The organism is Vicinamibacterales bacterium (assembly GCA_035699745.1).
GTDB lineage: Bacteria > Acidobacteriota > Vicinamibacteria > Vicinamibacterales > 2-12-FULL-66-21 > JAICSD01.
In genome coordinates, this window is record DASSPH010000042.1 from 57,672 (window position 1) to 111,327 (window position 53,656).

47 protein-coding genes and 1 tRNA gene (1 of these 48 running past the window's edge) are annotated in these 53,656 nt (G+C 69.1%); 28 read left to right on the top strand and 20 right to left on the bottom strand.

The window, feature by feature from the left end:
- Together VFK57_08775 and VFK57_08780 are read left to right on the top strand one after the other, a co-directional pair.
- On the top strand, positions 1–385 hold the final stretch of the coding sequence (locus VFK57_08775) for a metallophosphoesterase (GenBank protein HET7695786.1). 473 nt of this gene lie to the left of the window's left edge; the window shows 385 of its 858 coding nt (coding positions 474–858); its start codon lies off the left edge, out of view; its stop codon occupies positions 383–385.
- Positions 360–719, top strand: coding sequence for a hypothetical protein (locus VFK57_08780; protein ID HET7695787.1), 360 nt, complete (start codon positions 360–362; stop codon positions 717–719). The genes VFK57_08775 and VFK57_08780 overlap by 26 nt, the downstream gene beginning before the upstream one ends.
- Here VFK57_08780 and pnuC read toward each other — a convergent pair.
- Positions 680–1,246, bottom strand: coding sequence for a nicotinamide riboside transporter PnuC (gene pnuC, locus VFK57_08785; GenBank protein HET7695788.1), 567 nt, complete (start codon positions 1,244–1,246; stop codon positions 680–682). The genes VFK57_08780 and pnuC overlap by 40 nt on opposite strands.
- Here pnuC and VFK57_08790 point away from each other — a divergent pair.
- Entirely contained in the window at positions 1,245–2,132 is an 888-nt protein-coding gene (locus tag VFK57_08790; protein HET7695789.1) for a M20/M25/M40 family metallo-hydrolase, read from the top strand. The two genes, pnuC and VFK57_08790, sit on opposite strands and share 2 nt — an antisense overlap.
- On the opposite strand, the gene VFK57_08795 is transcribed toward VFK57_08790, so the two are convergent.
- Positions 2,124–3,683, bottom strand: coding sequence for an amidase family protein (locus tag VFK57_08795; protein ID HET7695790.1), 1,560 nt, complete (start codon positions 3,681–3,683; stop codon positions 2,124–2,126). The two genes, VFK57_08790 and VFK57_08795, sit on opposite strands and share 9 nt — an antisense overlap.
- Before the next feature lie 31 nt (positions 3,684–3,714).
- On the opposite strand from VFK57_08795, the gene recQ reads away from it, so the two are divergent.
- The 3 genes from recQ (at position 3,715) to VFK57_08810 (ending at position 8,089) form a co-directional block, all read left to right on the top strand.
- Positions 3,715–5,568, top strand: a complete 1,854-nt coding sequence (gene recQ / locus VFK57_08800) for a DNA helicase RecQ (GenBank protein ID HET7695791.1) — start codon at positions 3,715–3,717, stop codon at positions 5,566–5,568.
- Between the two features lie 72 nt (positions 5,569–5,640).
- Positions 5,641–7,800, top strand: coding sequence for a DPP IV N-terminal domain-containing protein (locus tag VFK57_08805; protein HET7695792.1), 2,160 nt, complete (start codon positions 5,641–5,643; stop codon positions 7,798–7,800).
- Position 7,801: 1 nt separating this feature from the next.
- Positions 7,802–8,089: a DUF1330 domain-containing protein gene (locus VFK57_08810; GenBank protein HET7695793.1), complete on the top strand. Its 288-nt coding sequence runs from the start codon at positions 7,802–7,804 to the stop codon at positions 8,087–8,089.
- On the opposite strand, the gene VFK57_08815 is transcribed toward VFK57_08810, so the two are convergent.
- Together VFK57_08815 and VFK57_08820 are read right to left on the bottom strand one after the other, a co-directional pair.
- Positions 8,070–8,468, bottom strand: coding sequence for a GtrA family protein (locus VFK57_08815; GenBank protein ID HET7695794.1), 399 nt, complete (start codon positions 8,466–8,468; stop codon positions 8,070–8,072). The two genes, VFK57_08810 and VFK57_08815, sit on opposite strands and share 20 nt — an antisense overlap.
- A gap of 33 nt (positions 8,469–8,501) precedes the next feature.
- Entirely contained in the window at positions 8,502–9,098 is a 597-nt protein-coding gene (locus VFK57_08820) for a PEP-CTERM sorting domain-containing protein (GenBank protein HET7695795.1), read from the bottom strand.
- 127 nt (positions 9,099–9,225) lie between these two features.
- Between VFK57_08820 and VFK57_08825 the strand changes: the two genes are divergently transcribed.
- Genes VFK57_08825 through VFK57_08835 form a run of 3 tightly spaced genes read left to right on the top strand, consistent with a single transcriptional unit; the run spans position 9,226 to position 14,049 of the window.
- On the top strand, positions 9,226–9,555 hold the full coding sequence (locus VFK57_08825) for a helix-turn-helix transcriptional regulator (protein HET7695796.1): 330 nt from the start codon (positions 9,226–9,228) through the stop codon (positions 9,553–9,555).
- Positions 9,555–12,197 carry an ABC transporter permease gene (locus VFK57_08830; GenBank protein ID HET7695797.1) on the top strand — a complete coding sequence of 881 codons (2,643 nt, stop codon included), beginning with the start codon at positions 9,555–9,557 and terminating at the stop codon, positions 12,195–12,197. Before VFK57_08825 ends, VFK57_08830 begins: the two co-directional genes overlap by 1 nt.
- 49 nt (positions 12,198–12,246) lie before the next feature.
- Entirely contained in the window at positions 12,247–14,049 is a 1,803-nt protein-coding gene (locus VFK57_08835; protein ID HET7695798.1) for a M28 family peptidase, read from the top strand.
- 171 nt (positions 14,050–14,220) lie between these two features.
- On the opposite strand, the gene VFK57_08840 is transcribed toward VFK57_08835, so the two are convergent.
- On the bottom strand, positions 14,221–14,715 hold the full coding sequence (locus tag VFK57_08840; protein HET7695799.1) for a CHRD domain-containing protein: 495 nt from the start codon (positions 14,713–14,715) through the stop codon (positions 14,221–14,223).
- A gap of 26 nt (positions 14,716–14,741) precedes the next feature.
- Positions 14,742–15,659 carry a DUF5777 family beta-barrel protein gene (locus VFK57_08845; GenBank protein HET7695800.1) on the bottom strand — a complete coding sequence of 306 codons (918 nt, stop codon included), beginning with the start codon at positions 15,657–15,659 and terminating at the stop codon, positions 14,742–14,744.
- A gap of 190 nt (positions 15,660–15,849) precedes the next feature.
- Between VFK57_08845 and VFK57_08850 the strand changes: the two genes are divergently transcribed.
- The 4 genes from VFK57_08850 to VFK57_08865 are packed head-to-tail and all read left to right on the top strand — an operon-like array spanning position 15,850 to position 19,449.
- Positions 15,850–17,160, top strand: coding sequence for an Nramp family divalent metal transporter (locus VFK57_08850; protein HET7695801.1), 1,311 nt, complete (start codon positions 15,850–15,852; stop codon positions 17,158–17,160).
- Between the two features lie 6 nt (positions 17,161–17,166).
- Complete coding sequence (locus VFK57_08855) at positions 17,167–17,589, top strand: universal stress protein (GenBank protein HET7695802.1); 423 nt, start codon at positions 17,167–17,169, stop codon at positions 17,587–17,589.
- Entirely contained in the window at positions 17,586–17,957 is a 372-nt protein-coding gene (locus VFK57_08860) for a CrcB family protein (protein ID HET7695803.1), read from the top strand. Before VFK57_08855 ends, VFK57_08860 begins: the two co-directional genes overlap by 4 nt.
- A 37-nt stretch (positions 17,958–17,994) precedes the next feature.
- The gene (locus tag VFK57_08865; GenBank protein HET7695804.1) at positions 17,995–19,449 is read left to right on the top strand and encodes an NAD(P)/FAD-dependent oxidoreductase; all 1,455 of its coding nucleotides are present in this window, start codon (positions 17,995–17,997) and stop codon (positions 19,447–19,449) included.
- 41 nt (positions 19,450–19,490) lie between these two features.
- Here the strand turns inward: VFK57_08865 and VFK57_08870 are convergent, their stop codons facing one another.
- Together VFK57_08870 and VFK57_08875 are read right to left on the bottom strand one after the other, a co-directional pair.
- Positions 19,491–20,315 carry a hypothetical protein gene (locus tag VFK57_08870; protein ID HET7695805.1) on the bottom strand — a complete coding sequence of 275 codons (825 nt, stop codon included), beginning with the start codon at positions 20,313–20,315 and terminating at the stop codon, positions 19,491–19,493.
- Positions 20,312–21,388, bottom strand: a complete 1,077-nt coding sequence (locus VFK57_08875; GenBank protein ID HET7695806.1) for a crosslink repair DNA glycosylase YcaQ family protein — start codon at positions 21,386–21,388, stop codon at positions 20,312–20,314. Before VFK57_08875 ends, VFK57_08870 begins: the two co-directional genes overlap by 4 nt.
- A 47-nt stretch (positions 21,389–21,435) precedes the next feature.
- Between VFK57_08875 and VFK57_08880 the strand changes: the two genes are divergently transcribed.
- From VFK57_08880 to VFK57_08905, 6 genes are all read left to right on the top strand, one after another.
- A complete protein-coding gene (locus VFK57_08880) occupies positions 21,436–23,580 on the top strand; it encodes a M28 family peptidase (GenBank protein HET7695807.1) in 2,145 nt (714 codons plus the stop codon).
- Position 23,581: 1 nt separating this feature from the next.
- Positions 23,582–24,337 carry a phosphatase PAP2 family protein gene (locus tag VFK57_08885; protein HET7695808.1) on the top strand — a complete coding sequence of 252 codons (756 nt, stop codon included), beginning with the start codon at positions 23,582–23,584 and terminating at the stop codon, positions 24,335–24,337.
- A gap of 196 nt (positions 24,338–24,533) precedes the next feature.
- Positions 24,534–24,899, top strand: coding sequence for a response regulator (locus tag VFK57_08890; GenBank protein HET7695809.1), 366 nt, complete (start codon positions 24,534–24,536; stop codon positions 24,897–24,899).
- Between the two features lie 16 nt (positions 24,900–24,915).
- The gene (locus VFK57_08895; GenBank protein HET7695810.1) at positions 24,916–25,917 is read left to right on the top strand and encodes a hypothetical protein; all 1,002 of its coding nucleotides are present in this window, start codon (positions 24,916–24,918) and stop codon (positions 25,915–25,917) included.
- Positions 25,917–26,951, top strand: a complete 1,035-nt coding sequence (locus VFK57_08900) for a hypothetical protein (GenBank protein ID HET7695811.1) — start codon at positions 25,917–25,919, stop codon at positions 26,949–26,951. Before VFK57_08895 ends, VFK57_08900 begins: the two co-directional genes overlap by 1 nt.
- Positions 26,948–28,384, top strand: a complete 1,437-nt coding sequence (locus VFK57_08905) for an MBOAT family O-acyltransferase (protein HET7695812.1) — start codon at positions 26,948–26,950, stop codon at positions 28,382–28,384. Before VFK57_08900 ends, VFK57_08905 begins: the two co-directional genes overlap by 4 nt.
- Positions 28,385–28,411: 27 nt before the next feature.
- On the opposite strand, the gene VFK57_08910 is transcribed toward VFK57_08905, so the two are convergent.
- The 5 genes from VFK57_08910 to VFK57_08930 all read right to left on the bottom strand — a co-directional run bounded on the left by VFK57_08910 (position 28,412) and on the right by VFK57_08930 (position 35,241).
- Complete coding sequence (locus VFK57_08910; GenBank protein ID HET7695813.1) at positions 28,412–29,677, bottom strand: hypothetical protein; 1,266 nt, start codon at positions 29,675–29,677, stop codon at positions 28,412–28,414.
- A gap of 74 nt (positions 29,678–29,751) precedes the next feature.
- Positions 29,752–31,143 carry a hypothetical protein gene (locus VFK57_08915; protein HET7695814.1) on the bottom strand — a complete coding sequence of 464 codons (1,392 nt, stop codon included), beginning with the start codon at positions 31,141–31,143 and terminating at the stop codon, positions 29,752–29,754.
- Between the two features lie 2 nt (positions 31,144–31,145).
- On the bottom strand, positions 31,146–32,018 hold the full coding sequence (locus tag VFK57_08920; GenBank protein HET7695815.1) for an ABC transporter ATP-binding protein: 873 nt from the start codon (positions 32,016–32,018) through the stop codon (positions 31,146–31,148).
- On the bottom strand, positions 31,999–32,427 hold the full coding sequence (locus tag VFK57_08925) for a GntR family transcriptional regulator (GenBank protein HET7695816.1): 429 nt from the start codon (positions 32,425–32,427) through the stop codon (positions 31,999–32,001). The genes VFK57_08920 and VFK57_08925 overlap by 20 nt, the downstream gene beginning before the upstream one ends.
- 114 nt (positions 32,428–32,541) lie before the next feature.
- Positions 32,542–35,241 carry a M20/M25/M40 family metallo-hydrolase gene (locus VFK57_08930; protein ID HET7695817.1) on the bottom strand — a complete coding sequence of 900 codons (2,700 nt, stop codon included), beginning with the start codon at positions 35,239–35,241 and terminating at the stop codon, positions 32,542–32,544.
- Between the two features lie 129 nt (positions 35,242–35,370).
- On the opposite strand from VFK57_08930, the gene VFK57_08935 reads away from it, so the two are divergent.
- Entirely contained in the window at positions 35,371–35,712 is a 342-nt protein-coding gene (locus VFK57_08935; protein ID HET7695818.1) for a hypothetical protein, read from the top strand.
- A gap of 77 nt (positions 35,713–35,789) precedes the next feature.
- On the opposite strand, the gene VFK57_08940 is transcribed toward VFK57_08935, so the two are convergent.
- Together VFK57_08940 and VFK57_08945 are read right to left on the bottom strand one after the other, a co-directional pair.
- The gene (locus VFK57_08940; protein ID HET7695819.1) at positions 35,790–36,812 is read right to left on the bottom strand and encodes a hypothetical protein; all 1,023 of its coding nucleotides are present in this window, start codon (positions 36,810–36,812) and stop codon (positions 35,790–35,792) included.
- A 134-nt stretch (positions 36,813–36,946) separates the two neighbouring features.
- Positions 36,947–37,168, bottom strand: a complete 222-nt coding sequence (locus VFK57_08945) for a hypothetical protein (protein HET7695820.1) — start codon at positions 37,166–37,168, stop codon at positions 36,947–36,949.
- A 148-nt stretch (positions 37,169–37,316) separates the two neighbouring features.
- Between VFK57_08945 and VFK57_08950 the strand changes: the two genes are divergently transcribed.
- Both VFK57_08950 and VFK57_08955 read left to right on the top strand, forming a co-directional pair.
- On the top strand, positions 37,317–38,867 hold the full coding sequence (locus VFK57_08950) for an alkaline phosphatase family protein (protein ID HET7695821.1): 1,551 nt from the start codon (positions 37,317–37,319) through the stop codon (positions 38,865–38,867).
- A gap of 104 nt (positions 38,868–38,971) precedes the next feature.
- Positions 38,972–39,490 carry a hypothetical protein gene (locus VFK57_08955; GenBank protein ID HET7695822.1) on the top strand — a complete coding sequence of 173 codons (519 nt, stop codon included), beginning with the start codon at positions 38,972–38,974 and terminating at the stop codon, positions 39,488–39,490.
- On the opposite strand, the gene VFK57_08960 is transcribed toward VFK57_08955, so the two are convergent.
- The gene (locus tag VFK57_08960) at positions 39,487–40,284 is read right to left on the bottom strand and encodes a hypothetical protein (GenBank protein HET7695823.1); all 798 of its coding nucleotides are present in this window, start codon (positions 40,282–40,284) and stop codon (positions 39,487–39,489) included. The genes VFK57_08955 and VFK57_08960 overlap by 4 nt on opposite strands.
- A 135-nt stretch (positions 40,285–40,419) precedes the next feature.
- On the opposite strand from VFK57_08960, the gene VFK57_08965 reads away from it, so the two are divergent.
- From VFK57_08965 to VFK57_08975, 3 genes are all read left to right on the top strand, one after another.
- Positions 40,420–41,565, top strand: coding sequence for a hypothetical protein (locus VFK57_08965; protein HET7695824.1), 1,146 nt, complete (start codon positions 40,420–40,422; stop codon positions 41,563–41,565).
- A gap of 106 nt (positions 41,566–41,671) precedes the next feature.
- A complete protein-coding gene (locus tag VFK57_08970) occupies positions 41,672–43,093 on the top strand; it encodes a hypothetical protein (protein HET7695825.1) in 1,422 nt (473 codons plus the stop codon).
- A gap of 12 nt (positions 43,094–43,105) precedes the next feature.
- On the top strand, positions 43,106–43,786 hold the full coding sequence (locus VFK57_08975; GenBank protein ID HET7695826.1) for a carboxypeptidase-like regulatory domain-containing protein: 681 nt from the start codon (positions 43,106–43,108) through the stop codon (positions 43,784–43,786).
- A 15-nt stretch (positions 43,787–43,801) separates the two neighbouring features.
- Here VFK57_08975 and VFK57_08980 read toward each other — a convergent pair whose 3' ends face one another.
- Together VFK57_08980 and VFK57_08985 are read right to left on the bottom strand one after the other, a co-directional pair.
- The gene (locus tag VFK57_08980; GenBank protein HET7695827.1) at positions 43,802–46,774 is read right to left on the bottom strand and encodes an LpqB family beta-propeller domain-containing protein; all 2,973 of its coding nucleotides are present in this window, start codon (positions 46,772–46,774) and stop codon (positions 43,802–43,804) included.
- A gap of 4 nt (positions 46,775–46,778) precedes the next feature.
- A complete protein-coding gene (locus VFK57_08985; GenBank protein HET7695828.1) occupies positions 46,779–47,351 on the bottom strand; it encodes a sigma-70 family RNA polymerase sigma factor in 573 nt (190 codons plus the stop codon).
- 133 nt (positions 47,352–47,484) lie between these two features.
- Between VFK57_08985 and VFK57_08990 the strand changes: the two genes are divergently transcribed.
- Together VFK57_08990 and VFK57_08995 are read left to right on the top strand one after the other, a co-directional pair.
- Positions 47,485–49,875, top strand: coding sequence for an ADOP family duplicated permease (locus VFK57_08990; GenBank protein HET7695829.1), 2,391 nt, complete (start codon positions 47,485–47,487; stop codon positions 49,873–49,875).
- Positions 49,876–50,074: 199 nt separating this feature from the next.
- Complete coding sequence (locus VFK57_08995) at positions 50,075–50,581, top strand: hypothetical protein (protein ID HET7695830.1); 507 nt, start codon at positions 50,075–50,077, stop codon at positions 50,579–50,581.
- 168 nt (positions 50,582–50,749) lie between these two features.
- Here the strand turns inward: VFK57_08995 and VFK57_09000 are convergent, their stop codons facing one another.
- Positions 50,750–52,921, bottom strand: a complete 2,172-nt coding sequence (locus tag VFK57_09000) for an ankyrin repeat domain-containing protein (protein ID HET7695831.1) — start codon at positions 52,919–52,921, stop codon at positions 50,750–50,752.
- Between VFK57_09000 and VFK57_09005 the strand changes: the two genes are divergently transcribed.
- Complete coding sequence (locus VFK57_09005) at positions 52,920–53,300, top strand: hypothetical protein (protein HET7695832.1); 381 nt, start codon at positions 52,920–52,922, stop codon at positions 53,298–53,300. The genes VFK57_09000 and VFK57_09005 overlap by 2 nt on opposite strands.
- 84 nt (positions 53,301–53,384) lie before the next feature.
- On the opposite strand, the gene VFK57_09010 is transcribed toward VFK57_09005, so the two are convergent.
- A tRNA-Leu gene (locus VFK57_09010) sits at positions 53,385–53,471 on the bottom strand.
- Between the last annotated feature and the right edge of the window lie 185 nt (positions 53,472–53,656).

Sequence of the window (53,656 nt, forward strand, 5' to 3'; positions counted from 1 at the left end):
ATGGGGCTCGGGGGCGCACCGCGACAGCAAGAAGCCGCGCTGGTTCTGGAACGAGATGTACGCCGCGCGGGCCGAGCTGATCCTGAACGGCCATGCGCACCACTACGAGCGCTTCGCGCCGCAGCGTCCGGATCAGATTCCGGACCCGCACGGTCCGCGGATGTTCATCGTCGGCACCGGCGGACGGCGGCTCGCGGGACGCACCAAGGACACGCCCAACAGCGAGTACGCGCGCTTCGACAAGTTCGGCGTGCTGAAGCTGACGCTTCGTCCGGAAAGCTACCGCTGGGAGTTCATCGACGTCGACGATCGCGTGCTCGACACCGGCGAGACGCCGGTCAATCACAGGGAGATGCCGCATGGAGCTCAATCTCACGCTCAATGACGACGAGCGGCATGCCTGCCGGCGGGCATCGGTGCTGCTCCGCGCGCTCGGCAGCGGGCTGACCGAGATCGGCACGCGTGCCGAGGGCGACGCCTGCGCCGCGTACGCGGCGACGCTCGACGCCATCGTCGCCAGCGGCGAGTGCTGCTCGGTCAACAGCGACGGCAAGGTCGACGTCGAGCAGGCGGCGTTCGTGCTGGAAGGAATCCGCGACGGGCTCGACAACGCGGACCTGGACGAGGGGGCCGGCTTCGTCCAGCGCGACATCGAGCGGCTGAACGACCTGGTGCTGCGCTACAACGGCCTGGCGGCCGAACGGCTCCATTCGAAGTAGCCTTTGACGCAGAGAATCAGGAAGACGACGTAGAGCCCCGCGGTCCAGTAGAGGCCGCGATTGGTGTACATCGCGACGTAAATGACGTCGGCGACGATCCACAGCGTCCAGTTGTCCAGGATCTTGCGGGTCAGCAGGAACTGCGCGATGACGCTCAGCGAGGTGGTGAAGGCGTCGGGGTAGGGGAGCGCCGCGTCGGTGAAACGGTCCATGAGCGTGCCGAGCGCGGCCGTGCCGGCCATGGCGCCGGCGAGGGTCAGGGTCCAGCCGCGGGCGCGGAGCCGCGTGACCGGCGAGAGCGAGACCGCATGCTCGACGGGGCCGCGGGTCCACTGATACCAGCCGTAGAACTGCATGACGAGGAAGAACACGTTCAGGATCGCGTCGGAGTAGAGCCTGGCGTTGTAGAAGATGTAGATGTACAGCGACACCATCACCGCGCCGAACGCCCACGACCAGATGTTCTGGCGGACGGTGAGATAGATATTGGCGAGGCCGCACGCGACGGCCATGTGCTCGAGCGTCATGCTTCTGATCCTAAGTATCGTCGGGTTCGTACTCGGCGGCGCCGCGCAGGCGCCGGCGGCCGTCGACGCCGTCAGCCTGATGAACGACGTGGAAGCGCTGTCGGCGCCGTCCATGCAGGGACGCCGCACCGGCACGCCAGGGAACCTGCGGGCGCGGGCGTACGTGGCGAGCCGTTTTCGCGAGCTGGGTCTGCAGCCGCTCGGCAGGAGCTTCGAGCAGCGGTTCACCGCCGGCGGCCGCGCGGCGGCGAACATCGTCGGCGTCGTCCGCGGCACCGCCCGCCCGGACGAGTTCCTCCTGCTGACGGCGCATTACGATCACCTCGGCGTCAGGAACGGCGTGGTGTACCGCGGCGCGGACGACAACGCCTCGGGTGTCGCGGCGATGCTCCAGGGCGCCGCGTACGTGGCGCGGCATCCGCTGCGCCATTCGGTCGTGTTCATCGCGTTCGACGGGGAAGAGCAGGGGCTGCGCGGCGCGAAGCACTTCGTCGCCAGACCGCTGGTGGATCTCGAGCGCATCCGGCTGATGCTCAACCTCGACATGGTGTCACGCAGCGACACCGCGACGATCTTCGCATCCGGCACCGCGTTTCATCCCGAGCTGATCGAGGTCGTGACGCGAGCCGCCGAAGGGCGCAGGCTGAACGTGCGGTTCGGGCACGACCGCCCCTCGAAGGGAGCCGGCGGCGCCGAGGACTGGACCCAGCAGTCGGATCAGGGCCCGTTCCACACCGCCGGTGTGCGGACGCTCTATTACGGCGTCGAGGACCACGCGGACTATCACAAGCCGACCGACACGGCGGATCGCATTCCGCGCCCCTTCTTCACGGAAGTCGCGGAGCTGGTGATCCGGACGCTGCTCGTCGCGGACGGATCAGCGTAGGGGCGGCGTCGAGGCCGGCGGCCGCCGGTGACGCGTCGCCTGTTCGTACGCGTAGGCGAGCTTGATCAGCGTCGTTTCGCTCCACGCGCGGCCGAAGAAGGTGATGCCGGCCGGCAGCGTGCCGCGGGTGTATCCCATCGGCACGTTGATCGACGGCCAGCCCGTCGTCGGCGAGAACACCTGGCTGTTGTCGCCGTGCGGCGTGTTCAGATCGCCGATCAGTCTGGGCGGATTGCTCCAGGTCGGATACACGAACGCATCCAGCTTGTTCGTCTCCATCGTTTTCGCCACCGCCGCGCGGAAGGCGTCGCGGTATTCCGATTCGGCCCTGCACGCCGGCGTCTCGGGGCCGTTCGCCGCTCCTTCCTCGGCGGAGCGCAGCCGCACTTCCACAGACGGATGGAACCGCCGCGAGCGGATGATTTCCTCCAGCGTCTTGACCGGAGCGCGATCGCCGTGGCCGGCGAGATAGCGATTGATGTCGTACTTGAATCCGCCGCACGAGCCCGCCCCCTGCTGCCGTCGCACCTCGCCGAGCTCGACACGCGCGGGGTCGACGATCGTTGCTCCGGCCCGCTCGAGATCGCCGACGGCGGCCATGAACACGTCGACGACCTCGGGATCCGTCGTGTCGCGTTCGTAGGCCTGCCGCAGGATGCCGATGCGCGCCCCTTTCAGTCCCTCCCGCTGCAGCGAGGCGGCATAGTTCGGAATCGTGCGCCCCCGCGCCGCGGCGGTTGCCGGATCGTCCGGATCTTCCCCCGCGATCACCTGCAGCACGGCGACGGCGTCCGCCAGCGTGCGCGTCATCGGGCCGGCGATGTCGGCGAGCAGGTTGAGCGGCACCACACCGGCGCGGCTCGTCAGCCCCATCGTCGAACGGATGCCCGCCAGCGCCTGGTGTGCGGCGGGACCGCGAATCGAGTTGCCGGTGTCGCTGCCCAGGCCGATCGCGCCGAGGTTTGCCGCGACCGCGGCCGCCGTGCCGCCGCTCGACCCCGCGGTGACGCGATCCAGCGCGTAGGGATTGCGCGAATAGCCAGGCAGAATCGAGTTCACCGTCTCGTACGGACTGAAGGCGAACTCCGCCATGTTGGACTTGGCGAGGACGATGGCGCCTGCGTCCCTGATGCGCCTGACCTGGAACGCGTCTTTGGTGGAGACGAAGCCGCGCAGCGACAGCGATCCGGCGGCGCTCTGCAGCCCGATGGTCTCGAAGTTGTCCTTGACGATCGCGGGGATGCAGTGGAGCGGGCCGCTCAGCCCGCCCTGCGCGAACCGGCGGTCGAGATCGTCCGCGAGCTTCTGCGCGTCGGGGTTGATCACGACGAGCGCGTTGATCGCCGGCCCGTTCTTGTCGTAGGCGTGAATCCGGCGCAGGTAGGTGTCGACGAGCCCCCGGCAGGTCAGCCGCCCGGTCTTCATCGCCTCGTGAATCTGCGCGATGGTGGTTTCCTCGACACGGAACGGCGGGGCGGGTCCCTCGGCTCGCTGGCGGCCTTCGAGGTGACTCACGGCGGCGAGCAGCGCAAGACAGATGGCGTATCGCATCGACGGGGATTATAGTGGTGCTGTTCTGCTCGTGACCCTCGACGCCGTTCTGTCCCGCTACTGGGGCTATACCTCCTTCCGTCCACTGCAGCGAGACGCCATGGATGCGATCCTCGGCGGCCGCGACTCGGTCGTGGTGCTGCCCACCGGCGGCGGCAAGTCGCTCTGCTTTCAGGCGCCGGCGCTGGTCAAGGGAGACGCGCGCGCGGAGGGCGCAGGCCTGCCGCACGGTCCGGCGCTGGTCGTCTCGCCGCTGATCTCGCTGATGAAGGATCAGGTCGACACGCTGGTCGAGAACGGCATCGCGGCGGCGTGTTACAACAGCTCGCTCGCGGCGGACGAGAAGGCGTCGGTGGCCGCCGGCATTCGCGAAGGGCGCTACGCGCTGGTCTACGTCTCACCCGAGCGGCTGGCGGGCGAGGGCAGCGACGGCTTCGTCCAGATGCTCGGCAGCATCGCGTATATCGCCATCGACGAGGCGCACTGCATCAGCCAGTGGGGGCACGATTTCCGGCCCGAGTACCGGCAGCTCGGCGCGCTGCGCGCGCGATATCCGCGCGTCGCCCTGCATGCCTTCACCGCGACCGCGACGGCGCGCGTGCGGCGGGACATCGCCTCGCAGCTGGCGCTGCGCGATCCGGTGGAGCTCGTCGGATCGTTCGACCGCCCCAACCTGATCTACCGGGTGGTGCCGCGCGCCAGCCTGAAGCGGCAGGTGCAGGACGTGCTCGATCGCCACCGCGGCAACGCCGGGATCGTGTACTGCACGTCGCGCCGGGAGGTGGACGCGCTGGCGGCGTGGCTGGCCTCCACCGGCGTGCGCGCCGTGCCGTATCACGCCGGGCTCGAGGACGGCGAACGGCACCGCAACCAGGATCGCTTCCTCAACGAAGACGCGGACGTGGTCGTCGCCACCGTCGCGTTCGGCATGGGGATCGATCGCTCGGACGTGCGCTTCGTGCTGCACGCCGGCGCGCCGCAGTCCCTGGAGCACTACCAGCAGGAGTCCGGCCGCGCCGGGCGCGACGGGCTCGCCGCCGAATGCGTGCTGGTCTACTCCGGCGCCGACTTCCTGAAGTGGCGCGTGATGCTCGAGCGCAACGGCGAGCTGACGGACGCGCGCCGCGCCCTGCTGCGCGACATGGAGCGCTACGCCTCCGGCGTCGGCTGCCGCCATCGGCATCTGGTGTCGTACTTCGGCGAGCGCTACGCGAAAGCGGACTGCGGTGCGTGCGATTACTGTCTCGGGGAGCTCGAGGCGGTGGCCGATGCGATTCCCACGGCGCGCAAGATCCTGTCGTGCGTTGCGCGTGTCGGGCAGCGCTTCGGCGCGGCCCACGTCGCCAACGTGCTGTGCGGCTCGGAGAGCGAGCAGGTGACCCGGCGCGGGCATCAGGAGCTGAGCACGTTCGGTCTGCTGCGGGATGCCGCCGTGTCGGAGGTACGCGGATACATCGAGCAGTTGACCGCGGAAGGGCTGCTCCGGCAGATCGACGAGCCGTATCCGGTGCTGGCGCTGACCGATGCCGGGGTGGCGCTGCTCAAGGACGCCGCCGCCCTGCCCGGGCTCAGCCTGGCGCGCCAGCGCCGCGTCGTGAAGGACCGCGATCGCCGGCCGCTTCGGCCGCGGGCCGGCGGCGAGGCGGTCACCTACGCCGAACAGGAGCTGTTCGACCGCCTGCGTGCCGTCCGCCTGCGCATCGCGCGCGAGCGCGGCGTGCCGCCGTACGTGATCTTCCACGACACCACGCTTCGCGAGCTGGCGCGGCTGAAACCCTCCACCGTCGAGGCGCTCAGCGGGGTCTACGGCATCGGCGCCCGCAAGGCGCAGCTGCTCGGCGAAGCGTTCGTCGACGACATCCGTGACTGGCTCGCAGCACAGTAGCCGGTAGCCGGTAACCGGTAACCGGTAACCGGTAACCGGTAACCGGTTACACTATCCGCCCAGGGAGTATTGATGAGAGTTTCAGCGTGCCGGTGGGCGTGTGTCGCGGCGGCGTGCGCGGGGTTGTCGTTCCCGCTCGCGGCGCAGGACCGCCTGAAGACGATGCCCGGGTACGAGCAGTTCGAGAAGATGAGCCGCGAGATTCCCGGCTCGGTGAAGCTCGGCTCGCTTGCGGTGCAGTGGAAGGAGGACGGCTCCGCCTGCGAATATGCCTGGGACGGCAAGCGGTACCGCTACGACGTCGCCGCGAAGACGGCGACGATCATTGGCGATGCGCCCTCCGCCGCGGGCGGACGCGGCGGCGCCGGCTTCGGCGGCGCGCAGGGGGGGCGCGGCGGGCGCGGCGGCCAGGGGCAGCCGGCGCGCGGCCGCCAGTTCGAATCGGCGGAGGCGCCGGACAAGTCGCTGAAGGCGTTCTACAAGGATCGCAATCTGTGGGTGAGCGCGCCGGACGGCACCGGCGCGGTGCAGATCACCACTGACGGCAGCGAGAAGGACCGCATCAAGTACGGCACGGCGAGCTGGGTGTACGGCGAGGAGCTGGCGCAGCGGACTGCGATGTGGTGGTCGCCCGACAGCCGCAGGATCGCCTACTACCGCTTCGACGAGAAGGCCGTCCCCGATTACTACCTGCAGACGAACCAGACGCAGGTCCAGGACACGCTCGACGTCGAGGCGTATCCGAAGCCGGGCAAGCCGAATCCCGTCGTCGACCTCTATGTCTACGACGTCGCGTCGAGAAAGCCGCTGCGCATCGACGTGCGGGACGGCCAGCCGTTCGACAACGCCGCCGTCGGCCATTACGTCTACAACGTGGCCTGGTCGCCCGACGGCAGCGAGATTCTCCTCAACCGGACCAACCGCCGGCAGAACATCCTCGAGCTGGCCGCCTGCAGCCCGGACACTGGCCAGTGCCGCGCCGTCGTGCACGAGGAATGGCCCACCGGGTGGATCGAGAACCGGCCGGAGATGCGCTTCCTGAAGGACGGCAAGCGGTTCATCTGGGAGTCGCAGCGCAACGGCTGGAAGAATTTCTATCTCTACGATCTCGGCGGCAAGCTCCTCGCTCCGCTGACGTCGCACACCACCTTCGAGGCGGAGAACATCGTGCGCGTGGACGAGGCGCGCGGTCTTCTCTTCTACACCGCGCGGGACGGCGACAACTTCATGAAGATCCAGCTCCATCGTGTCGGGCTGGACGGCAGGAACGATCGCCGGCTCACCGATCCCGCGCTGCACCACACCGTCAACGCCTCACCGGACGGGACCCTGTTCGTCGACGTCGCGCAGGCCCACGATACGCCCCCGTTCACGCGTCTCATCGACAGCGACGGCCGCGTCGTGGCCGAACTCGCGAAGAGCGATACCACGGCGTTCGATCGTCTGGGCCTGAAGAAGGTCGAGATGTTCACCTACACCGCGGCGGACGGCAGGACGCCGCTCTACGGCCTGATCCACTTTCCGTCGAACTTCGATCCCGCGAAGAAGTACCCGGCGCTCGCCGGTGTCTACGGCGGGCCGGGCTCCGGCGCGACGAGCGAGCGGTTCACGCTGCCGAGCCCGACGACGGAGTACGGCTTCCTGGTGCTGACGCTCGACTCGCGCTCCAACCCCGGGCGCGGCAAGCGCACGCTGGACCAGGTCTACCAGAAGCTCGGACAGGTGGAGATGGACGACATGGCCGCGGGGGTGAAAGCGCTGTGGAGCCGGCCGTACTTCGATCGCGCGCGCGTCGGCATCCACGGCTCGTCCTACGGCGGCTACAGCGCCGCGATGTCGGTGCTGCGGCATCCCGACGTGTTCGCGGCCGGGTCGGCGGCCTCGCCGGTGACCGACTGGCGCAACTACGACTCGATCTACACCGAACGCTACATGTGGATCCCGGAAGAGAACACCGCCGGGTACGACGCCGGGTCGGCGATGACCTACGCGGCCAACCTGAAAGGACGGCTGCTCATCTACTACGGCACCGCGGACAACAACGTGCACCCGTCGAACGCGCTGCAGTTGATCCGCGCGCTGCAGCAGGCCGGCAAGAGCTTCGAGGTGCAGGTCGGGCCCGACGCCGGGCACTCCAACGTCAACGCGCAGCGGATGATGGAGTTCTTCATCGAGAACCTGGTGATGCGGACGCCGGCGGCGATCGGCACCGCGACGGCCGCGGGGCGCTGAGATGGCGGCCTACGTCATCGTCCAGGTCGAGGTGAAGGATCCGGTCCGCTACGAGGACTACAAAGCGATGGTGCCGCCGAGCGTCGCGAAGTTCGGCGGCCGCTTCCTCGTGCGCGGCGGCAAGACGCACACGATGGAAGGAACCTGGTCCCCGCGCCGGCTCGTCGTCGTCGAGTTCCCGAGCGTGGAGCAGGCCAGGGCGTGGTGGGCGTCGCCGGAGTATGCCGAAGCAAAGGCGCTGCGCCAGGCGACGTCCGATTCGCAGCTGCTCATCGCGGAAGGCATTTAGCCCGCGGCGAGAACACCAGCCGATCGCTGGCGGTATAGTTCACCAGCGCACAGGCCAGCACGGCGGCCAGGTTCGCCGGGATCGGCGCCATGCCGAGCGTGCCGACGAAGAGCCGCATCAGCAGCAGGTTTCCCGCCAGCGACACGAGCCCGTTCAGCGCGTGAAAGCGCCAGAGGCGATCGAGCCGGCCGCGCCCCGCGGCGGGCCGGTCGCGCCAGGTCCAGCGCTCGTGCCAGAAGAAATTGTGCAGGATCGCCGACTCCACCGCGAGGACGGTGGCGGCCAGGTAGTGCACGCCCGCATGGAGCAGCGCGGCGAGCACCGCGATTTGCACCACGAAGCCCGCCACGCCCACGCTGTTGAATTTCGCGAATCGCACGTACAGGAAGGCGCCGGGCGCGCCCGGACCGGCTCAGGCGTGCGCGCGGCGCCGCAGCAGCACCCCGGCCAGGCCGGTGCCCATGAGGAGCAGCGTGGCCGGCTCCGGCGTCGCCGCCGGTGCGGCGGCGAACTGGTAGTGCACCCCGCCGATTCTCAGCAGGTTCGTGTCCGCGCCGAACCCGCTCGCTGAGGCGGTCCCGGCGCCCTGCAGCGCGACCTCGAACACCAGGTCCCCGGTGCCGAGAACGCCCGTCGTTCCGCGGAGCGTCCCCATCATGGTGAAGGGGGCCGTGACGGTGGCCTCCTGGTTCCGGGCGAGCGGCGGCACCACCGCCGGGTCCGTGGCGAACGCCAGCGATCCGCTCAAGTACGCCGAATAATCCACCCCATCAATGGTGACGCTCCAGATGTGTGGTGCGGACCCGATGCTGCCGAACAGCAGCTGTCCGTCGAGGCGCCGAAGTCCGGTCGTCAGGAAGGTAAGGCCGCCGCCATAGCTGTCCGTCATCACGCGCAGGCCGTCGCCCAGGAGCGTCACGTTGCTCCCCGACGAATCCCAGTACAGGAACGTGCTGCCGCCGGTGACCAGAATCGGTTCGGCGCTGGCGCGCCCCGCCGGTGCCAACACTAGGAACGCGAGTACCGCAAAACTCCGGATCGCTCGCCGCATCGTTACCCCCCGCGGAGCCCGGCTGCAAGCCCGGCGCCAGGATGGTATTGACCGATATTATATGAATCAATATAATGCCGCCGCCATGACCGGCCCGTCGCTGAAGCCGCACTTCTTCTACATCCTCCTCGCGCTCGCGGATGGGGAGCGGCACGGGCTCGCCATCGCGCGCGACGTCCAATCGCTCAGCGACGGCTCCGTCAAGTTGTGGCCGGCGACGCTGTACGGCTCCCTCGACGAGCTCCGCACGCGCAAGTGGATTGAAGCGCTGGAAGAGCATCCCCAGGACGAGAGCGAGCGCCGGCGCTACTACCGATTGACCCGCACCGGCCGCGCCGTGCTGACGGAGGAGGCGGATCGCCTCAGCCGCCTGGCGCGCCTGGCCCGCGCCCGCACCCGCACCGGAGACGCGTGATGCTGCGGCTCTATCGCCTGCTGCTGCGCCTGGCGCCGCGGCCGCTGCGCGACGCCCACGGCGACGACATGACGGAGCTGTTCGCCGACCGCCTGGCAGCCGCGCGCGCCGCCGGAGGTCTGGCCCCGGCGGCTGTGTGGACGCGCGCGATTTCCGATCTGCTGCGCGCCCGGTTTGCGTCCCGCTCTCCCGAGCGGGTGCCGCTCACGCTCCTCATCGACGAAAGGACGGCCTTCATGGCGGGATCGGATGTGCGATATGCCTGGCGCGCGCTGCTCCGGCAGCGCGGCGCGAGCGCCCTGGCCGTGCTGATGCTCGCCCTGGGCATCGCCGCCAACATCGCGGTGTTCAGCATCGTCAACGGGCTCTTCCTGCGCCCGTTCCCGTTCCCGCAGCCCGACCGCCTGGTCTACATCAACACCGCGGCTCCCAAGTGGAACCTCGAGGTGGTCGGCATCAACTATCCGGACTTCGATCGCTGGCAGAAGGACCAGAAGCTGTTCGAAGCGATCGCCGCCTACCAGACGACGGACTTCAACGTGGCGGACGGGAGCGGCGCCGAACGGATCCGCGGCATCGAGATCACGTACGACTTCCTGCGCGTGTTCGGCGTCGAACCGATCCTGGGACGGAGCTTCACCGCGGAGGAAGACCGCCCCAGGAGTCAGCCGGTCGTGCTGCTCGGCGAAGCGCTCTGGCGCGAGCGCTTCGGGTCGGATCGCGGCGTGCTCGGCCGTTCGCTTCGGCTCAACGGGGTCGCCAGGACGATCGTCGGCGTCATGCCGCGTGCGGCGTCGTTTCCCGACGACGTGCGGCTGTTCGTGCCGTACGCGGGTGACGTCGCGCAGCCGTTCGAGAGCTACGGCGGCGACGCGATCGGCCGCATGAAACCAGGGGTTACCGTCGAGCAGGCAGACGCCGACATCAAGCGCGCCCATCAGCCGATCTGGGACACGAAAGACAAGGCGCGCACGGTCACGCCCTTCGTGCGGCCGCTTCACGAGACCTTCGTGCGCGACTATCGAGGGGCGGCCAGGACCGTCACCGGCGCCGTCGCGGTGCTCCTCCTCATTGCCTGCGCCAACGTGGCCGCGGTGATGCTGGCGCGGGCGCTGGCGCGCCGCCGGGAAATGGGCATCCGCCTCGCGCTCGGCTCGAGCCGGGCGAGGCTGATCAGACAGCTGCTGATCGAGAACCTGATGCTGGCCGGCATCGGCGGCGCCATCGGACTGGCGGCGGGACGGTGGGCCCTCGCAGCGCTGGTGGGGATCATCCCCGATCAGCTTCCGCGCTGGGCCGCGTTCCATCTCGACGCCCGCGTGGTCGGCTTCGCCGTCCTGACCGTGGTCGGAACGGTAATCGTCTTCGGCTGGGCGCCGGCACTGCACGCCGTCGGCGGCGATCTGCGATCGGCAGTTCACGCGACGACCAGCGGTACGACGGCCTCGCCGCGCGGACGCCGCACCCTGCGCTGGCTGGTCGCGGCAGAGTTCGCCCTTGCCGCGATGCTGCTGGTGTGCGGGACCCTCCTGGTGAAGGCATTCGATCGCGTGCGGAACGTCGATCCCGGCTTCCGCACCGACGGCGTGCTCGTGGCCACCATTCCGTTGTCCGAGGGGACGCGCCCCAAGGAAGAGCAGTGGGTCGCGTTCTGGACCGAGTTCGAGCGCCGTGTCGCGTCCATCCCCGGCGTGGACGCGGCGGGCCTCACGACGTGCGCGCCGATCTCCGGCTGCCATCTCGGCAATTTCTTCAAGGTCGACGGCGCGCTGCCCAGCCCCGACGGCAAGAATCCCGTGATCCTGACGCGCGCCGCGTCTCCGGGGTACTTCAAGGCGATCGGACTCCGGCTGAAGGAGGGACGCTTTCTCGAAGACGGGGACGGAACGCCGCAGTCGGATGGCGCCGTCGTCGTCAACGAGTCGTTCGTGCGGACGTTCTGGGGCGCCGGCGCGAGCGGCGCCGGACGGCGCATCAAGTATTTCGATCCGCGCGCGAAATGGATTCCGGTCGTCGGCGTGGTGGCCGACGTGAAGCACTACGGCCTCGACCGTCCGGTGCGGCCGGGCATCTACTTTCCCCTCGGGAAGATGCCGCGCTCCACGATGATGGTTGCCGTCCACGCGACGGTGCCGCCGGCCTCGGTGACGCCCGCGCTGCGCGACGCGCTGCGCCAGATGGATCCCGAAGTCCCGCTGTACCGCGCCCGGACGATGGACGACCAGATCCGGCGGTCGACGGCGCTGCGCGCCGCGTTGTCGTGGATGCTCGCCGTGTTCGCGTCCCTGGCGTTCGTCCTGGCGCTCGGAGGGGCCTACGGCGTCTCGACCTACCTGGTCACCCAGCGGACGCGCGAGATCGGCATCCGGGTCGCGCTGGGCGCGCGCACCAGGAACATCGTCCGCAGCGTCGCGGCAACCGGGCTCGGGGCCGTCCTGATCGGCGTCGCGCTCGGTGTCGCGGGATCGATCGCGGTGGCGGAGCAGCTCGGCGACGCGCTGTTCGGCGTCAGCGCCCGGGACGCGCGCGTCCTGCTCGGCGTCACGGCGGTGTTGATCCTGACGGCGCTGCTCGCCAACGGACTGCCCGCCCGGCGCGCCGCGCGGGTCGATCCGATGCGCACCCTCCGCACGGACGGGTAAGCGCGCCGTCGCCGTTCTCCGTATACATTTGTTTACGGAGGATGGATTCATGAAATCTCGCTCGTACTCCGCCCTCGGCGGAGCGCTTGCCGCGGCCGTGCTGCTGCTGCAGGCCGGCGGCGCCGCGCAGGTGCGCAAGCTGACCGGCGTATCCGCGATCACCCCGGCGGATCTGAAGGAATGGCTCACGTACCTGGCGTCCGATCAGCTTCAGGGACGGCAGGTCTACACCGAGGGGCTGGGCCTCGCCGCGTCGTACATCGCGGATCACCTCAAGGCGTGGGGCGTCAAGCCCGGGGGAGACGACGGGTCGTACTTCCAGGTGGTGAAGGTGCTCGGGGTCAACGTCACGCGGAATTCGACCGTCACGGTGACCGCCAACGGGCAGACGAAGACGTTCAAGGACGGCGAAGGGGTGACGTTCCCGGCCAACCAGGGGGGCAAGCAGACGATCACCGGGAAGGCGGAGTTCGTCGGCTACGGCCTGAGTCTGCCTGAGGCGGGCATCGACGACTACAAGGGGCGCGACGCTTCGGGGAAGGTGGTCATCTATCTCGGACGCGGGCCGCAGTCGATGCCCGCAGGCAGCCAGCGGCTGCTGACGGCGCGGGCGCGCAACGCGATCGAGTTGAAGAAGGCGGTCGCGGCGATCGGCCCGGTGGCCGGCTTCGGCGGCGGCCGCGGCAGGGGTGCGGGGGCGCCAGGGACCCCGAGTGGACAAGCTGCGCCGGGCGGCCAGGGTGCGCCAGCCCCGCCCGCCGGAGCCGCGCCTCCAGCGCTGGCGGGCCGCGGCGGGCAAGGCGCGAGTCTCGGCGACTTCCAGACGGTCCAGCGCCTCGACAACAAGGTGCCGCCGCAGATCACCGCCTCCGACGCGTTCTTCGAGTTCCTCTTCAGCACGGCGGGGCAGAGCTACGCCGAGATCAAGGCGAAGGCCGACAAGCAGGAGCCGCTGCCGCCGATCGCGCTCGACGCCACCATCACGATCGACGTCGACGCCGACTACACCGTGGTGCAGACGCGGCTCACGCGCAATGTCGTCGGCATCATCCCGGGCACCGATCCGAAGCTGCGCGACAGCTACGTGCTGTTCGGCGCGCACTACGATCACGTCGGGTATCAGCAGACGCCGCCGGCGCAGGGACGCGGCGGCGGGGGCGGCGGGGCGGCGGCGCCGGGCGGCTGCGTCGGCCAGGTACGCGACACACCGAAGCCTGGCGACGTCATCAACAACGGCGCGGATGACGATGGGTCGGGGACGGTGGCGGTGATGGCGATCGCGAAGGCGTTCGCGGCCGGGCCGAAGCCCAAGCGCTCGCTGCTGTTCGTATGGCACGCCGGCGAGGAGGCGGGCCTCCTCGGCTCCCGCTACATGGCCGACTATCCGTCCGTGCCGCTGGACAAGGTCGCCGCAGGCCTGAACATCGACATGGTCGGCCGGAACCGCTGCGACGATCCGAAGGAAGGCAACAAGGTCTACGTGGTGGGATCCGATCGCATCAGCACCGAGCTGCACAACGTCAACGAGGACGCGAACAGCGGCCTCGAGAAGCCGATGCAGCTGGATTACGAGATGAACGATCCGGCGGATCCCGAGTCGATCTACACGCGCAGCGATCACTACAGCTACGCCTCACGCGGCATCCCGATCATCTTCTATACGACCGGCCTGCACCGCGACTATCACTACGTGACGGACGAAGTGAGCAAGATCGAGTTCCCGAAGCTCGCCCACATCGCGCAACTGGTCTACTCGACGGGCGCGCGGGTCGCCAACCTGGATCACGTGCCGGCGCGCGACAACCTGGGCCCGCGGAAAGGGAAGGGGGCGACGGGGAAGATCGGGAGGTAGCGCAGTACTCAGTGCGCAGTGCGCAGTGCGCAGTGCGCGGTGCGTCAGTGCGTCAGTGCGTCAGTGCGTCAGTGCATCCTTTACCGGATGGAGGTCGATCGTGTCGCACGACGAGAAGCGCACGATGCGAAGTGCACCACTGATGCAATTCGCACCGCGCACTGGCGCCGTTTAGCGGAGCTGCCCGCGGATCGCGCCGCTCGTGTTGGCGGCGGTGTGGACGTTGAAATAGAAGTTCTGCGGGTTGGCGAGGATCTGGGCGATGGCGTCCGCCGATTGCGGCGTCACGCCGGTGAACGAGAACGTCGCCGACCCGCTCGAGAGCGAAGGTGCGTTGCCCGCGGTCAGGCCGGTGCCCACCAGCACGCCGCCGTTCACGCCCGCCGCCCCCGGATGAATGTGCGCCGCGGTGAGCGAGCTGGTCGTCGGGAAGCTGTTCAGCGAGACGCTGAAATCGATCGTATTGGTCTGCGAGTTGATCGTGATCACCGCCGTCCCGCGCGCCGACTGCTCGGCGTTGGTCACCGGCGGGACCTCGTTGGAGGGGAGCAGCTGCACCGTGAACACGGTGGTGTTGCTCGGCCCGTTGGGATTGCCGTTGTTGTTGCTGCCGCCGCACCCGGCGATCCCGAGGGCGAGAACGGTTACTGCGACCAGACGCTTCATCATTACTCCTCCTGTGTAGCCGGCTGTCAGAACTTCCGGCTCATGTTGAAACCCAGATAGATGTCGTGCCGGCTGCCGCCGCGCGCCAGCTGCCCCGGCGTGGTGCCGAAGGTGTTGCCGACGTTCAGCTGCAGCACGTGACCCCGTGTCAGCTTCTCGACCCCGGCGTTCCAGGACGCGCGATCCGGACGGTAGCCATAGACTCGAGGCGACACTTCGCCGACGATCGACATCGTCTCGAGCACCCGTAGCCGCATCCCGAGGCCGACGAATGCGGTGTCGTTCTTGTCTTCTCCTGGAATGGCGTCCGCCGCATCCGCCCCTTCGCCGCCGTGATCGTGATCCCCGTGGCCGATCCGCAAGGTCGGAGTGTGCGCGTCCTTCACGAACGTCGGCGTGGCATAGAGCGCCAGCCGCGTGCCGTGCATACGCGACACCGTCACCGAGATCCCCGGCTGCGGATCGAGCGTGAGGTTGTCCTGCCCTTCCACCGACGCCGCCGCAGACAGGCCGAACGGGCGGCCCTCCTGCTGCCGCAGCGCATCCCAGCGCCCGAACAGCTCGATCGTCTTGCCGAGGATGGAACGATTCACGCCCGCTTGAACGCGATCGGTGACGCCGAAGCGGTACTCCAGACCGATGACGGCGCCGTTATCCAGACTGAAGAGATCCTCGGCGAGCTGACCGAACGATCCGCGACGCAGATCGCGCGCGAACCGGTGCGTGATGCGGAAGTAGCTCCGGTGCCGTTTCAGCGGCAGCGTCGTCGGCAGGTTGACGACCATCTGATCGATCTCGACACTCGGCGACGCCGCCGTTTGCCGCGCCGGCGCGGACGCCGGAACGGCCGGCGCCGGATCGTCGGCCTGTTGCGCCGCGACGCTCGAGCAGATAAAGGAGAATGCGAAGAGCGCTGCCAGGACCCGGAGACTCCGTGGGGACATCAGGTTTGCGATTGGCAAACCACGTGCCCTTCAGACTTCCCGGAACCCCCGGGGCGCGGACGCGAGTCGTACTAATGATGCTTACCCTTTCAGTAACCGCTTACGGGCCGTGTAAAGTACCACGGCACTGTATGAGTGTGTCGAGAGCGCTGGCCGGGGAGTCCGAGGGGCGACGCCCCTCGGATCGAAGATGAGCTGGCGTCAGCCATCGTCCACGGTGAGCCTGCCGGAAGTCCACGGCTCGGTGCCGGTACCGACCGGCAGTTTCTGGCGCAAGCTGTTCGCCTTCGCCGGCCCCGGGTATCTCGTCGCCGTCGGCTACATGGATCCGGGCAACTGGGCGACCGACCTCGCCGGCGGCGCGAGATTCGGCTACACGCTCCTGAGCGTCATCCTGCTCTCGAACTTCATGGCGATCCTGCTGCAGGCGCTGTCGGCGCGCCTCGGCATCGTCAGCGGCCGCGATCTCGCGCAGGCCTGCCGCGATCATTACTCCCGGCCGACGACGATCGTGCTCTGGGTGCTGTGCGAGGTGGCGATCGCCGCCTGCGATCTCGCGGAAGTGATCGGCGCGGCGATCGCGCTGAACCTGCTGTTCGGCCTGCCGCTGATGTGGGGCGTCTGCCTGACCGCGCTCGACGTGCTGCTGGTGCTGTATCTGCAGAACCGGCGCTTCCGCTACGTGGAGGCGCTGGTCGTCCTGCTGATCGTCGGCATCGCCGGGTCGTTTCTGGTGGAGCTGTTTCTCGCCCGCCCCGACATCGCCGGCATCGCCGGCGGCCTGGTCCCCTCCGGGGAGATCGTCCGCAACCCCGAGATGCTCTATATTGCAGTCGGCATCCTCGGCGCCACTGTGATGCCGCACAATCTCTATCTGCACTCATCCATCGTGCAGACGCGAAAGTACCTGGACGACGTCGCGAGCAGGCGGGAGGCGGTGCGGTTCGCGACCATCGATTCCACGGTGGCGTTGATGAGCGCGTTGTTCCTCAACGGGGCGATTCTGGTCGTCGCGGCGGCGACCTTCCACGGCACCGCGCACGAGAATGTCGCCGACATCTCGGACGCGTACAAACTGCTCGCGCCGCTGCTCGGCACGTCGCTCGCCAGCACGCTGTTCGCGGTGGCGCTGCTGTTCTCCGGGCAGAACGCGACGCTGACCGGCACGCTGGCCGGACAAATCGTGATGGAGGGCTTCCTCAACATCCGCCTGCGTCCCTGGCTGCGCCGGCTGGTCACCCGCCTCATCGCCATCATCCCGGCGCTGATCACCGTCTATCTCTACGGCGAGCGCGGGACCGGCCAGCTGCTGATCCTCAGCCAGGTGATCCTCAGCCTGCAGCTGCCGTTCGCGGTGTTCCCGCTGGTGATGTTCACCGGCGATCGCCGGAAGATGGGGGAGCTGGTCGCGCCGAAGTGGATGCTCGTCCTGGCCTGGCCGGTGGCGGTCTTGATCGCCGCCCTGAACGCGTGGCTGCTCTGGCAGACCTTCTTCGGGTGAGCTGCAATGTATAGCCACATCCTCGTCGCCCTCGAGAATTCACGGGCGGATGCGACCGTCCTCGAGCACGTGCAGAAGCTGGCGAAGCTGACCGGCGCGTCGCTGCTGCTCGTACACGTCGCCGACGGCTGGGCGGCGCGCCACTACGACGAGCTGGCGCTGCGCGAGTCGGAGGAGATGAAGGAAGACCGCGCCTACTTGCAGAAGATCCAGGATCAGCTCACCGCCGCCGGCTTCGAGGCGAGCGCGCACCTGGCGATGGGCGATCCCGCCACCGAGCTGGTGCGCGTCGCCGAGGCGCAGCACGTGGATCTGATCGCGATGTCGACGCACGGCCATCGCTTCCTGAACGACCTGCTGCGCGGCAGCACCGCCGATCGCGTCCGCCACAACGTCGCGGTGCCGGTGCTGATGATCAGAGCCCGATGACGTGGGTGATGGTGGCGGTCGGCGGCGCGGCCGGATCGCTGGCGCGCTATGCCGTCGGCATCGCCATCACGCGTGCGGCCGGCGGTCCCGCTCCGCTGGCGACCGCGGTCGTGAACGTCGCCGGCTGCGCGCTCGCCGGCCTCCTCCTCGGCGCGATGGCCTCCGGCCGGCTGCCCCTGACGATCGAGCACCGCGCGCTGATCTTCGCCGGCATCCTGGGCGGCTTCACGACGTTCTCGGGTGTGGGTATCGACACGCTCGCGCTGGTCCAGCAGGGGCGCGGCGCCAGCGCGGCGGTCAATATCGCGCTGCAGATTGCCGCCGGTCTTGCCGCCCTCGCGGTCGCCTTCGCGATGGCCCGGCGGTGAGAGCGCCGGAGGGTTCTGAGGTAGGTTTGTAGCGCGCATGCGTTCCCTCTACGCCCGGCTCCACTCGCGGTTCGGCGAACCGATCGATCGCCGCGACATGATCCGCCGTTCGCTCGCCGCCGCAGCCGGCGTGCTCCTCAGCGACAGGCTCCCTTCCGCCCAACGCTCCTCCTCCCCGCGCGTCGTCGTCATCGGCGCCGGTCTCGCCGGGCTCGCGGCGGGCTACGAATTGTCGCGGTCCGGCGCCGACGTCACCGTCCTGGAAGCCCGCAACCGCCTCGGCGGCCGCGTCCTGAGCTTCCGCGATCTCGTTCCCGGCGGGACGATGGAGGGTGGTGCGGAGCTGATTGGCTCGAATCATCCGATCTGGAACGCCTACAAGGAGCGATTCAAGCTGTCGTTCCTGGATGTCACCGACGAGGATGGCGAAGCGCCGATCGTCCTGAACGGCCGCCGGCTGAACGCCGCGGAAGCGGAGCAGCTCTGGGAGGAGATGAGCACGGCGCTGAGCGGCATGAACGCCGATGCCGCCACGATCGGCGACCCATTCGCCGCGTGGGACGCGCCGCTGGCGAGGGTGTCGGATCTCCGGTCGCTGGCCGACTGGATCGCGACGCTGGCCGCGTCGGACCTGTGCAAGGCAGGCGTAGACGCGCAGATGGTCGGCGACAACGGCGTGGCCACCGCCTGGCAGAGCTATCTCGGCAACATCGCGATGGTGAAGGGAGGCGGGGTCGAGAAGTTCTGGACCGAGACGGAGGTGTATCGCTGCGCCGGCGGCAGCCAGCAGCTCGCGCAGCGGCTCGCCGAGGCGATCGGCATGCCGCGCGTCCTCCTGCGTCAGGCCGTTTCAGCGATCGCCGTCAGCGACCGCGGTGTGACGGTGACCGCCGGATCCACGAAGCACGAATGCGATTTCGCGGTGCTCGCGGTTCCGCCGTTGACATGGAACCGCATTGCGTTCAGGCCGCGGCTGCACGTGAGCGCGCTGCCGCAGATGGGCAGCAACGTGAAGTTCCTGATGAAAACGAAGGATCAATTCTGGCGGCGCGGCAGGCTCGCGCCGGACCTGATGACCGACGGTCCCGTGCACCTGACCTGGCACACGACGCTTCATCAGAAGGTTGCCGGCGCCGGCGTGGTGGCGTTCTCCGGCGGCCCGTCGGCCGACACGTGCCGCGGCTGGGCCCCGGCGGAGCGAACAGAACGGTATCTCTCCGCCCTTTCGCCGGTGTTCACCGGCCTGCGCGCGAGCTTCGAGCGCGCGCGGTTCATGGACTGGCCGTCCGATCCGTGGGTGAAGGGCTCGTATTCCTTCCCCGCGCCCGGCGAGGTGACGACGCTCGGCCCCCAGCTGCAGCAGCCGCTGGCCGGCCGCGTGTTCCTGGCGGGCGAGCACACGTGCTACGCCTTCGTCGGCTACATGGAAGGTGCGCTGCAGTCCGGCGCCCGCGCCGCCAGACGCATCGCCGACGCAAGCGCCCGGCCGTAGGCGGAGAGCGGAAGGCGGCACGCGGTAAGGGCGGCAGGCGGTCACCCGTCAGCGCCCAGCGGTTTCGCAAGCCGATAGACTCCCGGCTGCAGCATCACCGCGACTCCCTCCGCGACGAGCGCGCGGTTGCCCAGTCCCGCCTCGGCCCGCGAGAGCCCGGTGACCCGCGCCAGCTCGCCGCGCACCGTCATGCCGGCGCCGTTCAGGAAGCAGCGGGCGATCTCGCGCAGCGCGACCTCGCGGTCGACGCGCTCCTGCAGCGCGTCGGGAAAGCGGCCGATCGCCAGCGTCCAGATATAGGTGAACTTCGGCTGGTAGAACACCTGGCTGGGGATGACGAGCATCGCGGCCTGCAGCTCGTCGAGCCCGCGGTTGAACGTCTTCCGATCGCGGATGCGCGCCTCCTCTCGCAGATCCGACGTCCCCATCTCCCACTCGTGGCGCAGCACCTTCAGAATCGCGCGGGCGGGCGCGCTCAGGCGGCGCCGCTCGTCCGCCGGGCGGAGGCCCCACACGGCGTTGAAAAAGGGAATCATGCGCGGCGCGACGAACGTGGCCTTACCCCTCGTCAGCTTGGCGTAGTAGACGCGGCCGCGGGCGATCAGCTCGTCCTTGAGCACCCAGGTCGCGGACGCTTCGGGATCCTTCTGCACGTTGCGCGGCATCACTGCGTCGCGCCGGCCGCACACGGCGACGTAGAGCGAGGGCCCCGGCCGCCGCGAGTCCGTCATGCAGGCGGCGAACCCCACGCGATCGATGAAGCGCTCCGCCTCGAATGCGGTCTCGATCTGCCGCGCCCCCTCGCGGCGCCAGCGCTCGTCGCGGAACTCCTCGATGTCGGCGGGCAGCGGCGGACGCAGTCTCATGCGCAGTCCAGGAACGTCCGCAGCCGGTCCAGCTCGTCGTCGAGCGCGCGCCGGAACGCGCGGTCGCGCGGGGGGCTGCCCGCATAGCCGAGATCGGCGTGCAGCGCGCCGCCGGCGACGCTCACGTTTCCCCAGCCGATCACGTTGTCGCGCCAGAGGAGCGGCAGCGCGTAGTAGCCGCGGCTGCGCTTCGCAATCGGCGTGTACGCTTCGAAGCGATACGGCCATCCCCACAGCATCTCGAACCGCCGCCGATCCCAGACGATCGGATCGAAAGGCGCGAGAAGCCGGACCACGTCCGGCGCGTCGCCGGAGGGCAGCGGCTCGTCTGCGGGCCAGTACCACGCCACGCCGTCGACGGTTTCATGGCGCAGCCGTGCCTGGGCGCGGCGGACCGCCGCCTTCAGCTCGCGGCGCCACTGCGGGACCGCGTAGCGCAATCGGGCGACCACCATCGACAGGCTCGAGTGCGGCAGCGGGGCGTACTTGCCGACGACGATATCGACGAGCGCGTCGATCCGGCGCGATCGCTCGGCGCGGTCGGCGGCGTCCTCCGCCGGCTCCTGAACGGCGTAGATGCGGATTCCGGCCTCACGTCTGGCGACCCGCACGAGTCCGCGGTACTGCATGAGATCGAGCAGGTGCGTGGTCGCGCTCGACGTCCCGCCCCAGTAGTTGGTGACGCGGCCGTGCGCGAACTCCCGGTCCACGTCACGCGGGTGGACCTCGCCGCGATCGCGGACGAACGCCAACACCGCGTCGACCCGCCTGCGCTGCGCCGGCGTCCAGCTCCCACGCCGCGGATGCATCAGGCGCCGCACGCGATCGGTGACGAAGCCGTAGTTGATGAAGACGTCCTCTTCGACGGCGAGCGCGCCGTAGCGCCGCTCCAGATCGCCGGCGCGGTAGTCCGCCACGCGGTGGCGCAGCGTCAGATCCTGGGCCCGCGCCGGCGCGCGGATCGGATCGGCCTGCACGAACCCGAACGTCGCCAGCGCCCGCGCCAGGGTGGTCGGGCCGAACAGGCTGCGCGCCGCGGCAAACCGCCGCAGATGCTCAAGGCTGGCTGGCACGGCTGGCACGCGCTTGATACAGTCTGCGCTGGATGGATGGAGGCTTCATGCGACAACGATTCGGCATGTCTCGTGTGGCGGCGCTGGCCGGGATCGTGATACTCGGTGTCACCGCGGTCGCGCAGGAAAGAGAAGATCGGACGCTGCTCTCGCCCGAGCAGATGAACGCGATCATAAACGAGGCGTCGGGCGAGCGCGCGATGCACCACCTGGTGCAGCTGGTGCCGTACCAGTTCGTGCGTCCGCCGGCCGAATACCAGGGGCCCTTCCGCGAGAGCGAAGTCATGGCCCGCCTGGCGAAGGAATACGGCTTCACCAACGTCGCCATCGAGGACTATCCCACCGGCCAGACCTGGCAGCCCGTCGTCGGCGAGCTGTGGATGACCTCGCCGCGAACGGAAAAGATCTACGACCTGCACGACATTCCCGAATCGGTCGCGTCGACCAATGCCAACGGCGACATCAGCGGCGATCTGATTGCGGTGGGACAGGGGACGGCGCAGGACTTCGAAGGCAAGGACGTCAAGGGCAAGTTCGTGCTCTCGGTCGCGCCGGGCGGTCTCGGCGCCGTCTACAACCGGGCCGTCGCGGCAGGGGCGATCGGCGCGCTCGGCATCAGCTCGATCGGCGCGGATCGCGCCGTCGATTATCCGGATCAGATCGTGTCGACGACGGTGAGCGCGCAGCCGGGGACGGCGGCGTGGGCGCTGTCGCCGAAGAAGGCGCGGGCCCTCGAGGCGCTGCTCGCGCGCGGGCAGAAAGTGACGATCCGGTCGGTGAACAAGAGCGAGCAGGTGCCCAACAAACAGGAGATCGTCCATGCCGAGATCGCCGGCGACGGCAGCACCACCCAGGAGGTCGCGATCGGCGGCCATCTGTTCGAGGGATACCTCAAGCAGGGCGCCAACGACGACAATTCGGGCTGTGCCTTGACCCTCGAAGTGGGGCGCGCCTACATCAAGTTGATCAAGGAAGGGAAGCTGCCGAGGCCGAAGCGCACCGTGAACTTCCAGTGGGTGCAGGAGATCAGCGGCACGCGGCAGTGGCTCGACGCGCACCCGGAGAAGGCGAAGAACATCATCGCCGACCTGAACTTCGACATGGAGGGGATCCGCCTGACCGCCAGCCGCAGCTACTGGATCATGCAGCGGACGCCGGATACGTTTCCCTCCTTCATCAACGACGTGGGGCAGAGCTTCATGGAGTACGTCTCGGAGCTCACGCGCGAGCGGGTGCGCTATCGCGCCAACGGCTACGCGCCGGTCGTGAGCATCACCGCGCCGAACGGCAGCAACGACGCCTTCTACATCAAGATCGACCAGCACTACGGATCGAGCGACCACGTCACCTACATGCAGTACGGGATCCCGGCGGTGATGTTCATCACCTGGCCGGACATGTGGTACCACTCGTCGCAGGACACGCCCGACAAGCAGGACTCGACGCAGTACAAGCGGGCGGCGGTCGTGGCCACCGGCGCCCTGGCGTCGATCGCCGCCGGCGGCGATCAGATGGCGGCGCGCATCACCAGCGAGAACCTGGCTCGGGGCAGCGAGCGGCTCGGCGTCGCCCAGCGCAAGGCCGCGGCGTATCTCGCGGAAGCCACCACCGCCGAGGCGCTGCATGCCGCGTGGAAGGAAGCGCGCGTCGCGATCCGCCACCAGGGAAATGTCGAGAAGGGGGTGATCCGATCGTCGCGCGTGCTGTACGACAATCCCGAGAGCGCCGGCAAGGGGCTGACGCCGATCGAGACGTCGGTCGACAGGACGGCGGCGGCGCTGATCGACTCGGTGCGCGCGGCGTATGCGCTGCACGCGCAACGCCTGAACACGCAGCCGATCAACGAGCCGCCGGCGACGGCGGACGAGAAGGAAGCGGCGAGCCTGATCGTCGAGTGCACGAGCGGGCCCGGCAGCTTCTCGGGCTGCGGCGGGGCAGGACGCGGCGGGCGCGGAGCCGGAGCCGGAGGGGCCGCGGCGGCGGCGGGGCGAGGCGCCCAGAGCGTCGCCGGCCCGGCGCTGCCGCAGCACATGAACGCGGAGTTCACCATCCTGCTCGGCAAGCGCCTGAGCCCGCTCCAGATTCGCGATTTCCTGTCCGGCGAATTCGAGCCGGTGCCGCTGGCGACCGTCATGGCGGTGCTGCGCGCCCGCGAAGCCGCGGGACAGATCAGACTGGCGCCGCGGAAATAACGTGGCCAGGCCCGCGAAATCCAGAGTCCACGTCCTCGATCCGCGGACGTGGTTCGGGTTTCTCACCCGCCTCGAGCGCCGCGAGCTGGCCTGGCTGCTCGTGGGGCTCGGCGGCTGCATTCTGGTGCTCGCCTTCCTGAAACTGTCCAGCGCCGTCATGGAGGGAGAGACGCTCGCCTTCGACAAGCGGATCGTGCAGGCGTTCCGCAAGGCCGACGATCCGTCGCGCCCGATCGGCCCCGCCTGGATCGAGAGCTCGCTGCTCGACATCACCGCGCTCGGCGGCCCGACGGTGCTGACGCTCGTCGTCCTGGCGGTGATCGGGTTCCTGGTGCTGCAGGCGAGATACCACAGCGCGATCGCCATCATGCTCACCGCCGCGTCGGGCGAGATGCTGAACGCGGCGCTGAAGGCGCTCTTCATGCGTCCGCGCCCGACGGTGGTGCCACACCTGCGGGCGGCGTTCGAGACCAGCTTCCCGAGCGGCCACGCGATGCAGTCGGCGATCATCTATCTCACGCTCGGGGCGATGCTGATGCGCCTCTCCGAGCGGCGGCTCACGAAAATCTATTGCTGGACGGTCGCGATGCTGGCGACCGTGCTCGTCGGCGTCAGCCGCGTGTACCTCGGCGTGCATTACCCGACGGACGTGCTCGCCGGCTGGATCGTCGGACTGTTCTGGGCGTCGATCTGCTGGCTCGTCGAGCAGCACTACGAGGTGCGCTCGGGGATCAAGGCGGAGCGGAAGTCGGCGTAATCGCGCCGCCGCGCACAGCGGCACTGGGGGATATGACACACGCTGTGTCGCAGCCGCACACTCGCCTCCATTCCGCGCGACACGTTTCAGGTCGTCGTCTTGCAGATCGCACGCGTATCCGGAGGTGTGCGCAATGTTCGATTTGCAGGCCGGCCTTCCGCTGCTAGGCTATGGACGACCCCAGGCGCGAGGGAAGATGGCCGAAACCAGGCTGGAGACGATTCTGCTCGTCGAAGACGAACCGGCGGTGCGGCAGCTGTTCGCGCAGGCGCTGAGCCGCGCCGGCTACGTCGTGCACGAAGCGCGCAACGGCCAGGAAGCGATGAAGCTGTTCGACGAGCACGGCGAGTCGATCGACCTGCTGCTGACCGACATGCGGATGCCGTACATGGGCGGCGCGGAGCTGGCGCATCAGCTGCGCGCGCGGCGCCGGACGTTGAAGCTGCTCTGCATTTCCGGATATCCCGGTCATCTCGACCCCGACCTGGCGAGCGATTTCCTCGCCAAGCCGTTCTCCCGGGACGAGCTGTTGAAGAAGGTGCGCGAGGTGCTGGACCGCTAGACTAAAATCTGGGGGCGTGGCGCGCCTCATGTCCGCTTTCGTCGTCTCGGTCGCCCTGGCGGCGGCGGTCTGCGTCGGCACAGCGGCGGCGGCGGGAGCGTTCTCGGTCGGCGTGCTGCGCCGGGACGGCGTCCTGATTCCTTTCGCGACGTACGACGGCCGGGCGTGGGAAGTGGTGTGGCCCGGTTCCGACCTGCGCCAGCCGCTCCCGATCGGCCTGGCCGACGTGCCGGGCCGCTGGTGGGGCGCCGTCGGTCCCGACGTGCCCTGGCAGGCGTGGCTCCCGGACGAGGTGAAGCGGCCGGTCAAGCTGTTGAGGCCGGTGCAGGTACCGATCTTCTGCGGCGCCCACCTGGCGCTCGCGACCGACTATCGCGGTGACGCGCTCGCCGAGCGCGAGCCGACGGTGCCCAAGGACGGCATCGCGACGGCGGGGGACGTCACGGTCCTGCCGATCACCCAGGTGTCGGTCAACGCGCCCGACGCCGCCCGCCTGATCGCCCACATCACCGATCGCTTCAACGAGGAAGAGGCGCTGGCGGAGAAGCAGTTCACCAACTGGCGTCATCCGTACGGCGGCGCGTGGCGGTCGCAGTTCCCGATCGTGCTGGAGGCCTTCTACCGCGCCATCGACGCGGGACCCGCGGGGGACTTCCGCACCAACTACATCGAAGCGGTGCGGCGGTTCCCGGCGGGTCCGCGCGATCAGGGCTGCGGGCTGATCACCTTCGTGCGCGGCTGGGTCACCGAGTTCCGCGACAAGAAGCCGGAGATCAACATCGGCGCGCGCATCACCTACTGCGATCGCGCCGACGTCTCTTTCATGCAGCCGTTCGGACGGGTGCGGATCGAGCGCGGATCGGGCCGAGGGCGCGCCGCGGCGGCGGAGGTCTACTGGATCTATCAGACCTCGAGCTGGCGGGACGAGTTCTACAGCGTCGCGCGGGTGGCGCCCGAGGGGGTGCGCCCGGTGCTGGTCGTGGCCGGCGGCGGCTGCCCGAAGGAACGCGCGAAGTAATGCGCCGGGCTGCGCTCCTGCAGCTGCTGCTCGCCGCAGCCGGGCTGCTCCTCCTGCCGCTGCTGCTGCGCGGGGCCAATCGTCTCCAGGCGGCGCCCAATCTCCAGCCGAGCTATCTTCCGGCGCTCGAGGGCCCGCGCGAGCGCAAGCCGTTCGAGGCGTACCGCATCGGCGAGCTGGCCGCGCTGCAGCCGGCCTGGGTCGTCATCGGCGACTCGATGGCGGGATCGCGCATCGATCCGCAGCGGCTCAGCCGCCTGACCGGCGGTCTGACGGCGCCGCTGCTCTACGCCGGCAGCAGCCCCGCGTGGTGGTACCTGGCGCTGAAGAACTGGGTGATCCCGAGCGGCATCAAGCCGCGGGCGGTGATCGTCTTCTTCCGCGACACCAACCTGACCAACGTCATGTTCCGCATCGACGCCACGTGGTCGCTCGACACGGCGGCGCTCGACCGCGAAGACGAGCTGAACGCCGTCGTCGCGCGGCGGCGGGGGACCGCGTTCTATCAGGTGCGCGACCGGATCGACCGCATCTACGAGGCGTCGGCAGCGCGCCGCTGGGTCGAGCCGGCGGTGAACGAGTGGCCGGCCCGCGTGCTCTTCCGCTACCGGCGGCCGCGGGCGGCGTTTCTCGACCACGTGAACGAGCGCTTCGGCCTGGCGCACCTGCGGCCGATGGATGCCGCCGACATGCAGGCGACGGAGGACCGCGAGGCGGACTTCGACCGGTTCGTCGAGGACTCGACGCTGCCGCTGATGCTGCGCGACGCGCGGGCGGCGGGGCTCACGCTGCTGCTGGTCCGCGTGCAGCGCCGTCCGATCGGCGGCCGTCCGCCGCAGCAGTCGCCGGCGCTGCGCCGCTACATCGCCCGTCTGCACGCCTACGTGGAGGCGCGCGGCGGCGTGTTCATGGACGACACCGGCGACCCGGCGCAGACGCTCGACCTCTACGAGGACGGCGACCACCTGTCGCGCGACGGGCGGCGGCGCTATACCGAGATGTTCGCCGTCCGCCTGCGCCAGCGCTTTCCGTGATCTTCCACAGTCTCGACTTCGTCATCTTCTTCGCGGCCGTCACGCTGATCTACTGGCGCCTCCCGCACCGCGCGCAGAACGTGCTGCTGCTGGCGGCGAGCTATTTCTTCTACGGCTACGTCCATCCCTGGTTCCTGCTGCTGATCGGCGCGTCGACGGCGATCGACTACGCCTCGGCGCGCGCGATGGAGCGCTGGCCGGCGCGCAAGCGCGCCTTCATGGCGATCAGCATCATCTCCAACTTCGGGATGCTCGGCTTCTTCAAGTACTTCAACTTCTTCGCCGACAACGTGCACGCCGCGCTGGCGGCGGCGGGGATGGACGTCAGCCTGCCGGTGCTGCGCGTGCTGCTGCCGGTCGGGATCTCGTTCTACACCTTTCAGGCGATGAGCTACACGGTGGACGTCTACCGCGGCGAACTGCGCGCGCGGCGCAGCCTGCTCGACGTCGCCGTGTTCATCTCGTTCTTCCCCCACCTCGTCGCCGGCCCGATCCAGCGCGCCTCGTACCTGCTGCCGCAGGTCGAAGAACCGCGCCGCTTCTCGATCGAGCGGGCGGCGAGCGGCTTCTACCTGATGGTCTGGGGCTTCTTCAAGAAGCTCGTCATCGCCGACAACGTCGGCGTCATCGCCAACAAGGTCTTCGCCCTGAGCGATCCGTCGTTCGAGATTCTCTGGGCCGGCGTGTTCGCCTTCGCCATCCAGATTTACGCCGACTTCTCCGCCTATACCGACATCGCGCGCGGCTCGTCGCGCTGGCTCGGCTTCGAGCTGACGCAGAACTTCGAGCATCCCTACATGGCGCGCAACCCGGCGGACTTCTGGCGGCGCTGGAACATCTCGCTCTCGACCTGGTTCCGCGACTACGTCTACATCCCGCTGGGCGGCTCGCGCGCCGGAGAGCTGAAGTGGGCGCGCAACATCATCGTCACCTTCCTGCTCTCGGGCCTGTGGCACGGGGCGAGCTGGAACTACGTGCTCTGGGGGCTGTATCACGGCGTGCTGCTGGTGTTGACCCGCGCGCACGCCATGCTGGGCGCGCCGGCCGCCGACCGCCGGCCGCTATCCGCGGTCCGCGGTGCGGCGCTCCGGCAGCTGGCGCAGATTCCGGCGATGTTCGTGCTGACGCTGATCGGCTGGCTGTTGTTCCGCGAGACGGAGTTGAGTGCGATCGTGCGCGACCTGCAGCTGTCGCCGTTCTCCAGCACGCCGCTGGAGCGGCAGGCGGGGCTGTATCTGTTCCTGCTCGCGCTCGGCTATTCGATTCCGTTGTGGGTGCAGAGTGTCTGGGTGGAACTGCACCGCGGCCGGCCCGAGCCGGCGTCAGGGTGGCGCGGCGCCGCGCTGCGCGCGGTGGCCTGCGGCGCCGCGTTCGCGGCGATTCTGGTGCTGCGCAGCCGCACGTCGCTGGACTTCATCTACTTCCAGTTCTGATCGCGGCCACCCGTCAGCCGCCCGCCCTCAGGTGACCTGCGGCGCCGCATACGGTAACGGCCGATTCGTGTAAGTGGCGCTGTGTGACAACGCCCGCCGGGTCAGGGCGGCAGCGAGCACGAGCCCGGCGGCAGCGAGGGTGGTGCCAATCACCGGATGCGTTCGACTCATCGCTTGAAACAGCGGCATCAGCCAGAGAGGCGAGGAGTAGAAGAGCCACTTGAACCGGTCGCCCCACCAGAGCGTCAGTGCCTGCGACAGCGAGCTCAACCCCACTACCTGAATCCACAACGCGGGGTGGAGGGCGCGCACACCCTCGCCGATGGTGGCACTCAAGAGCAACAGCACCGCCCAGATCATTACCCAGACGGCCGCCGGCCAGCCGACGATCAGAGCGGTCATCTTCGCCCCGGAGATGGGCAGCGCCCTGAGATGCCGAATGAGCTCCGGGAACCGGCCGCTGACGCTGGCGGCAAAGAACGCGAACCACACCATCAGGTTGAACGGCCGCTGCTCGACGGTGTCCATCTGGATGGAGACGTCATCGAAGATCAGAAGCTTCTGCGACCGCAGGAATGCCATCGGCGTCCGGAGCTCGCCGTAGAAGCCATCCACCAGGTAGGCGATGGCCGCGAAGGCGATCGCGAGCGTCAAGCCAATGCCGGCCGCCCATCGCACCTCGCGCAGCATCAGCGCCGGTATGCCGGCGAGCCGGCCGCGCGGCGGCGGAGCCAGCGGCGGCCGGGCGGCGCTGGTCGGACGCCTGACGCCGGCGGCCCGTGGAGGGACGTAGACGAACGCCGCCGCGATCGACGCCAGCATCAGACCCAGCACGACCGCGCTTGCTCCGGTCAATTCCGCGCGCACCCAGAACGGCGTGCTGATCAGCGCCAGCATCGCCGCCGCTTCCAACATCCGGAGCGCGCGTGCGGGCGCGATGCGTTTCGAGCGTTGACTGGCCGTGAGCAGAATGCAGCCCATGCTTGCCGCCCCGAAGTCGTACGCGGTCGACAGCGCGATGATTGCCAGCCCGCCGTCGCGCGCACCGAGGCTGAAGAAGAGGGCAGGCAGCTTGAGCGCGGCCAGGACGGCCGGTGCGGCGACGGCGCCGACCAGCCACGTCGCGCGCCAGATATCACGTCGTGAGAGAGGGAGGTATGCGTACGCACGGGGCAGGCCCGTCACCGTCACCACCGGCCCGATCACCAGCGTCATGCCGAGCGAGATGGCGAAGGCGAACCGGGCATTCGTCCCGCCCGCTCCCGCCAGCCACCAGGGGATCGCGGCGAGCACGATCGTGAGCTGCAGCTGCCACTGATACTGCCGCCCCAGCATGTCGCGGGCGAGCCGAAGGACCGCGGGTGTCATCACCGCGCCGCCTCGATCCGGAGGAACCCGTGCCCGGCAGACCGGTAGGGGGTGGCGCGTGCGAGTGCCCGGGAATTCATCCACGCGGCGGCGGCAAAACCGACGACGCCCAGATATCCGAAGAGAGCGGGCGAGGCGGTGACCAGCAGCCGGATGCCGACGATCGCCAGCAGCAGTGACCCGATCGCGGTGGCGCGGGCCGCCCCGCTCAACCAGAGCGTCGTCGCCTGCAGCAGCGCGGAGATCCCGATCATCGTGACCAGGGTGATGGCGAACGACGCCGACGGCAGCTCGTGCCGGAACACGTATCGCGCGCCGGCCAGCGCGGCTCCCACGCTGAGCCAGACGATGATCGGCCAGGTGAGCAGCAGCGCGTTCAGGCCCCGCAACCCGAGCGGCAGCGTGCGCAGGTGCCGGAGAATCGCGTTGAAGCGCGCCGCGATCGCGCCCAGCAGGGCGACGTAGCAAACCAGCACGCTGGAGGCGGCCATCGGCGTGGACAGCGACGGCGACAGCCCATCGAATGACAGCAGCACGTTGACGAGAATCTGTACGACTTCGGCTCCCGACTCCGTCAGGCTCGCCATGGCAGCTGCCGCGGCCCCCACCAGTGCCAGGTATCCCGCCAGGGTCGCTATCCAGACATATTCGTGGGCCAGCAGCCACGGAACTCCGGTGAGGCCGGATCTCGACTCGAGGCGCGCGCTGTTCGACCGTTGCGGCGCCTGCCGCTTGGTCCGGTTCGCCGGGACGGGCGGTCGCGGCGAATAGAAGTACGCCGCGATGGTGAGTGCCACACCCGTTCCCAGCGCAATCGCGGCGCGCGGCGTCAGCGCGCTCCACTGCACCGGCGTAGTCAGGCCAGCCCATCGCGGCAATTCGGACAGGAACAAGTAGCCGGCGGGCAGGAGCAGCTGTGACGCCCCTCTGACGACCGGCCAGATGACCCGCAGCGGGCCGCGCGATGGCCCCGGCGACGTGGCGGCAATGACCAGCGCGCACCCGGCCCCGGTCGCGGCGAAGTCATAGGCTGTCGACAGCAGCAGCCCGGAGAAGCCGATGAAGTCGCGGGCCGGCGTCAACATCGTTCCGGGAAGCTTCGCGGCGAAGAGCAGTCCGGTGATGCCCACCGTCGACACCAGCCAGCCCGCGCGCCAGACGTCACGGCGAGCCACCGGCAGGTACCACACCGCCAGCGGCACGAGCCATAGGTGAAGCTGCGGCCCCATCACCCAGGCCATGCCCATCGAGAACCGGAACGCCATCGCCGGGATTGCCGGGTCCGGCGCTTCCACGGCGATCCAGAACCATCCGACGGCGATGACCAGCGTCATCCCCACGGTCATCCATCGGCTGGTCCGGCGGATCAGATCCCGAATCAGCAGCTCCATCGTCAGGCCTTGCCGAGCGCGACGAACAGCTCTTCGAGCGTGACCGGCGCCTCGGCGACGAGCGTCACTCCGAGCGCGCGCAGGCTCTCCAGCGTCGCGCGCTGCCGATCGATCAGCAGCCGCCAGCGCTGCCCGTCCTGGCGCTGCACGACGATGCCGGGACGGGCGCCGAAGCGGACCGCCTCCGGTGCGACCACGTCCACGATGCGGAAGCGGGCGATGACGTCCACGGTCGCCCCTTCGAACAGCAGGCGGCCGTTCTTGATCATGCCGACGTGGTCGGCGAACCGCTCGACGTCGTCCAGGCCGTGCGACGAGATCAGGACCGTCCGCTCGTCGTCCTGTACTGCGGCCAGGAGCTCCGCGAACACCGCCTGTCTGGAGATCGCGTCGAGGCCGACCGTCGGTTCGTCGAGGATCAGGACCTTCGGCCGCCAGGAGAGCGCGAGGACGAGCGCCAGCTTGATGCGCGCGCCGAACGACAGGGTCATGATGCGGTCCGACGGGTTGAGGTCGAGCGTGCGCATGAGGCGGCCACAGTACGCTTCGTCCCACGACGGATAGAACCCGCGCACGAACTGGACGACCTTGTGGATGCGGCCCCAGGGCTGGAACTGAAGGTCGGGGCTGACGTAGGCGACCTGGCGCTTCATCGCGACTTCGTCGCGGAGATGATCCAGGCCGAGGACGGTGATCGTGCCGGCGTCCTTGGTCCCCATCCCGAAGATCAGATCGATCGTCGTCGTCTTCCCGGACCCGTTGGGTCCGACGAACCCGTAGATTGCGCCTCGTGGAACCGTCAGGTCGAGCGGTCCGAGCTCGAAGGCGGGGAACTTCTTCTCCAGTCCACGGATCTCAACCGCGTTTGCGGACATGCTTCGGCTCCGTCTGGGTGTGGAGGATGGCATGGAGGAGGTGAAGCACGTCGCGGCCGGCGAGGCCCGCCTCGGTCGCTTCGCGGACCGCCTCGCGCAGCAGCTCGCGGGCCCGCGCGGCCTTGGCGTCGCGGCTGCGATCCGCGGCCGCGTCGGCGACGAACGTACCCAACCCTTGCCGGCGGAAGATGATGCCTTCGCGCTCGAGCTCCTCGTACGCGCGCTTGACGGTGATCACGCTCACCATCAATTGCTCGGCGAGCCGGCGGAAGGAGGGCAGCGCCGAGCCCGGAGCGAGCCGCCCCTCGCTCACCTCACGTTTCAGGCCGTCGATGATCTGCTGATACAGCGTGCCCGGCCCCGCCGCCGAAAGCGGCGGAAGCGTCAACCGCGGCACGCTGCCAGTCATGACACCTACTGTATATAATATCTATATACAGTCGTCAACGCACTGAAAGCACTGAAAGCACTGAAAGCACTGCGCACTGCGCACCGCGCACCGCGCACCGCGCACTGCGCACTGCTACTTCACTGTCGCCGTCGCCCAGTCCCACCCCTCGAGCCCTCTGGCGTTCACCGCCTTGACACGCACCACCATGCCCGCGGCGGCACCGGCCAGCGTCGCGCGCGGCCGGGCGACGCGCAGGCTGCGCTGCGACGGATTCGCCGCCGGCCCCCACGTGACGATGTAGCCATTCACGCCCTTCTCGGGTGACGGCGTCCACGAGGCGGCGGCTCCGCCGGATTCCGCCGTCGCCTCCAGATCGGCGATGCGCGACGGGCTGGACGCCAGCAGCATCAGTGTCGCGGCGGTGGTCCTCGCCACTTCGGCGATGAGCTGATGGTTCATCCCGTCCAGCAGATCGTGCGCCTGGTGGTAGTGCGGATTGCCGAGCACCGGATACGACCCGATGCCGCCGACGATGTCGCCGTACGCCTCGTAGTAGGCGGCCGCGTCCGTGCTCTTGTAGTAGAGCGCGTCGTAGGTGATCAGGCTGCTGAACTGCATCGCCGCGGCGTGCTGGATGTCGCGGATGCCCGGGTTCGAGTAGCGGATCGTGTTGTCGAGGCGGTGGTCGTTGGCCCAGCCGATCATGTCGTTGTTCAGCGCGCCGACGATGTTCATCCGGTTCGCCACCGCCTGGCGCACGAACTCGCGGCTGCCGAGGAGACCCGCCTCCTCGCCGGTGAACGAGGCGAACACGATGGTCGCCGGCATCGGATGCCCCGCCAGCACGCGCGCCGTTTCGAGCAGCGCCGCGGTGCCCGACGTGTCGTCGTCGGCCCCCGGTCCGACGGCGACGGAATCGTAGTGGCTGCTCACCACGTAGACCAGCTCGGGATTGACCGTACCCGTCAACGTGGCGAGGACGTTCGCGGTGCGGCCGCCGAGCGCGTTGCGCGGCGAGAACCATTGGTACTCGGGCGTGTAGCCGAACGAGGCGTAAGCGTTGAACAGGTACTCCGCCGCGAGCCGGTTCCCCGGGCGCGTGATGTGCTTCGAGTCGAAGTCGAACAGCGCTTTCTCGTGCGCGTAGACCCGGCCGGTGGACACCTCGCGGGTGACAGTTGCCACGTCCGCCGCGATCGGCGCGAACATCTTCCTGCCGGTGTCGCGCAGATGCCGTTCCGCGGCGAGGCTGGCGGCGACGCGGCTCTTCAGATCGGCCGCCGAGACGCGCGCCGCGAGATCCATGAGGTAGACGCCGCGCTCCGGCGACACGGTGTCGCCGTCGCGTTCGGCGACGACGAGCAGCTTCGATCCGTCGCCGGACGCGACCCAGGCGTACTCCGGCGCGATGGTGCGCACGGTGTTGTTGTGGAAGAGGCGCGTGCGTGTCACTTTCGCGGCGGCCGTTTCGCTCCCCGGCGTGATGTCATAGAGATACGAACGACGGTGCCGCGGTTCGCCGATTGCGGCGAGCAGCCGGCCCGGTCCGAGGAACTGCGGCACGATGTCGTGCTGAATCTCGCGAGTCACGCGGATCTCGTCCTTGCCGTCACGCCCGGCGACGAACAGTTCCCAGTCGTCCTTCGCCATCGCCTGGAAGACGACGCGGGAGCCGTCGGCCGAGAGTGCCGGCGCGTCGAGGCGCTGGCTGCCTTTACGCACTTCGATCGGCGAACCCGGCGCATCGGTCGGCGCGACCAGGAGCGTCTGCTCGCCGCCGGAGGTCGCGGCGCCGGCCCGCACGATCCACGCCACATAGCGGCCGTCGCGCGAGATCGCCGGCGCGACGCCAGTCACCGTCGTCGACACGCCGGCGAGCGTCACGATGCCGAAGGCGGACGGCGCGTTCAGCGCCGCTCCGCCCCCGCCGCCGCCTCCACGTCCCTCGCCGGCGGCCGCGGTTCCCTCGGCGCTCGCCGTCCTGAATGGGCCCTGGCGCGGCACCAGGTACAGCAACGTGCGGCCGGCGGCGTCGATCCGCGACGGGACCTTGAATCCTTCTCCCTTGGTGAGCGGCTGCGGGGCCGCACCGGCGCGCACGGCGTAGATCTGCGTGGCCGCCGCATCCGTCTCGCCGGCGCCGGCGAACAGCACGCTGCCATCGGCGGCGCAGGTGATCCCGGTCTTGAGCAGATCCCCCGTGTTCAGCTCCTGTTCCTGGCCGGACGACAGATCGCGCACGACGATGCGGCCGCTGCGGGCGATCAGGCGGTTCAGCGCCTGCAGCCGGGGCGCGCGCTCTTGTGTCGTGACGGCGGCCGTGACCGCCATCTGCGCCGCGGCGATGGCGGACGTCGCGGGGACACGCAGAAACGCGATGCTGCGGCCGTCGGGGCAGAAACTCGCGTCGCCGCCGTCGAGCGAGGCCAGGTCCTTTTCGGGCGACGCGGCCGCGCGCACGCGGGTGACGCGGCCCGCCCCCGCTGCGGTGCCGGCGCTCACCGCGGCGCCGGTCTCGAACGAGAAATAACGGCTGTCGGCCGAGAACGCCGGATTGGCGCCGTTCGCGGTCAGCTCGATGGTGCGGAACAGCTCGCCGGTCTGGAGCGCGATCGGCTCGAGCACGGAGGCGGCGTCGGGTCCCGCCAGCAAGTCCTGGTACGCGGTCAACGCGGCGACGTAGTCCCCCTTGTCCCAGGCGTCAGCGGCGCGCTGAAGCGCGGCGGCCGGCGCAGTGTCGGCGGGAACGCGGTCGCGTCCGGTGAGTTGAGTCCAGCCTCCGGCGAGCAGGGCGGCGATCGCGGCAATCCGTGTCGATGGGCGTCTGTACAAGAGAATGGCCTCGGGCTGCGATGATACTGCAGCCGCGGTGTCCGCCGTCCGCCTGCGTGCCGCTGTCCGCCTGCTCGGGAGTTGGCATACACTGCGGGGCGCCGGTTCATCTCAGTCAGGAGTCAGCCCATGAAGAAGCTCGTGATGTTTACCGCGGCGATCCTGTTCGCGGCGGCACCCTTGACCGCCGCGGCCGACAAGACGTGGGACGGCGTGATCAGCGACGCGCGCTGCAACGGCAAGCACGCGAAGGCGGAGCACGGGTCGCAGGAGGAGAGCGACAACAGCTGCGTGACCAAGTGCGTGGCGGGCGGCCAGAAGTACGTGTTCGTCTCTGACGGCAAGACCTACCAGATCGCCAACCAGGACTTCAAGGATCTGAAAGCGCACGGCGGCCACAAGGTCGCGCTCACCGGAGAGATGAAGGGGGAGGCGATCACGGTCTCGAAGATCGAGATGCCGAAGAAGTAGCGGGACGGCCAGTGCGCCGCGCGGGGGGCGCAGAGCGGGAGCGAGCGGGCGGATCCCGATCCGCCCGCCCGGTCTCCTTACCGTCCCTGCTTCAAGAGCGCGCGGAGCTGCTCCACGTGCTTCTTCAGTTCAGTGGTCTGGGCCTTCGTGAGCGCGCCGGTCTTCGACTTGTTCAGGATGTCGGCGATGGCGTCGAGGTGCTTGTCGGCTTCGGCGTGGCCGACCTGTTCGGCCGCCTTGGTCTGATCCGCCGGCGCCATGCCGGCCGTCGGCGATCCCGTCACGCCGCTCGTGCCGGTCGCGCCTGCTGACGAGGGCGGCTGGCCCGGGGTCGACGGCGCGGGGCTCGAGGGATTCGGGCTCGTCGGATTCGGACTGGTCGGATCCGGGTTCGCCGGCGTGCTCGCCGGGTTCGCCGGGCTGGCGCTGGAACCGGTGGCCGCCGCCGGCGCCATCGCGCCCGAGGCCTCGGCCGATCCGCCCGCCGCCTTTTCGAACAGCTTCAGATGCGAGCGGACCTCGGTCAGCTTGGTGCGGATCGCGGGCTCGATGCTCGCGGTGGCCGCGCCGCTGGCCGCCGGCGTGCTGCCGGTCGTCCCTGCGGTCCCCGCCGTACCCGTGGTGCCCGCCGTGCCGGCGGTTCCGGATGTGCCCACCGCGGCGCCCGCGCTCGGATCGCTCGTGTCGGGTCCGAGCAGCGCCGTGAGGCTGGCGTCGACCTTCGCGTACGCCGCGCGCCAGTCGTTCTGGGTGGTGATCAGCTCGTTGAAGTTCGCGATCAGCTGCGACACCTGCGTGCGCGCGTCGCCCTGCAGCTTCGCGGCTTCCGGCATCGAGGTCACCTGGCTCAGCGACTCACGCGCGTCGCTGAGATGTTTCTTCGCCGCCGCTGCGTCGACCTGGCCGGAGGCCGGCTGCTGCGAGGCGGTGGCCGGCGGTTGCTGCGTCGGCGAGGTCGGCTCCTGCGGCTGCGGCTGCGGCTGCGTCGCCGGCGGCTGCTGCGGCGTGGCGCCCGTCGTCTGGGCAGCGCCTGCGACCGGGAGCGACAGCAGCGCCGCTGCGGCGATCGCCGTCGTCCATCGTGTTGTTGAGCGGTGCATCGGTTCAATCCTCCTGGTTGCGTCTCGTCTTCGTGCTGCGGAGGTATTGAGCAAGCGGGGTACCACACGACCTCGACCGCAATCGGCGGGACGTGGTGCGCTCGAGCTCGCGCGCGGAGGTGGAAGTTTTTACGCTATTCGAGCGCGGTGAGGTTGCCGGCGCGCGGACGCCAGCCATCGCGCATCAGCCGCGAGTGCTCGTCGAGGTACCTGGCGATCAGCTCCTTCGGCGTCTCGCAATGGATCGTCTTCGGTCCGCTGGCATCGGCGATCTCGAACTCGTAGCCGGCCGATCCCGCGGCGCGGCGGATCTCGCAGACCAGCAGATCGTCCTTCTTCTCCAGGAACCAGATCACGCCCTGGTGGCGAGCAAAGGCCGAGCCGCGGGACTGCCGCTGAAATGCGCCGGAAATCCCGCCGCCGGCTGTGCGCGGTGTGCGAGGGTGTGCGGGCGCGCACCCGCCGCACGGATCCGGCGGCGCGCAGGTCAGCTACACTCGACACGTGGCTGCGAAGGTCCTGCTCATCGTCATCGACGCTGCAACCCCTCACGCGGTCTGCCCGGCGATCCGCACCGGCCGGCTGCCCACCTTCCAGGCGCTGCTCGAGCGCGGGGCGATGCACGAGTCGTCGGCGTCGATCTTTCCGTCGATCACTCCCGCGGCCACGTCGGCGATTGCGACCGGCGCCTATCCGAGCGAGCACGGCATCGCCGGGGCCTCGTGGTTCGACAGCGCGCGGCAGGAGGTGGCGTACTACGGCGATGACTTCTGGGTGATCGCGCGCGAGGGCCTGCGCAACTTCCTCGAGGACTTCCTGCTGCGGCTGAACGGCGATCGGCTGAAAGCGCCGTCGATGTTCCAGATGATCGAGCGCACCGGCCGCCGCGCGGCGTGTCTCAATTACCTGGTGTTCAAAGGGGATTGCGAGCACGACGTGCGGATTCCCGGGGCGATCGCCGCGCTGCCGGGCGCGCCGCTGTCGGAGAGCGTGCTCGGTCCGTCGATTCTCGCGCTCGGCGACTTCGTCGTGCCGACGTGGAGCAGCGGGCGCAAACTGGACAAGAAGGGCGGACTGCTGCACCGCTTCGGAATGGACGACGCGTCGACCGGCGTGATGCTCTGCGAGATCCTCGACCGCCGCGCGCTGCCCGACTTCACCATCGCCTACTTCGCCGACAACGATTACCTGAGTCACAAGATCGGGCCGGTCGCGGCGCTGACGGTGCTCGAGCGCATCGACGCCATGCTGGCCGAAGCGTTCGACGCCGGCGGCGGCATCGATCGCGTCCTCGCCGACACCGTCGTCGTCATCACGTCGGATCACGGGCATTGCGACGTCCTGAACCAGGAGCAGGCCGCGATTCATCTCGATCGGCACCTCGCCGATTTCCGGCAGGCGGAGCTCGGACGTCCGTGGCGCGAGCGCGACGAGATCATGATCTGCCCGAACATGCGCGCGGCGCAGATCTACCTGCGTCAGCCGGCGCCGGAGCTGGTGGAGCGGATCGCTGCGACCCTGATCGCGGATCCGCGGATCGATCAAGTGATGTGGCGGATGTCGCTGTCGCGGCCCGGCGCCGGCGGGTACGTCGTGTGGTCGTCACGCGGGCGCCTCGAGTTCGCGCGCGGCGGAGCGCCGCCGTCGGGCGCCGACGCGTTCGGCACCGCCTGGACGTGGCGCGGCGACGCGGGGGCGCTGACGCTGCAGCAGGACGGGCGCACGATCGAGTTCGCCGACTATCCCAACGCGTTCGAGCGCATCGCCGGCGCGCTCGACCTCGAACAGAGCGGCGAGCTGTGGTGCACCGCGAAGGCCGGCTGCGAGTTCGAGGTTCCCGGAGGCGAGGCGCACCTGGGCGGGGCCTCGCACGGCGCGCTGCACCGGCTCGACTCGCTCAGTCCGGTGCTGGTCGCCGGCGGCGGCGTGAGCCACACCTTGCCGCGGCACCTGCGGCTCGTGGACATCGCCCCGCTGTGCATGCAATTGCTCGGCGTGCCGATGCGCTACCGGGTCGGCGATCCGCGCAGCACCGCCAATTCCGTGCGCGGCTGACAGAACTGCAATCGCGCGGCGCACACCGCCGCGCGATTGCGCCGGTAAACAGCGATTCCGGCTGGCGCACCGTTTGATCGGACCCCCGCCGGAGAGATCACGCCATGACAGTCTGTGCATCCGCAGCGGCGCTTCGGCGGACGTTCCTCGGCATCGCCCTCGCGTCGCTCGCGGCGGCGGCGGCGTGCGCGGAAGTCGTCGCGGACAACAGCGCCTGCCGGAACCTCGAATACAAAGACGGCTCGGTCGAGCGGGCGAAGTACCTGCCATGCGCGGCCGAGATGATCGCCACGCTCGAAGACCTGGACCGTCAGTCGAAAGCCGCGCTCGACGGCGATGCCCAGGCGCGGGCGCAGGGGCAGGCCGCGCTGCGCCGCCTGCGCGGGCTGGTGTCCGCTGCCGGCGGCCGGCAGCTGCTCGAGCGCTGGCCCGATCGTCCGCTGACCGATCTCAACCTGGATATCAGCAACGCGCTCACCAAGTACGAAGCGTTCTACATGCTCGGCCCCGTCGACGCCTCGAGCCGGTTCGCCAGGGAATCGCGCGCCGCGGCGACCGCGGAATACGAGGGGGGCAACCGCCGCTACGAGGAAGCGAAGCGGCTGTTCCGGCGTTTGAACTAGCGCGGATCGCTGCCGGCCGCCGCGAGCATCGCCTCGGCGATCGCGGCCCACTCGGCGTCGAGCGATCCGGACGCGATCGGTTTGCCGGCCCGCCGGTACCAGTAGGCCGCGTTTCCCGCGTCACCTTCCTTGCGGTGCAGGTAGGCGTGAATCCACGCGCCATCCGGATCCTCGATGTGCTGCGCGGTGTCATGCGCCTGGTCCCAGTCGCCCCGGCCGTCGTGCCAGAGCGCGAGCAATGCGCGGCTCGCCCGGGCCGGCGGTTGCGGGGAAGACAGCGTTGCCTTGAATTCTGCGAGCGTCATCGGAATCCCGGTCACTGCAGCGATGCGACCTGCGGGATCGCTGCGGCCAGCGGCAAATCGGGGCAGTGAGTTTGCATATACTACCGCCCAATGACCGCCCGCCAATCGAGTAACGCCGCGTATCGCATCGAGGAGGACGACCTCCCCGAGCCGCTGACCTTGCTCCGCGAGCACGTCAACGGATGGATCGCCCAGATCGAAGCCAGTGACGACGTCGATGGGAAATGGCACGTCGTCGCCTACCCGACAGAGGGGGATGCACCGGAACTCCCGGTGAAGGCGTACGTTCTCGGGCAGCACGAGGCCCAGCAGCGGGCCGACGCGCTGGTGCACGACCATGCGCCGCACCACTGCCGCGAGTGCGGTCCGTGGCGGCGGTCCGACGAACAGCGCCTGTCCGTAGCTTAGCGCCTGCCCCGGTGGGGGCGTCGTCCGTCCGCCATACACCGTGTCAAATTGACAGTCACGCGTGTCGGCCGGATACGACATTGCCATTGCCTTTCCCCATCCCACTCGCATAGACTCCCCACCTCAACAGTAGACCCGCCAGACGATCCGGTGCCGCCGTTGCGCGGTCTGCCGCACCGCCAGACGAGTCCTTTCGCAAGAAAAAAGGACGGCTTTATGAAGAATGCCCTTCTCCTGGGGGCGGCGTTGGCGTGTGTGACCGCTGTGGCGACGGCGGCCAACGGCACGGGTGCGCCTCCCGGCCTTATTCTCGAGGGCCAGCGGCTCTTTACGCAGGCCACCTTCGGCGGCAACGGCCGGACGTGTCAGACCTGCCACAGCGCAGAGACCGGAACGGTGTCACCCGCCGATGCCGAGAAGCGGTTCCAGCAGAACCCGGCCGATCCGCTCTTCGTCCATGACGGCAGCGACGACGGGCAGGGCAACGGCTCCTCGCGCATGCGTGCGGACGCCACCGTCCTCGTCACCATTCCGCTCGCCGCGAACGTTTCGCTGCTCGACGATCCCGACGCGCGCACCGTGACCGTCCGGCGCGCCATCGCGACGACGCTGAATTCCCCGGCGCTCGACGAGCAGATCATGCTTGATGGACGTCAGCCCAATCTCGAGTCGCAGGCGGCCGGCGCGATTCAGGATCACGCGCAGGGCGTGACGCCATCGTTTGCATCCCTGCACGCGATTGCGGAGTTCCAGAAGACGAACGCCTTCTTCACGTCGCCGGAGGTACGGCGCTTTGCGCTGGAGGCGGGGCCGGCTCCGGGACTTCCAGCGGGGAATACGGTCTCGGAGAAACGCGGCCGCCGCTTCTTCGAGGACGTGCCGCCGGATCCGTCGGCTGGCCTGAAACCGGGACTGTGTTCGCACTGCCACAGCGGGCCGCTGCTGAACAAGACCAACGAATTCGCCAAGGATTTCATCGGGCTGCCCATTCCTGCCGGCCAGCGGTTCATCAGCGTGGGCGTCTCCGAGTTCAACGCGGCGCAGAACCCGGTGCACACGTTCGTGTTCAACAAGGGCACGGCACAGGAGGCGATCATCCAGAGCCCGGATCTCGGGCGCGCGATGATCACCGGCCAGCTCGAAGCGCCCGTGCCCCTCCTGGATCAGGTGAATGCGTTCAAGATTTCACCGCTGCGCGGCATCAGGCACACGGCGCCGTACTTCCACGACAACAGCGCGAAGACCCTCGAGGACGTCGCGGCGCACTACGCGCTGTTCTTCAACGTGGTCACCGGAGGAGCGATCGTGCTCACGCCCGAGGATCAATCCGACATCGTGGCGTACATGAAGCTTCTCAGGTAGCCGCCGATCGTCGAGACCGCGGAGCCTGGATCGCAGTCTTCAGGCTCCGCGCCCGCCCGTTCAAGTTTCGTCCGCGTCTTTCCGCTTCACAGATCGGAGGGCATCTGTGAAGACATCATCATGGCTGGTCGCCGCCGGCCTCATGACGTTCTCGACCTTGCTGATGAAGGCCAGCACCGCCGAGGTGACGTCTCCGGCGTCGATCGACCACACGGGCGCGGGGTCGCCCGTCCAGGCCGATCGCTGCGGCGGTGAGCCGTGTGACGCGGCCGCCCGGGGCTTCCGCGCGTTCTTCGACCGGCAACTCGACGGCCTCGGCGCCAACGGGCGCGCCTGCGCCGACTGTCACATGCCGGCGGACAGTTTTCAGCTGTCGCCGGACGGCGTCGAGGCGAGGTTTCAGCTTCTGCAGCGGCGGCGCCAGTGGGATCCGGCCGCCGACGATCCGCTGTTCCGGCCGATCGATGCCGATGACTTCCGGACCAATGGCGACAGCGCCTCCGACTTCAGCAACCTCCGCCAGAACGGTCTGGTCCGAATCACGTTCCCGCTCCCGCCCAACATCAGGCTGATCGATCCGGCGACCAATCAACCGTCGTCAGAAACGGAAGTCGACGTGTGGCGCAGCGTTCCGACGGTGAACGACGTCGCCCTGACGGGACCGGACGGCGGGATCCTGTGGCCGCGCGGGCCGAACAACGCCGGCGGCTACCAGCTGGACGCGCGTTTCGGCAGCCTGCAGGAACAGGCGGCGGCGGCGTTGATCGGCCACGCCCAGGTTCAGGTCGCGCCTCCGCAGCAGCTGCTCGACGACCTGGCGTCGTTTCAGCGCGTGCTGTTCACCAACGAGCGCGTCCGCGCGCTGGCGGACGCGGCGCGCGAGGGGACGGAGCCGCTGCTGGATTCCGATCGCCATCTCGATCCGCTCGAACGGGAAGGCAAGGTCGTATTCGAGCGCGCCTGCGCCCAGTGCCACGGCGGTCCCGGACAATCGACCCCGCAGGCGACGCCCAACAACCCTCCGGCGCCGGTGATTCGCTATCACGCCATCCTGAGCCAGTGTCCGCGTCCCGTCGACGCCGCCGCCCGCTTCGTGTTCGACGCGTGCCGGCCGCAGCTTGCCCGCAACGCGCGCACGTATGAAATCGCGTTGTCGGCCGCAACTGCGACGCCGAGCGGCGTGCTGCCCGCCGGGACCCTCGTGCGCCGGACGACGTCCGATCCCGGCCGGGCGTTGCTGACCGGCTTCGTCGGCGGCCCCGCGCCGCGGGACGACTGGGAGAAATTCGACGTGCCGGGCCTTCGGGGCATCAGCAGGACCGCTCCCTACTTCCACAACAACAGCGCCGCGACCCTCGAGGAAGTCGTCGATCACTACATCGCGCTCTTCCTGCGCGCGGAAGCCAACTTCGTTCCGGGCCCGGGCAGCGTCATCCCGCCGATCGCGACGACCGACGGCCTGAATTTCGATCGCCGCCCGCGGCCTGAAGAAGTCAAGGCGCTGCTCGCATACCTGCGAAAGCTGTGAGAGGGAATGGACATGAACGGCACATTCAAGACGATCCAGCGCCTCTGTGCTCTCTCGAGCGTCGCAGTCCTGCTGGCCGCGTGCGGGGGTGGACCTTCGCTTCCGACCGCACTCCCTCCGCCGCCGCCGCCGCCGCCCCCGGCCGTGACGTACGTGTTGTCCGGCGCCGTCTCCGAAATGACCTCAGCCGGCTCCGCGCCGGTACAGGGCGCGCGGGTGATCGAGATGGTGTCGGGACGGACCTCGGTAAGTGACCAGGACGGACGGTACAGCATCGACGGGCTCACGGCGATCAGCCGCTCCGTCTCGGTGACGAAGGCCGGCTACATCGTCGCGACGGGAGCCGTCACGATGAGCGGCGACACCGAGCTCGATATCCGCCTCGAACGGATCGCGAGCTATGTCCTGTCCGGTGTGGTTTTCGAAATGACCGCGGCAGGGCAGGTGCCCGTCGAAGGGGTGGAACTGTATTGCGACTCGTGCGGAAGCCCGGTCGGTCATACGTTCGTGTACACGAACGCCGCTGGCGCATACCGCTTCGAATGGAGCCAGAACGGCGTCCACCCGCTGTTCGTGACGAAAGCCGGCTACGACATCTTCGATCCGACCGGGGAGCTGCTGGATTCATACGGCCGGATTCACGCGACGGTTCGCGGCGACACGCGCTTCGACGTGCAACTCGTCCGGCGGTGAAGCGGCGGGCTGGCGCTATTTTCCCCGCGGGTCGATCAGGACGATGTTGGAGTTCTGACGGATGCGATCGAAGACGATGCGCGTGCCGCCGGGGGAAATGTCGAAGCCGCGCACGTTGCCCTTGTTGCTGAGCCGCGTGATCTGACGCTGCTCGCCGGTGACGAGATCGAACAGCCAGAAATCCAGCGACTCGGGCCGCGGCCGGTAGACGAGATGCGTCTGGTCGAGGAAGCGATAGCCGTCCGGGGCCGCCCGGAGATCTTCGCGCGCTCCGGTCGGCCAGGTCACCAGCGGCAGATCGTACTTCGTGCCGTCCTGCCGCACGGCCTTGAGCGGCGCGCCCGCTTGCCGCGCGGTCGTGGTCCCGCCGGAGAACAGGCCGGCGTAAATGATGAAGTGCCCGTCGGGTGCCCAGACGGGATCGGTGGCGACACCGGACACCAGACGGCGGGGTGGTCCTCCGTCGACGGGGATCGCGAAGAGGCCCATCCCGCCCGCGTCGCGCGCGCCGGCTGCGATCCAGCGCCCGTCAGGCGACCAGTCCGGCGTGCCGAGTATCTCGAGCGACGCCGCCAGGATCTGCGAGCCCTGGCCGTCCTGGTTCATGACCGCCAGCCGCTTCCTGCCTGAATCTCTGACGACCACCGCCACGCGGCGGCCGTCCGGCGAGGGCGCGGGCGTTTCGATCACGTGCTCGTCCGCGGCGTTGGTGATCTCCACGGCGGTCGTGTCGAACCGCCAGACGCGATCTCCTGTTCCGCGCGCCGACAGGAAGAACAACAGCGGCGACTCGGTCCCTCGCGCGTAGCGCGGGGCGAGCGCTCGCTCCGTCGGGAGCGGGACGGGGACCACTTCCTCCTCCGTGGGCGGCCTGTCGGCGCGGATCGCCACGCTCCAGAGCCTTGCGGTCGGGTTCGCCTGCGTCGCGACGACCGGCCCGTGGTTGCGGCTCGCGGACACCGAGCTGTACTGCTGGATGCCGGTGGGAATCCGTCTCGGCAGCACGCGCCCGGCGCCCCACAACCGTCCTGAGGTGCGCAGCCCGCCGACGTCGAGCGACCAGAGCCACGAGCCGAACCCCTTCTCGTCAGGCGCGACGAACACCAGCGTGTCGCGATCGAGCATCGCGAGATACGTCAAGGTCGTGTTCAGGAAGGTCAGCTGCTCCGGCGATCCGCCGGAGGGGCGGACCCGCCAGACGTCCATCTCGTACGGGCGGTTCACGTCGCGGATGATCCCGTGCGCGAAATAGATCCACGCGTCGTCAGGCGCCCAGACCATGTTGTGATTGTGGAACGCCTCGGCCGGCTCCCGGCCCGGCGTGGCGGGCCAGTCGATATCGATCCGGCGCGCGTTGCGGCCGGCGCCGTCCGCCGTCCACAGATAGTCGCCGGCCAGGTTGTTGAAATAGATCAGACGGTCGTCCGTCGACCAGGCCGGCGTGTGATCGCCGTCGGTGAGAAACGCGCGAGGCGTTCCCCCCGACCACGGCATTTCCAGTTTCTGCCTTGCCTCGATGCTGAACCAGAGCCTCGCCGAGTCCGGGAAGAATCCGGTCCAGCGCAGCGCGCCGACGGGATTGACCAGCGGCTTGACGCCGTCGGTGAGGTTCTTGAAAACACCGGTGGCCACCAGACCGGAATACAGATCGAGCTCGCCGTCGCGATCGGAGAGGAAGGCGACGGCCTTTCCATCCGGAGAGATCTCGGCGCCCCACTCGGAGCCGGGCCAGTCGGTCAATGCTTTGAAGCCTTCCGACGGGAGCGGGTTCTCGAACGCGGCCGGCCGGAGTCCTTCCCGCGCTGCCGCCACGGCCGCGAGCAGCGCGAGCGCCGCCCAGGGCAGCCAGACCCTGGCGCGGCGTCCGGCGGCGGGCTCCGGCGCGGCGACGGCGCCCGGCAGCGCGTCGTCGATGGCATCGATCTCGATCCTCGCGTCGCCGATATCCCGCAAGCGCTGCCGTGGATCCTTGGCGAGGCAGCGGACCAGCAGCCGCCGGATCGACGCCGGCGTCGAGGCGGGCAGCGCCGACCACGCCGGCTCGCGTTCGAGGATCCTGGCGATCGAATCCGAGGCGGTGTCGCCGGCAAACGTGCCGCGGCCGGTCAGCATCTCGTAGAGCACGCATCCGAACGCCCAGATGTCGGTGCGCTTGTCCACGGCGTGGCCGCGCGCCTGCTCCGGACTCATGTAGGCGGCGGTGCCGATCACGGCGCCGCCGACTCTCTCACCTTGCGTCACCGTGGAGGCACGGGTGAGGTCCGGCGCGGAACCGTCGGCGCTCACCATCTTCGCAAGGCCGAAGTCGAGGACCTTCACGACGCCGTCCGGCGTGATCTTGATGTTTGCCGGCTTCAGGTCGCGGTGGACGATGCCCTTGTCGTGGGCGACTTCGAGAGCATCGGCGATCTGCCGCGCAATCCTGAGCGCATCCGGCAGCGGCAGCCCGCCGCCGCCCGCGCGCCGCCGGTCCTCGATGCGGCCGGCGAGGGTCTCACCCTCGACGAGCTCGAGGATCAGCAACGGTATGCCGTCGACTTCTTCGACCCCGTAGATCGCGCAGATGTTGGCGTGGTTCACCGCGGCGAGCATGCGCGCCTCGCGCTCGAAGCGGGCGAGGCGATCGGGACGCCGGGTGAACGCGGGCGGCAGGATCTTGATGGCGACGTCGCGTCCCAGCCTGGCGTCGCGCGCGCGGTAGACTTCTCCCATGCCGCCGGCGCCGAGCAGCGCGCCGAGGCGATAACCGCCGAGCGATCGGCCGGTCAGATCGGGCGGCACGGCAACGGCGAGCGCCGCCGCCACGTCGGGCGCGGTGCGGGAGAGAAACCCGCCCTCCAGCGATTCGTTCAGCAGGGCCTCGACCTCGCGCCGCAAGCCGTCGTCGCCGCGGCACGCCGCATCGAGGAACGCGGCGCGATCGGCGGCCGGCCGGACGTACGCGCCGTGATACAGCTCCTCGATCCGCCGCCACCGTTCGGGGGTCATTGGCTCACGGGCAATCCCCGCGCATTTCCCGTTGCAGCCACGCTTTCGCCAGGCGCCAGTCGCGCATCACGGTGTCGCTCGACACGTTCAGGACGGCCGCGGTTTCTTCGACGCTCAGCCCGCCGAAGAACCGCAGCTCGACGACGCGGCTCTTGCGCTCGTCGAACCGGTCGAGCGCCTCGAGCGCGTCATCCAGCGCGACGAAGTTCTGGTTCGGTTCGTCGGTCACGACCAGCGCTTCGTCGAAGGTGACGCGCGCGGCCTCGCCGCCGCGTTTGTGGGCGTGCCTCGCGCGGGCATGGTCGACGAGAATGCGGCGCATCACGCGGGCCGAGACGGCGAGGAAATGCGCGCGGTCCTGCCACGCGACCACTTTTCCGTCGACCAGGCGGAGATACGCTTCGTTGACGAGCGCCGTCGCCTGCAGACTGTGCCCGGCGCGTTCCCCGGCCATGCAGCGTCGCGCGATCCGGTAGAGCTCCTGATGAACCAGCGGGATCAGGCGGTCGCGTGCGCTCTGGTCGCCTTGCCCCCATTTGAGAAGTAGCGCCGTGACGCTGGCGGGGTGTTGAGTAATGCCCGCATTCTAGACCCTTTCGCTCCTTCGGGTACCTGCCGGGCGCGGTGCTGTAGACTTCGCCGCATATCGGCACCCGACGCGGCGCACGCAAGCCCGTGCCGGGGGATCCGAAACGGAATGGAGCGCGATCATGCCGGCTGATGCTCTGCTGCAGGACTTGAAGCATGGCGTACGTCAGATCGTCCAGGACCGGTGGCTCACCACCGCGGCGGTCGTCGCGCTGGCGCTCGGGCTCGGCGTCAGCACGACCATCATGACCGTCATGTACGGTTTGAACCTCCGTGCGCTTCCCTTCGACCGTCCAGCGGCGCTCGTGGACGTCGGCGTCGACGGCGGCGACACGACCTACGCGCTGTTCGACCGGTGGCGGTCGGCGCGTTCCGCGACCGCCGTCGCCGCGCATGCCGGCGCGCCAATCAACCTTCGCGACGACGTCCAGGCCACCGATCAGGTGGCTGGCACGTTCGTGAGTCACAGCACGTTCGGACTGCTCGGGATCCAGCCGATCCTCGGGCGTGACTTCGTGGAGGGCGACGACCGCGCCGGTGCGCCTGCGGTCGCCATCATCAGCCATGCGATCTGGACCGATCGCTACGGCGGCGACAGGGGAGCGGTCGGCAGGACGCTGCATCTCAATGGCGCGCCCGTGACCGTCGTCGGCGTGATGCCGCCGGGGTTCAGGTTTCCGGTCAGTTCCGACCTCTGGCTGCCGCTCGCGGCAATGCCGGCGGCGCACGCGCCATCCGCGGCGGCGCGTCCTGTCAGCGTGATCGCGAGGCTGGCCGAAGGGGTCACCGTCCAGCAGGCCAGCGCCGAGTTCACCGCGATTGCGGCGCCGCTGAACGAGCGCAATCACTGGCGCCGTGTGGCGGTCGTCCCGCTCAACGAGGGATTCGTCGGCAGCATGACCGAGCCGGCGCCGTTGATGATCATGGCGGCGGCGCTGCTGGTCGTGGTGATCGCATGCTCGCACGCCGCGAACCTCCTGCTCGTGCGTTCGATGGCGCGCGCGCGGGACGTCTCGCTGCGGCTGGCGCTCGGCGCGAGCCGCGCGCGGATCGTGCGCCAGCTGCTCATCGAAAGCGCCCTGATGGGCGCGATGGCCGGTCTGATCGGCCTTGGTGCCGCCTCGTTCGGGGTGTCGTGGTTCGCGAACGAAACGCGTGACTTCAACCTGCCGTACTGGATCAGATTCACGCTCGACGCACGGTTGTTCGCCTGGCTGGCGTGCTTCAGTGTCGGCGCCGGCATTGCCTTCGGGCTGCTGCCGGCCGCTCACCTGGCACGCACCGACCTGACCTCGGTATTGAACCAGGCGGGGCGAGGCACGACGCCGCGCGCCAACCGCCTGATGGGCGGGCTCCTCGTCGGCCAGCTGGCCGTCACGGTGATCCTGCTGAATTCGGCGGCGCTGTTGACGCAGAGCGCGCGCGTGCTGCAGCGCGCCGACTCGGCGATCGACCTTCCCAACGTGTGGGAGATGCGCCTGGCGCTGCCCGAAGACAGTTACGGGTCGCTCGAGAAGCGGCAGTTGCTCTACCGGCAGCTCGACGAACGTCTTGGATCGCTGGCAGGGGCCGAGGCGGCGGCGCTGTCGAGCGCCGCCCCGTTTGTCGGATCCCCGTCCAGAACCGTTCTCACCGGCGGTCAGCAGGCGCAGGACAACGAGCGCCGGCGCACGACGCGCGTCGTCGGCATCGGAGCGCGGTATTTCGACGTCCTGGGGCTGAAGCTCCGTCGCGGTACGGAGTGGGACCGGCTGGACGCGTCTTCTTCGCCTCACTCCGTGCTGGTCAATGACCCGTTTGTCAGCGCGTTCTTCCCCGGCGGCGATCCGATCGGGCGGCAGATCCGGTTGGCGGATGCCGCCGCTCCCGGCGCTCCGCCGCCGCTCTTGACCGTCGTCGGCGTCGTGCCCCCGGTCCGCCAGAGTGTGGCTCGCGACGAGGAGCCGGTGGCGTATGTTCCGCACGGGATCGACCCGGGGCTGCGCGCGTCCGTCCTCGTGCGCGGAAACCCGGCCGTGTTCGCGCCGGCCCTGCGCGAGGCCGTCCGCACGCTCGACCCCAATCTGCCCGTGTACGGCTTGCAGACGCTCGAGCGGCTGTCGGAGAAGTCCCGCTGGATGCAGCGGGCGACCAGCACGCTGTTGACCGCCTTCGCCGTCGTGGCCGTGTTTCTCAGCGCGCTCGGCATGTACGCGCTGACCGCGTACAACGCCGCCCGGCGCGCGCAGGAAATCGGCATCCGCATGGCGCTCGGCGCACGACCGTTCCAGGCGTGGTCGCTCGTGCTGCGGCGTGCTCTCGTGCATCTCGGTGTCGGTCTGACGCTTGGCCTCGGCGGCGCGCTGCTGGCGGCCACCGCGCTTCGCGGCGTTCTGGTGCGGATCCGTCCGACCGACGTTCCGACCCTGCTGTCCGTCGCGCTGCTGCTGGTCGTGATTACCGGGCTGGCGAGCTTCCTGCCGGCGCGGCGCGCGGCGCACACCGATCCCCTCGAGGTCCTTCGCACGGAGTAGCCGCGAGCACGATCCGACCCACGGGACTGGTTCTTAGGGGGATTGTCGCAGGGCGCCATGGCCGCGAGTGAAGTGGCGTTTCGATCCGATCTGCCGTTGTGAGGGGCTGGCGGAGCGTTCCGCCGTTGACGCTGGTGAGCCTCGACAACTACGATCGGCCAACCGGGCGAAAGCGCAGGCGGGAGGGAACGTGAAGATCATGCATCGGGCAATCGCGGTCGTGCTGGCGGTGGGACTCTGTGCCGCGGGTTCGGCCGTGTCCGCGCTATCGCAGGCACAGTCGCCATCGCCGAAGCCCCCGGCGGTGCTGTTCATGTGTCCGCACGGGGCCGCCAAGAGCGTCCTGGCGTCCGCTTACTTCCAGCGTGCCGCGAAGGAACGCGGCCTGAACGTCGTCGTGACGTCCGCAGGCACGGAGCCCGATCCTGCGGTCGCGCCGGCCGTATCGGCGCATCTGAAGAAGAACGGCTACACCGTTCCGATCAGCAAACCGACGCGCGCGACCGCCGCGCAAGTGGCCGCGGCGGACGTGGTCGTGTCGCTCGGGTGCGACCTTTCCGGGTATCCGGCGCCGCGCGGCAGAACGCTGAACTGGGACGACGTTCCCTCCCCGAGCCAGGACTTCGAGAAAGCGGACGCCGCGATCAAACAGAAGGTGGCGGCGCTGGTAGAGGAACTCGTGCGTCAGCGTGCCAGGGCGCGCTGACAGGCACCTGCGCCAGGCAGGCACAACGCCCTTCTGAAATGCAAGTCGCGGCAATTGCCGACGTGCTCGGCGCGGTGCGCTTTGCGGCGCGACCGCGCATTGTGATTCTGCTGACCACAGGCTCTGCATTCCATCCGTGAAGATATCGGCGACCGCCGATGCGGATGACTACTGGCTGCCGCGCGCGCGGAGGTACTCGACGACGGGCCCTCGTCCTTTCGCCTGCGCGGCGCGCATCGGAGTCCAGTCCTTCCACCGAACGCGAACATCCGCGCCGCGGTCCACGAGCAGGGTCACGACCGCAAGGTGGCCTTCGTCGGCAGCCAGGACGATCGGAGGCGGTTGCGTCGCGGTTGACGCGTTCGGATCGGCTCCGCGATCGAGCATCATGCGGACCATGGCTGTCTCTCCACCGCGCGCGGCACGCTGCAGCGGTGTGAGGTCGTGGTACCCGAGATCCCAACGCGCCCCTCGATCGAGCAGCAGCGCCAGGATCTCCGGCTGTTTGCGCTGCACCGCTGCATACAGCGCTGTGCCCTTCTCGGTCACGGCGTTGATATCGGCTCCATGGGCGAGCATCATTGCGACCGCCTCCTTGTGGCCGTTCCAGACCGCAGTCTGCAGCGCGTCGTAACCGTCGCTCGCAGCGACATTCGGCCGGGCGCCGGCCTCGAGCAGCATTGCAATGATGTCGGGATTTCCGTCGAACGCGGCTCTGCGCAGCAGCGTCTGGCCGGTCGCGCTGCGCGCGTTCACATCAGCGCCGCCCTGGAGGAGCAGCCGCAGGCACTCGACGCAGCCGCGCCTGACCGCATCCATCGATGCCGTCGACCCCTCCGTCGTTCTGGCGTCGAGCCTCGCGCCGCGCGCGACCAGGGAGCGAATCATCGGCAGGCTCTTACCCATGACTGCCCAGTGGATCGGTGCAAAACCCTCGTTGTCGGCGAGGTCGATCGACGCACCGCGGTCGAGCAGCAGGGCGGCCATGTCGACGGCCGTCGGACGATTCATCCAGGCGAGGTGCGACAACGCCGTCCGGCCATACCGGTTGGCAACATCGGGCGACACGCCCCGGTCGAGCAGCGCGCGAACGATATCACCGTGGCCATTCTGGGTGGCCACGTGGAGGGGGGTGAACTCCGCGTCGCGGCACTGTCCCGCAGGATCGGCGCCGTGCGCCAGCAGCAGCCTCACAATCGGCAGATGTCCATCCCGTGAGGCGAGGCAGAGCGGCGTCATCTGTGTCGTGCCGCGATAATCGACGGGACTCCCGAGCCGCAGGACGGCCTTCGCGGCGCGCGCATAGCCGTGCGCGGCGGCGAACCGCAGCACGCCGCCATTGAAGATCGGGATGCTCGCCACGGCCAGCCCGACGACGGCGCACGCCGCGATGAACGCCGCTCCCCGGACCGGCTCGAGGCGCATCCCCATGACGCCGGCCGCTGCCGCTGCCGCGGGACCCTCGTGGAGGCGCCGCAACACGTCGTAAAGCTCGAGCGGCCGCTCGGTGAGTCTGGAGATCACGAACGCGGTGCGCTCGCCGCTCGTGTCCGCGATCACGATCGCCGGCCGGCCGCGGTCGTCTGACAGGAGTTCCACCGCCGCAATACAGGCGATCGGGATCTCGCGCGTCCCGGCCAGTGTCGCGAGCGTCAGCGCGGCGGGCCGCACCGTGACGGCATACGGCGCGCGCGCGAGACCCCACAGCGCGAGCGGTATCCACGCCAGACCGAGCACGAAGGCCAGCGGGTCCAGCCACGACACGGCGAGCGGCCTACGGGCGAGACCAAGAAGGAACTCCAGCGGGCTCAACCACGCGATCGCTGCCGTCCAGGTCAGCGAGCCGAGCACCTGGAGCACTTCCGGTGCGACTGACGAGCCGAACGTGAGCGCGTCAGGCGCCGGCGGGGTACGCGCGCCGCGCTTCCGATGCGCGTACGCCGCAGCGAGATGCCCGACCACGTCGGCAACGAGCGCCGGAAACGGTTCGAACCGCCGGCTGACGACGATTGGGTGCGTGCGGCTCGCGTCGGACAGCTCGAGCGCGCCTCCGCGCGTGACTGTCAGCAGTGCAATGCTCGCCCAGGGCAGCGTCCGGAATCCCGCCGGGCCCGACGCCGTGATCGCGTCGTCAGCGATCTGGATGTACTCGGACGCGCGCGCCGCCAGCCGCCGTCGGACGACGACCGCGAGAAGCAACGCCGAGACACCAGTCGCGATCCAGACGTATCGGGCAGCACTGACCTGGCGCAGCGACAGCGTCGCTGCAGCCCACGCGACCGCCAGCACGGCGAGCCCGCCAAAGACGATGAGCCTGGTGGCCGGCGCGACTCGGTACATGCGCGAATACTACAACGCCTCAGCCGTCGCAGACCTTCTGCGCGTGACGCTGCTTGCCATTCGGGAGCACGTCGTCTCGCGGCGGCGCTGGAGCGTTCGTCTCCGCCGCGGGCACCGCCAGGCGGCTGCGACGCTGAACGCGAAGAACAAGCAGCGCCTTGCCGTGGACCCGCTATGTGGAGGCCTGGACCGAGTAGATCAGGACTGCTATCGCGACAACGACGCCGAAGCCGACCGCGCCTTCCGCGAGGCTGTCCGACGGGTCACGGCGGTAGCGTCCGAGTGTCAGGAGCTTCAACGCTACATACCCGAGCCACCGAATGAGCTCTTCGATGAGGTCCTGCAATGCGGCTTTCTCCGTGATCTGGGCGCATTGTAAGGCAGGCGGCCCGCCGGTGAATGAACGCCAGGGTAGAGAACCGGTAGAAACGACTGATCCGGTTTCAGATCGGTTGCAGAAAGTTGGTGCCGGAGGTGGGAATCGAACCCACACGACCTTGCGGTCACGGGATTTTGAGTCCCGCGCGTCTGCCAGTTTCACCACTCCGGCCCAGAGGGGAACTCCTATTGTACCCCGCCGGCGAACGGCAGCGCCCCAGACCTGGAGCTGATCCACGCCCGACGCGTCGCCCGTCGCCGGATCGATCGCCAGCGCGAGCGAGACACCCGGCCGGTGATGAAATCCGCGAAGAAGTAGCGGCCGCGATCCGCCGCCCCGAACGCCGTGCCTCGATA

Excerpts from the sequence above, each read along its gene's own strand:
- VFK57_08830 (HET7695797.1), top strand. The coding sequence starts at position 9,555 with ATGCTGCGGCTCTATCGCCTGCTGCTGCGCCTGGCGCCGCGGCCGCTG.
- VFK57_08840 (HET7695799.1), bottom strand. The coding sequence starts at position 14,715 with ATGAAGCGTCTGGTCGCAGTAACCGTTCTCGCCCTCGGGATCGCCGGG.
- VFK57_08915 (HET7695814.1), bottom strand. The coding sequence starts at position 31,143 with ATGGAGCTGCTGATTCGGGATCTGATCCGCCGGACCAGCCGATGGATG.
- VFK57_09000 (HET7695831.1), bottom strand. The coding sequence starts at position 52,921 with ATGTACCGAGTCGCGCCGGCCACCAGGCTCATCGTCTTTGGCGGGCTC.
- pnuC (HET7695788.1), bottom strand. The coding sequence starts at position 1,246 with ATGACGCTCGAGCACATGGCCGTCGCGTGCGGCCTCGCCAATATCTAT.
- VFK57_08940 (HET7695819.1), bottom strand. The coding sequence starts at position 36,812 with ATGCACCGCTCAACAACACGATGGACGACGGCGATCGCCGCAGCGGCG.
- VFK57_08880 (HET7695807.1), top strand. The coding sequence starts at position 21,436 with ATGCGACAACGATTCGGCATGTCTCGTGTGGCGGCGCTGGCCGGGATC.
- VFK57_08825 (HET7695796.1), top strand. The coding sequence starts at position 9,226 with ATGACCGGCCCGTCGCTGAAGCCGCACTTCTTCTACATCCTCCTCGCG.
- VFK57_08965 (HET7695824.1), top strand. The coding sequence starts at position 40,420 with ATGAAGAATGCCCTTCTCCTGGGGGCGGCGTTGGCGTGTGTGACCGCT.
- VFK57_08975 (HET7695826.1), top strand. The coding sequence starts at position 43,106 with ATGAACGGCACATTCAAGACGATCCAGCGCCTCTGTGCTCTCTCGAGC.
- VFK57_08900 (HET7695811.1), top strand. The coding sequence starts at position 25,917 with ATGCGCCGGGCTGCGCTCCTGCAGCTGCTGCTCGCCGCAGCCGGGCTG.
- VFK57_09005 (HET7695832.1), top strand. The coding sequence starts at position 52,920 with ATGCGCGAATACTACAACGCCTCAGCCGTCGCAGACCTTCTGCGCGTG.
- VFK57_08955 (HET7695822.1), top strand. The coding sequence starts at position 38,972 with ATGACAGTCTGTGCATCCGCAGCGGCGCTTCGGCGGACGTTCCTCGGC.
- VFK57_08850 (HET7695801.1), top strand. The coding sequence starts at position 15,850 with ATGAGCTGGCGTCAGCCATCGTCCACGGTGAGCCTGCCGGAAGTCCAC.
- VFK57_08990 (HET7695829.1), top strand. The coding sequence starts at position 47,485 with ATGCCGGCTGATGCTCTGCTGCAGGACTTGAAGCATGGCGTACGTCAG.
- VFK57_08995 (HET7695830.1), top strand. The coding sequence starts at position 50,075 with ATGCATCGGGCAATCGCGGTCGTGCTGGCGGTGGGACTCTGTGCCGCG.
- VFK57_08925 (HET7695816.1), bottom strand. The coding sequence starts at position 32,427 with ATGACTGGCAGCGTGCCGCGGTTGACGCTTCCGCCGCTTTCGGCGGCG.
- VFK57_08860 (HET7695803.1), top strand. The coding sequence starts at position 17,586 with ATGACGTGGGTGATGGTGGCGGTCGGCGGCGCGGCCGGATCGCTGGCG.
- VFK57_08845 (HET7695800.1), bottom strand. The coding sequence starts at position 15,659 with ATGTCCCCACGGAGTCTCCGGGTCCTGGCAGCGCTCTTCGCATTCTCC.
- VFK57_08810 (HET7695793.1), top strand. The coding sequence starts at position 7,802 with ATGGCGGCCTACGTCATCGTCCAGGTCGAGGTGAAGGATCCGGTCCGC.
- VFK57_08805 (HET7695792.1), top strand. The coding sequence starts at position 5,641 with ATGAGAGTTTCAGCGTGCCGGTGGGCGTGTGTCGCGGCGGCGTGCGCG.
- VFK57_08865 (HET7695804.1), top strand. The coding sequence starts at position 17,995 with ATGCGTTCCCTCTACGCCCGGCTCCACTCGCGGTTCGGCGAACCGATC.
- VFK57_08935 (HET7695818.1), top strand. The coding sequence starts at position 35,371 with ATGAAGAAGCTCGTGATGTTTACCGCGGCGATCCTGTTCGCGGCGGCA.
- VFK57_08960 (HET7695823.1), bottom strand. The coding sequence starts at position 40,284 with ATGTCGTATCCGGCCGACACGCGTGACTGTCAATTTGACACGGTGTAT.
- VFK57_08855 (HET7695802.1), top strand. The coding sequence starts at position 17,167 with ATGTATAGCCACATCCTCGTCGCCCTCGAGAATTCACGGGCGGATGCG.
- VFK57_08795 (HET7695790.1), bottom strand. The coding sequence starts at position 3,683 with ATGCGATACGCCATCTGTCTTGCGCTGCTCGCCGCCGTGAGTCACCTC.
- VFK57_08920 (HET7695815.1), bottom strand. The coding sequence starts at position 32,018 with ATGTCCGCAAACGCGGTTGAGATCCGTGGACTGGAGAAGAAGTTCCCC.
- VFK57_08835 (HET7695798.1), top strand. The coding sequence starts at position 12,247 with ATGAAATCTCGCTCGTACTCCGCCCTCGGCGGAGCGCTTGCCGCGGCC.
- VFK57_08980 (HET7695827.1), bottom strand. The coding sequence starts at position 46,774 with ATGACCCCCGAACGGTGGCGGCGGATCGAGGAGCTGTATCACGGCGCG.
- VFK57_08790 (HET7695789.1), top strand. The coding sequence starts at position 1,245 with ATGCTTCTGATCCTAAGTATCGTCGGGTTCGTACTCGGCGGCGCCGCG.
- VFK57_08780 (HET7695787.1), top strand. The coding sequence starts at position 360 with ATGGAGCTCAATCTCACGCTCAATGACGACGAGCGGCATGCCTGCCGG.
- VFK57_08870 (HET7695805.1), bottom strand. The coding sequence starts at position 20,315 with ATGAGACTGCGTCCGCCGCTGCCCGCCGACATCGAGGAGTTCCGCGAC.
- VFK57_08890 (HET7695809.1), top strand. The coding sequence starts at position 24,534 with ATGGCCGAAACCAGGCTGGAGACGATTCTGCTCGTCGAAGACGAACCG.